The 57,671-nt window shown below is 45.4% G+C and carries 41 protein-coding genes, 1 tRNA gene and 2 rRNA genes (2 of these 44 only partly in view); 23 read left to right on the forward strand and 21 right to left on the reverse strand.

Annotated features, from left to right (window positions below; genetic code table 11):
* The 14 genes from PEB0122_RS04050 to PEB0122_RS04115 form a co-directional block, all read left to right on the forward strand.
* Positions 1–2,086 (forward strand): 23S ribosomal RNA (locus PEB0122_RS04050) (it extends 723 nt beyond the left edge of the window).
* Positions 2,087–2,264: 178 nt separating this feature from the next.
* Positions 2,265–2,379 (forward strand): 5S ribosomal RNA (gene rrf, locus PEB0122_RS04055).
* Between the two features lie 245 nt (positions 2,380–2,624).
* A tRNA-Met gene (locus PEB0122_RS04060) sits at positions 2,625–2,701 on the forward strand.
* 1,017 nt (positions 2,702–3,718) lie between these two features.
* Positions 3,719–4,186 (forward strand): hypothetical protein, encoded by a 468-nt coding sequence (locus PEB0122_RS04065; protein ID WP_075915528.1) that lies wholly within the window; start codon positions 3,719–3,721, stop codon positions 4,184–4,186.
* A gap of 42 nt (positions 4,187–4,228) precedes the next feature.
* A complete protein-coding gene (locus PEB0122_RS04070) occupies positions 4,229–5,599 on the forward strand; it encodes a phage tail tape measure protein (RefSeq protein WP_075915530.1) in 1,371 nt (456 codons plus the stop codon).
* Positions 5,600–5,602: 3 nt separating this feature from the next.
* Positions 5,603–6,463 carry an OmpA/MotB family protein gene (locus tag PEB0122_RS04075; RefSeq protein WP_075915532.1) on the forward strand — a complete coding sequence of 287 codons (861 nt, stop codon included), beginning with the start codon at positions 5,603–5,605 and terminating at the stop codon, positions 6,461–6,463.
* Positions 6,450–7,778 (forward strand): EH signature domain-containing protein, encoded by a 1,329-nt coding sequence (locus PEB0122_RS04080; protein WP_075915534.1) that lies wholly within the window; start codon positions 6,450–6,452, stop codon positions 7,776–7,778. Before PEB0122_RS04075 ends, PEB0122_RS04080 begins: the two co-directional genes overlap by 14 nt.
* A gap of 10 nt (positions 7,779–7,788) precedes the next feature.
* On the forward strand, positions 7,789–10,914 hold the full coding sequence (locus tag PEB0122_RS04085) for a DEAD/DEAH box helicase (RefSeq protein WP_075915536.1): 3,126 nt from the start codon (positions 7,789–7,791) through the stop codon (positions 10,912–10,914).
* 575 nt (positions 10,915–11,489) lie between these two features.
* Positions 11,490–12,464: an ABC transporter permease gene (locus PEB0122_RS04090; protein WP_075915538.1), complete on the forward strand. Its 975-nt coding sequence runs from the start codon at positions 11,490–11,492 to the stop codon at positions 12,462–12,464.
* Complete coding sequence (locus PEB0122_RS04095) at positions 12,461–13,363, forward strand: ABC transporter permease (RefSeq protein WP_075915540.1); 903 nt, start codon at positions 12,461–12,463, stop codon at positions 13,361–13,363. The genes PEB0122_RS04090 and PEB0122_RS04095 overlap by 4 nt, the downstream gene beginning before the upstream one ends.
* Positions 13,360–14,424 (forward strand): ABC transporter ATP-binding protein, encoded by a 1,065-nt coding sequence (locus PEB0122_RS04100; protein WP_083650183.1) that lies wholly within the window; start codon positions 13,360–13,362, stop codon positions 14,422–14,424. The genes PEB0122_RS04095 and PEB0122_RS04100 overlap by 4 nt, the downstream gene beginning before the upstream one ends.
* Positions 14,417–15,445 carry an ABC transporter ATP-binding protein gene (locus PEB0122_RS04105; RefSeq protein ID WP_075915542.1) on the forward strand — a complete coding sequence of 343 codons (1,029 nt, stop codon included), beginning with the start codon at positions 14,417–14,419 and terminating at the stop codon, positions 15,443–15,445. Before PEB0122_RS04100 ends, PEB0122_RS04105 begins: the two co-directional genes overlap by 8 nt.
* Positions 15,446–15,501: 56 nt before the next feature.
* Positions 15,502–17,070 (forward strand): ABC transporter substrate-binding protein, encoded by a 1,569-nt coding sequence (locus PEB0122_RS04110; protein ID WP_075915544.1) that lies wholly within the window; start codon positions 15,502–15,504, stop codon positions 17,068–17,070.
* A 166-nt stretch (positions 17,071–17,236) separates the two neighbouring features.
* Positions 17,237–18,526, forward strand: a complete 1,290-nt coding sequence (locus tag PEB0122_RS04115; protein ID WP_075915546.1) for an acyl-CoA thioester hydrolase/BAAT C-terminal domain-containing protein — start codon at positions 17,237–17,239, stop codon at positions 18,524–18,526.
* 130 nt (positions 18,527–18,656) lie between these two features.
* On the opposite strand, the gene PEB0122_RS04120 is transcribed toward PEB0122_RS04115, so the two are convergent.
* A complete protein-coding gene (locus tag PEB0122_RS04120; protein ID WP_075915548.1) occupies positions 18,657–19,187 on the reverse strand; it encodes an HPP family protein in 531 nt (176 codons plus the stop codon).
* 184 nt (positions 19,188–19,371) lie between these two features.
* Here PEB0122_RS04120 and PEB0122_RS04125 point away from each other — a divergent pair, with 184 nt between their 5' ends.
* The 3 genes from PEB0122_RS04125 (at position 19,372) to PEB0122_RS04135 (ending at position 21,533) form a co-directional block, all read left to right on the forward strand.
* Positions 19,372–19,998, forward strand: a complete 627-nt coding sequence (locus tag PEB0122_RS04125) for a TetR/AcrR family transcriptional regulator (protein WP_075915550.1) — start codon at positions 19,372–19,374, stop codon at positions 19,996–19,998.
* On the forward strand, positions 19,998–20,675 hold the full coding sequence (locus tag PEB0122_RS04130; RefSeq protein ID WP_075915552.1) for a glutathione S-transferase family protein: 678 nt from the start codon (positions 19,998–20,000) through the stop codon (positions 20,673–20,675). Before PEB0122_RS04125 ends, PEB0122_RS04130 begins: the two co-directional genes overlap by 1 nt.
* Before the next feature lie 345 nt (positions 20,676–21,020).
* Positions 21,021–21,533 (forward strand): ClbS/DfsB family four-helix bundle protein, encoded by a 513-nt coding sequence (locus tag PEB0122_RS04135; protein ID WP_075915554.1) that lies wholly within the window; start codon positions 21,021–21,023, stop codon positions 21,531–21,533.
* Positions 21,534–21,684: 151 nt separating this feature from the next.
* Here PEB0122_RS04135 and cydX read toward each other — a convergent pair whose 3' ends face one another.
* From cydX to cydD, 5 genes are read right to left on the reverse strand one after another with little or no spacing between them, the layout of a single operon-like run.
* Positions 21,685–21,810, reverse strand: a complete 126-nt coding sequence (cydX, locus tag PEB0122_RS04140) for a cytochrome bd-I oxidase subunit CydX (RefSeq protein WP_075869158.1) — start codon at positions 21,808–21,810, stop codon at positions 21,685–21,687.
* A 24-nt stretch (positions 21,811–21,834) separates the two neighbouring features.
* The gene (cydB, locus tag PEB0122_RS04145; RefSeq protein ID WP_075915556.1) at positions 21,835–22,986 is read right to left on the reverse strand and encodes a cytochrome d ubiquinol oxidase subunit II; all 1,152 of its coding nucleotides are present in this window, start codon (positions 22,984–22,986) and stop codon (positions 21,835–21,837) included.
* Between the two features lie 12 nt (positions 22,987–22,998).
* Positions 22,999–24,573 carry a cytochrome ubiquinol oxidase subunit I gene (locus PEB0122_RS04150; protein ID WP_075915558.1) on the reverse strand — a complete coding sequence of 525 codons (1,575 nt, stop codon included), beginning with the start codon at positions 24,571–24,573 and terminating at the stop codon, positions 22,999–23,001.
* 11 nt (positions 24,574–24,584) lie between these two features.
* Complete coding sequence (locus tag PEB0122_RS04155; RefSeq protein WP_083639735.1) at positions 24,585–26,294, reverse strand: amino acid ABC transporter ATP-binding/permease protein; 1,710 nt, start codon at positions 26,292–26,294, stop codon at positions 24,585–24,587.
* The gene (gene cydD, locus PEB0122_RS04160) at positions 26,291–27,988 is read right to left on the reverse strand and encodes a thiol reductant ABC exporter subunit CydD (protein WP_075915744.1); all 1,698 of its coding nucleotides are present in this window, start codon (positions 27,986–27,988) and stop codon (positions 26,291–26,293) included. Before cydD ends, PEB0122_RS04155 begins: the two co-directional genes overlap by 4 nt.
* A gap of 246 nt (positions 27,989–28,234) precedes the next feature.
* Between cydD and PEB0122_RS04165 the strand changes: the two genes are divergently transcribed.
* Positions 28,235–29,104, forward strand: a complete 870-nt coding sequence (locus PEB0122_RS04165) for a LysR family transcriptional regulator (RefSeq protein ID WP_075869155.1) — start codon at positions 28,235–28,237, stop codon at positions 29,102–29,104.
* A gap of 1,316 nt (positions 29,105–30,420) precedes the next feature.
* Here PEB0122_RS04165 and PEB0122_RS04175 read toward each other — a convergent pair.
* Positions 30,421–31,614 (reverse strand): MFS transporter, encoded by a 1,194-nt coding sequence (locus PEB0122_RS04175; protein WP_075869154.1) that lies wholly within the window; start codon positions 31,612–31,614, stop codon positions 30,421–30,423.
* Positions 31,615–31,718: 104 nt separating this feature from the next.
* Between PEB0122_RS04175 and PEB0122_RS04180 the strand changes: the two genes are divergently transcribed.
* Positions 31,719–32,123, forward strand: coding sequence for a winged helix-turn-helix transcriptional regulator (locus PEB0122_RS04180; protein WP_075869153.1), 405 nt, complete (start codon positions 31,719–31,721; stop codon positions 32,121–32,123).
* Positions 32,124–32,455: 332 nt separating this feature from the next.
* Here the strand turns inward: PEB0122_RS04180 and PEB0122_RS04185 are convergent, their stop codons facing one another.
* From PEB0122_RS04185 to PEB0122_RS04245, 11 genes are all read right to left on the reverse strand, one after another.
* A complete protein-coding gene (locus PEB0122_RS04185; protein WP_075915562.1) occupies positions 32,456–33,202 on the reverse strand; it encodes an ABC transporter permease in 747 nt (248 codons plus the stop codon).
* 15 nt (positions 33,203–33,217) lie between these two features.
* On the reverse strand, positions 33,218–34,405 hold the full coding sequence (locus tag PEB0122_RS04190; protein WP_075915564.1) for an ABC transporter substrate-binding protein: 1,188 nt from the start codon (positions 34,403–34,405) through the stop codon (positions 33,218–33,220).
* Positions 34,395–35,186, reverse strand: a complete 792-nt coding sequence (locus PEB0122_RS04195; RefSeq protein ID WP_075869149.1) for an ABC transporter ATP-binding protein — start codon at positions 35,184–35,186, stop codon at positions 34,395–34,397. Before PEB0122_RS04195 ends, PEB0122_RS04190 begins: the two co-directional genes overlap by 11 nt.
* A 25-nt stretch (positions 35,187–35,211) precedes the next feature.
* Positions 35,212–36,270 carry an acyl-CoA dehydrogenase family protein gene (locus PEB0122_RS04200; protein WP_075869148.1) on the reverse strand — a complete coding sequence of 353 codons (1,059 nt, stop codon included), beginning with the start codon at positions 36,268–36,270 and terminating at the stop codon, positions 35,212–35,214.
* 1,013 nt (positions 36,271–37,283) lie between these two features.
* Positions 37,284–38,420 carry an FMN-dependent L-lactate dehydrogenase LldD gene (lldD, locus tag PEB0122_RS04215; RefSeq protein WP_075915566.1) on the reverse strand — a complete coding sequence of 379 codons (1,137 nt, stop codon included), beginning with the start codon at positions 38,418–38,420 and terminating at the stop codon, positions 37,284–37,286.
* Between the two features lie 251 nt (positions 38,421–38,671).
* Positions 38,672–40,315: a lactate permease LctP family transporter gene (locus PEB0122_RS04220; RefSeq protein ID WP_075915568.1), complete on the reverse strand. Its 1,644-nt coding sequence runs from the start codon at positions 40,313–40,315 to the stop codon at positions 38,672–38,674.
* 679 nt (positions 40,316–40,994) lie between these two features.
* On the reverse strand, positions 40,995–41,849 hold the full coding sequence (locus PEB0122_RS04225) for a siderophore-interacting protein (protein WP_083650187.1): 855 nt from the start codon (positions 41,847–41,849) through the stop codon (positions 40,995–40,997).
* A gap of 447 nt (positions 41,850–42,296) precedes the next feature.
* Positions 42,297–44,081 (reverse strand): ABC transporter ATP-binding protein, encoded by a 1,785-nt coding sequence (locus tag PEB0122_RS04230; RefSeq protein ID WP_075915570.1) that lies wholly within the window; start codon positions 44,079–44,081, stop codon positions 42,297–42,299.
* A complete protein-coding gene (locus tag PEB0122_RS04235; RefSeq protein WP_075915572.1) occupies positions 44,078–45,952 on the reverse strand; it encodes an ABC transporter ATP-binding protein in 1,875 nt (624 codons plus the stop codon). Before PEB0122_RS04235 ends, PEB0122_RS04230 begins: the two co-directional genes overlap by 4 nt.
* 540 nt (positions 45,953–46,492) lie before the next feature.
* A complete protein-coding gene (locus PEB0122_RS04240; protein WP_225867796.1) occupies positions 46,493–48,589 on the reverse strand; it encodes a TonB-dependent copper receptor in 2,097 nt (698 codons plus the stop codon).
* Positions 48,590–49,084: 495 nt separating this feature from the next.
* Entirely contained in the window at positions 49,085–49,528 is a 444-nt protein-coding gene (locus PEB0122_RS04245; RefSeq protein WP_075915576.1) for a hypothetical protein, read from the reverse strand.
* Between the two features lie 456 nt (positions 49,529–49,984).
* Here PEB0122_RS04245 and PEB0122_RS04250 point away from each other — a divergent pair, with 456 nt between their 5' ends.
* The gene (locus PEB0122_RS04250; RefSeq protein ID WP_075915748.1) at positions 49,985–50,743 is read left to right on the forward strand and encodes a dihydrofolate reductase family protein; all 759 of its coding nucleotides are present in this window, start codon (positions 49,985–49,987) and stop codon (positions 50,741–50,743) included.
* A 330-nt stretch (positions 50,744–51,073) separates the two neighbouring features.
* Here the strand turns inward: PEB0122_RS04250 and PEB0122_RS04255 are convergent, their stop codons facing one another.
* The 3 genes from PEB0122_RS04255 to PEB0122_RS04265 form a co-directional block, all read right to left on the reverse strand.
* Positions 51,074–51,904 (reverse strand): SDR family oxidoreductase, encoded by an 831-nt coding sequence (locus tag PEB0122_RS04255; protein WP_075915750.1) that lies wholly within the window; start codon positions 51,902–51,904, stop codon positions 51,074–51,076.
* Positions 51,905–52,315: 411 nt separating this feature from the next.
* The gene (locus PEB0122_RS04260; protein ID WP_075915578.1) at positions 52,316–53,212 is read right to left on the reverse strand and encodes a LysR family transcriptional regulator; all 897 of its coding nucleotides are present in this window, start codon (positions 53,210–53,212) and stop codon (positions 52,316–52,318) included.
* Positions 53,213–53,619: 407 nt separating this feature from the next.
* A complete protein-coding gene (locus tag PEB0122_RS04265; protein ID WP_075915580.1) occupies positions 53,620–54,276 on the reverse strand; it encodes a GntR family transcriptional regulator in 657 nt (218 codons plus the stop codon).
* A gap of 231 nt (positions 54,277–54,507) precedes the next feature.
* On the opposite strand from PEB0122_RS04265, the gene PEB0122_RS04270 reads away from it, so the two are divergent.
* The 3 genes from PEB0122_RS04270 to PEB0122_RS04280 form a co-directional block, all read left to right on the forward strand.
* Positions 54,508–55,269, forward strand: coding sequence for a LamB/YcsF family protein (locus PEB0122_RS04270; protein ID WP_075915582.1), 762 nt, complete (start codon positions 54,508–54,510; stop codon positions 55,267–55,269).
* Positions 55,270–55,286: 17 nt separating this feature from the next.
* Entirely contained in the window at positions 55,287–57,071 is a 1,785-nt protein-coding gene (gene pxpB, locus PEB0122_RS11705) for a 5-oxoprolinase subunit PxpB (RefSeq protein WP_075915584.1), read from the forward strand.
* Positions 57,072–57,185: 114 nt separating this feature from the next.
* Positions 57,186–57,671 carry the start of an acetyl/propionyl/methylcrotonyl-CoA carboxylase subunit alpha gene (locus tag PEB0122_RS04280; protein WP_075915752.1) on the forward strand. The gene runs 1,263 nt beyond the window's last position, so the window shows 486 of its 1,749 coding nt (coding positions 1–486); its start codon is at positions 57,186–57,188; its stop codon lies beyond the right edge, outside the window.

Raw genomic sequence — 57,671 nt, forward strand, 5'->3', positions numbered from 1 at the left:
GAAACCGAGTGATCTAGCCATGAGCAGGCTGAAGGTAAGGTAACACTTACTGGAGGGCCGAACCCATATCTGTTGCAATAGATCGGGATGACTTGTGGCTAGGGGTGAAAGGCCAATCAAACTCGGAAATAGCTGGTTCTCCGCGAAATCTATTTAGGTAGAGCGTTCGTTGTATTCTCCAGGGGGTAGAGCACTGGATGGGCTAGGGGTCCTCGCAGGACTACCAAACCTAACCAAACTACGAATACCTGGAAGAACTGACGAGCAGACACACGGCGGGTGCTAACGTCCGTCGTGGAGAGGGTAACAACCCTGACCACCATCTAAGGTCCCCAAGTTATGGCTAAGTGGGAAAGGATGTGAGGATCCCAAAACAACCAGGATGTTGGCTTAGAAGCAGCCATCATTTAAAGAAAGCGTAACAGCTCACTGGTCTAAGTAAGGGTCTTTGCGCCGAAAATGTAACGGGGCTAAAGCCATACACCGAAGCTGTGGATACGTCGCAAGACGTGTGGTAGCGGAGCGTTCCGTAAGCCGGAGAAGGGATATCCGTAAGGGGTCCTGGAGGTATCGGAAGTGAGAATGCTGACATGAGTAACGATAAAGGGAGTGAGAGACTCCCTCGCCGAAAGTCCAAGGGTTCCTGCTTAAAGTTAATCTGAGCAGGGTTAGTCGGCCCCTAAGGCAAGGCCGAAAGGCGTAGTCGATGGGAACCACGTTAATATTCGTGGACCTGTGGGAAGTGACGGATTGTGTAAATTGTAAGATCTTAATGGATTGATCTTGCTTTGAAGCAGTCCCGGGAAATAGCTCCCACGTATAGACCGTACCCGAAACCGACACAGGTGGACCGGTAGAGAATACCAAGGCGCTTGAGAGAACTACGTTGAAGGAACTCGGCAAATTGCACGCGTAACTTCGGAAGAAGCGTGACCCTTTAGCGGGCAACCGTTAGGGGGTGGCACAGACCAGGGGGTAGCGACTGTTTACCAAAAACACAGGGCTCTGCGAAGTCGCAAGACGACGTATAGGGTCTGACGCCTGCCCGGTGCTGGAAGGTTAAGAGGAGATGTGAGAGCATTGAATTGAAGCCCCAGTAAACGGCGGCCGTAACTATAACGGTCCTAAGGTAGCGAAATTCCTTGTCGGGTAAGTTCCGACCTGCACGAATGGCGTAACGACTTCCCCGCTGTCTCCAACGTAGACTCAGTGAAATTGAATTCCCCGTGAAGATGCGGGGTTCCTGCGGTTAGACGGAAAGACCCCGTGCACCTTTACTATAGCTTTACACTGGCATTCGTGTCGGCATGTGTAGGATAGGTGGTAGACTTTGAAGCAGAGGCGCCAGCCTTTGTGGAGTCATCCTTGAAATACCACCCTTATTGACATGGATGTCTAACTGCGGCTCGTTAACCGGGTTCAGGACAGTGTATGGTGGGTAGTTTGACTGGGGCGGTCGCCTCCTAAAGAGTAACAGAGGCGCGCGATGGTGGGCTCAGAACGGTCGGAAATCGTTCGTCGAGTGCAATGGCATAAGCCCGCCTGACTGTAAGACTGACAAGTCGAGCAGAGTCGAAAGACGGTCATAGTGATCCGGTGGTTCCACGTGGAAGGGCCATCGCTCAACGGATAAAAGGTACGCCGGGGATAACAGGCTGATGACCCCCAAGAGTCCATATCGACGGGGTTGTTTGGCACCTCGATGTCGACTCATCGCATCCTGGGGCTGGAGCAGGTCCCAAGGGTATGGCTGTTCGCCATTTAAAGCGGTACGTGAGTTGGGTTCAGAACGTCGTGAGACAGTTCGGTCCCTATCTGCCGTGGGTGTAGGAATATTGACAGGATCTGTCCCTAGTACGAGAGGACCGGGATGGACATATCTCTGGTGGACCTGTTGTGGCGCCAGCCGCATAGCAGGGTAGCTATATATGGACGGGATAACCGCTGAAGGCATCTAAGCGGGAAACCCACCTGGAAACGAGTATTCCCTGAGAACCGTGGAAGACGACCACGTTGATAGGTCAGGTGTGGAAGTGTGGTGACACATGGAGCTTACTGATACTAATCGTTCGATTGACTTGATCGTTCCCATTACAAATGTTCATCTTTGCTGTGCAAAGATTACTTTACTGCGCTCACGGGCGCAGCCCTCCGCGGGGGCGGCCAAAAGTGGCCGACGCGCGGTCGCACTTTTAAGTGAGAGTAAAAGAACAATACCAACAGAAAGATATTCGGCTTCTTGAAAAATTGTTGCGCTTTGCTGACCTGGTGGTTATAGCGGAGCGGCTGCACCCGATCCCATTCCGAACTCGGCCGTGAAACGCTCCTGCGCTGATGGTACTTTGTCTTAAGACACGGGAGAGTAAGTCGCTGCCAGGTCTGCCAAGTGCAACAATAGCTTCTCTGATCTTTACGATGTTTAGCTTCGTGCTTCCTCTTCAATTGTTATTTAACGGGCAGACCACTCTTGAATGGTCTGTTTGAATTGCTATATTGAATTTAGCCAACCGGCTTTTTTAATATTCCGCTATATCGTCTTTCTCCTTATAGCGGTCGGTTTTGCGGTTTCTGTTCCCCGGGCTCGCTTCGCCCCTTACAGCTTCTCGTAAAACCCTTATCCTTGGCGCGGGGTGGAGCAGCCCGGTAGCTCGTCAGGCTCATAACCTGAAGGCCGCAGGTTCAAATCCTGCCCCCGCAACCAATCATCCCCACACACCTTCCAGATTTATATCCGCATTTGATAACCGCTGCACTTCATGAAGCCTGCGGTTATGATAACGTTCAAACGTTCGTCGTTTGCCTTGTAGTGTGGTGATATAGGGCGGAAATCGCGACCGTTATAACGCTATCCCCGAATATCAGTATGTGAAAACCAAAATCTGGCTTCGGGAAAAAGCGGGCTTCAATACTTGCTATCAACTGCCCGTCAAAAATATCCTGATAAAACACCCCACATGACCATGAGGTAATTAAATTGCCTCCTTCAAAATGGCCGCTGATCGTTGGGTGCAAAAGAAACCTAGTCACCCGTTGTTGCCCGATAAATCGTGTTCTGGAAAAGCAGGTCATCGCTAACGGCTTTTGTTCATCTCTGGTTCAAATGAGAGCTCTCTAGTGAGTCATTGGCCGCTTTGCCAACGGCTAAAATTGATTTGACACTTGGCGGCAAACAGAACGGTTTTAAGTGTTACCAAATTAGAATCGACATCGGCTCATTGCCCACCGGCTCCGTTTAACGCGTTCCCTGAGCGTCTCATAGACAGTAAGAATCGGTAGCGGTTGCAATACAGCTTCGTTCTCGTTAATCATTGCCGGCATGGTTTAGTGGTCGAACCGATATTTGCTCAAATGCAGATGGTTGGAATAGTTTTGTTGGCGAGCAGTATATTAATACCTATAGCTGGCCGCTTGGCGAAAACTGACGCACAGCTCATCAATGATCAAATGATAAATGCTGATCTTTAATATCGGATGCCTTGGTGGTTTTGTTCTTGTCAATTTCTGTATGCCAAGGACATTTCAAAGGGGGGGGAGGATATCTCTGTTGTAGAAAATGCATTTTCAACTTTTTAGCGGGAGTCTACACCTTTTAGGTGTGCTGATATTGCGAATACAAATAATTATGGTTTAAAATTTCATGTTGGGAGTTGTAATAAACAATACAGGCATCTTAAAGTTGCCCAGTATTTATAAGCAATATGTGTAGGGGATTATTCTTGTGGATTTGTTGCTAGGCTTGGGACGGGGTGTAGTCCACGTTGTTTTGTTTGTTGCGGGGCTTGTGAAAAGCGAAGCATCACCTGGTTTAGTTGCTCTTGCTCTTGTGATTGCTCTGGTTATTCTTGCATTCGTTTTTTCTATCAAAGGTGCTCGTAAAATAAGAGCGATCAAATGGGTCCTCAAGGAAATCCGCCAAAATAGTAAAGGTGAAAAATTCGGAAGTGATATCACCGAAATTACCCGGGCTATTCACGCTTCTGCTAATGACGACCCCAAGAAACATCTGGAATCCGCTTGGGTGAATTATCGCGGAACATTTATCATTGAAGATAAGAAAGACACGAATGATTCTCTAGACATTATTGTGCATGGTGTCACACGGCCTTCTACTTTTTTCAATACCGAGGATCTGGGATTTGGCCTAGGTGCATGGCGCATCGTTCCGGGGCTTTTTGTTTCTATTTGACTATTCTTCACTTTTCTCGGTTTGGTCGCAGCCCTTTCGACAATGGGGCAAAGCAGTGAAATTACCAGTTCGGTGATGAGCCAACTGCTTTCAATTGCCGCGGCAAAATTTATCATGTCGCTGACAGGGCTCTTATGTTCGATTATTTTTACGATATGGATGCGTCGCTTATATAGTCGGCTTGAATATCTATTGCATAATCTTTGTCGCGAAATAGAGAAGCGAGTTTCGTACATAAATCTGGAAGATATTGCGATCAAGCAATTGAACGCGACTGTAGCACAGAAAGATCATTTTAAAACAATCGGTCTGGAATTGGTGGCAAAATTAGAAAGGCCGTTGGTCGAACTTCCCGATAAAATGAAAGAATCCGTAAATTCGGCGATTGAGCCGGTTATGGAAAAAGTAAGCCAAATGGGCACTCAAGGGGTCGGCGATATGGTGTCGGGCTTGTCTGCTCAACTGACCAATTCTGTTACAGCGGCTTTACAGGAAGCGAGTGTTAGAATTGCAGATGCCGGAGACAAACTCGGACAAGTGGCGGACCGGCTTGAGCAAAGTTCGGGAAATATAGGAAGTAATATGGAGGGGATTGTTGAAAGAGTTGTTAAGGGGGTTGATGAACTCAAACTTGCTTTATCGTCATTCAAACAACAAATCCAAACAGTAACGGCAGACGAGGCGACTGCAGCCGGAGAAAAGATGCAGGCTGTTGGCCATCAGGTGAGCGGATATATCGGCGATGCCGGTAAAGTTGTTGCTGACAGAGTTTCCAGTATAAGTAACGAGATTGCTCAAACGGTTGGAAATCTGGCTGAAAAAGCCGGGAAAGATCTGGTTGCACCTTTGGCGGATGTCGGAACAAGCCTGCAGAGCCTTATTGGACAAATTAACAACAGCACAAATAATATGGCATTGATGTCGGAAGGTGTAAAAGCAGGTGCTGATGCATCGTCACGTGCAGCAGTTACTTTCAATGGTACAGTCGAAACGTTGGTGGAAGCGGTCACACCGGTTCGCAATATTGTGGACGGAATGGGCACATCAATACAAAAATTGAATGAAAGCACAAATCACGTTGCAACCAGTGTTGTTAATTCCACGAGAGCAGCCGGGCAAGCATTGGAGACCGCAAAAACTATATTGAGTGATGAACGGAGTGCCGTTAATGCGGCTTTATCAGGCGTTAGTGAAATGCTGGAGCGAATGAAAAGGCAAGGCGACCGGCTTGACACCATGGACGAGAAATTGGGTACAGCTTTTGAACAATATGCTTCCCAAGTAGAACAAGCGATCAACACTATATCCGAGCACGTAAATGAATTACAAACCCGCCTGCAGCCTGCGTTGGAAACGATGCGCGAGGTTGTCGAGCAGGCCGAGACATTCATGCCTCAGCAGACGCGGAGCTAATCAATGCGCTTTTTTCCCCGCATGAAAGAGCCGGATGAAGAGCAGGAGAGTGTCTTCATATCTATGACGGATATGACGGTCAGTTTTCTTTTTATCATTATTCTGCTTCTTGCCTATTTTGCCCAGCAATATAGTGAAAAAACGACAGTTCCACGTGACATTTATGAAAATGTTGTCAAGGAACGCGATGAGTTGCGCGCCGAATTGGAGAAATTGAAAAAAATCGATCCTTTGGAAGCCTATATGGCCGCAACCGCAATGGAACGCCGTCGTATATTGGAAGAACTACGCAATGAATTGAAAATAGACTTTCCGGATCTTGACGTTGTTATCAGCGAGGAAACCGACGCATTACGGTTTCAGGGAGATGGACTTTTTGCCACCGGTTCGGCTGTTTTGCGCCCTGATAGGCAAGCTATTGTCGAAACATTATCAAAACGCTTAAGACAGATTTTACCCTGCTATTCTATCGGTAAGCTATCGAAATGGGCGCAAAATTGTAATCCGAGTAATGCGATTATTGAATCGGTTCAGATCGAAGGGCATACGGATTCAACCGGCGACTTTATGTCCAATCTGGACCTGTCAACAGCACGCGCCAATAGCACCTTCTCCAAGGTTATCAGCGTTTCTCCGGACCTCGTCGATTTTTTAAATTTTAAACATCAACCGATTCTTTCGGTTGCCGGCTACGGTGAGATGCGCCCTGTTAAAGACAATTCGACTAAAGAGGGGCGCGACACAAATAGACGGGTTGATTTGCGGATCATTATGTATACACCGACGCGATCCGCCGAAATCGAACGCATTAAGAATGTGTTGAAAGATAGCCGTTTTGGAGGTGATATCATTGCGCCTCACTGAATCTCTTCAACGTAAAATTTCGGCCAATTTTATACTGCCGGCTCCAGCAAAAGGTGTCTTTGACGAGATTGCCAAGATTCATCATGAATGGCCGGATATAACACCCGACATTTCTGAAGTAGATCAGGAAGAACTCATTCAGGAGATGCTTCGTCATCTTGAAAACGATGAATGGATCGACGTTAGAGTTTCTTTTGTCGTTAAGGTTGCTTATGCGGTGTTTTCGCCAAATAATCGAAACAGAGAAGATCTCGCTCCTCTCCGGCATTTTTATTATGAGGAAATCAAGGTATCTGACAGGCGATCTCTGCTCAATGCTTTTTTTAAAATATATCTTGAAAGCTTTCAACAAGAGAGCGAGCATACGCGGCTTCTTGCTGAAGCGCTTGGTGTTAACCATCAGTCCCTGGGAGTGACGTGGCAAAAACTTATTGGACTTGTTCCTGACATTTTAACCCCTCTTTCGGCACCACAAGTACTCGCCGATAGAATGATTGATATGAGTGACATTTACCAAGGGATGAAAGAACTTGGCATCTACAATCCTCATATGTTGGGACTGATGAATGAGGCTCATCTTCGTTTCTTGGCGATGGTGCATCAAAATCTTTATAAACGTGATGAAATGGAACGTATGATGAATTGGCTGAAGCCTGAAGGGCGGGAGGCCAAGGAAGTCGGTGCAGCTGAAGCAATAACAGCACTCATTCGTGTCTGGAATGGACGTTCACCTTCAAAAGACGATGTTTCCTTTCTCACAAAAAAGTTGGTTTCCATTTATGGTGATCCACGCATCAGGAAAACCAGTGTTTGGGGGCAAGTCCCAGAAGACGCGCGAAGAACGTTTTTTCGCTGGCTTGCCGGCAATGACATTCGCTTCTTTCTGGACGTTGTTTCAAATGTTGAAAGAGATGTGGAAGACGGCGGGAATATGTGGGAAACACGACGTAAGTTCTGGCTCGATCTTTTTGATGAAGGCCGTATTGACGATGCATGGGTTGCATTCAGTGATGACGGTTGGCGAGAAGCACGTCGTATCCGGCAATCCTTGCACGACGACACGACTATGCAATATGCCAAACAAATAGCCGGCGGTTATCGTGAAAAAACATCACTTCTCATAATGCGTATCGATCGAAAAATCGTCGTGGAAGGTTCTCATAATTATAAAGTTTACGTGTTTGACGAGAATGAACGAGAAGTCCCGAAAATGCATGAACGAAACTACGATTGTAACCGGATCCGTAATATCAAAGCGGATCAGGGCATTGTACATATCGGGAACTGGCAACAGAAAGTTCTGTTAAAAATATGAGGCGGATAAGATGAAATTCAAGCTTTCGTTAGATGAAAAAAACAATGTCATTTTAACAGTTGCGCCGCAACATAAGAGTATTTTTCAGAAACTGTTAGGTGCCTCCCAAACCGAAAGCCTTGATCACGTCGATGATAAGTTGGCCTTCGCCATTGATGAATTGCGTTTCTTGTCGGAAAAGTATTCCAACAAGGAACAGCTAGATATCACGCCGACACAAATCATTATGTCACCCCATCTTGCAGCCAGTCTTTCCAACGAAAGTGCCCAACAGCTCGGTTTGCCACTTTTTACGGATTTAACAATTGAATTTGATGCTAAAAATACATTCGGTAGCCCCGAATTCAGACTTGCTTATGAATGGCAACGCAACGGCATAAGGGAAGTGCCTTGTCGCAAAGGGGCTATTTTAGAGACAGAAAATGGAATGAAGCGCATTCCAATCTGGTTGTTGGAAGCAATCGAAATTGCGGACAGTCACCACGCAGGAAAAAGCCTCGAAGATGATTGGGAGGCTTTGGCAAGATTTCGTAAGAAACTTGAACCGGGTGTCACGCTTGATAACAGTCGCGATGCGCATGTATCAATGACAGATTTCTTAAGTGGTCTGAAGGTAAGCCTGATTGACCGTTTTTCTATATCGCCCGTTGGAAAAGATGATTTTACAATTATTCCCTTTGATGGCGAGCACCTGCGAGAGCGGCAATCGTCGAGCGGAAATGATGAAATTTCAGAAAATCAAAGTGAAATTGATGGTATCAATCTGAAACGGTTCAACCGCTTGGTCAAAGATCGTGGCTCGTTGACGGCTTACAGCATCCAAGCAGGCCATTTCGTCGTCATTGAAAAATCAGCCAAGCTTGCGCTTGACGTTATGGCAAGAAAACAAAAGGCGTCGTCTTCCGAGCGACAGGAATTCATCAAAAATCCAGGCTTGGAAATACGTAATGCCGTCATCGACAAATTGAGGAGCGACGGAAAACTTGATGGTCTTGCACCGGATGCAGAAGAAGAACTTATTGAACGTTCGAGCGATCATTTATTTGTTGAGACGAAAGAATATTCGGAACGCGTTACAGGAATTGGCCTATTTAAAAAACCCGATATTGGCGGCTTTATTGACAGCTATTCGACATGGGGGTTCGAGGATTTTGGCCAGTTGAAAGCAAGACTCGACGAAAAGTCGGTTGCAGAAATAGGTCATATAAAAGATGATATGAAAACGGCTATAGCCGAGGGAAAACAGGAAATTCAAATAGATAACTTTGATATCCCTGTTTCCCAGAACAGTTACGACAATCTTGAAAAATACTATGACCAACGTGTTGCAATTGCCAATGGCGAAGAAGGCCCGCTTCATGACGAAAAGTCAACCGGTAGAGACGAGCTTGATGAAAAACAAGGACCTTTTGTCCTGCAAACAAAAGACAATTTTGACGATTTGGAATGGTTGGCAAAGCTTAATCCACGCACAACGGATGTCCCCAGTACCATTCCCGATTCAATTGTTACGCCATTAAAAGAACATCAGAAAGAAAGTTTAAAATGGCAAATAGACGCTTGGAAAGCAGGCTTGCCAGGTATTTTGAATGCCGATGAACAGGGTCTCGGAAAGACATTACAGACAATTGCATTTTTAGCCTGGTTAAAACAGGTCAATGCGAAGAACGACATGAAAAAACCGGGGTCTTTTTTGGTTGTTGCCCCCACTTCATTGCTACAAAATTGGCAAGACGAAGTTGACCGCCACCTGATCAAGGGAGGTTTGGGGGCATGCATGAAACTCTATGGTGCTTCGATTAATTTTTTTAAAAATGCAGGTGTCAAAGGTAAAGATACCGATAGCGGAGAGGAAAAACTAAACTTTGAAGATCTGCATCAAGCGATCGAGGAGGGGCGGGGTCATCGTTATTGGTTCATAACCACCTACACAACAATGGGTGACTATCAGCTTTCTTTAGCAAAGATACCATTTTCCGCTATTATCTTTGATGAAATTCAAACATTAAAAAATCCGACAACACGTGTATCCAAAGCTGCCAGTTCAATGAATGCCGATTTCCGTATTGGCTTGACAGGAACTCCGATTGAAAACAGTGCCGATGATCTTTGGTCTATTATGGATCAGCTGTCACCGGGAACATTGAACACTCTTAAAGAATTTCGGGAACGTTATAAAAATGTCGATGAATCCAATATGGCAGAGCTTCACGACCGTATTTTCTTGTCACATAAATCAATACCGCCTTTGGCTCTGCGCCGTATCAAAGATCAGGTTGCAAAAGATTTGCCAACCAAAACGCGTCTGCTTCATCCGGAAATAATGCCGGATATCCAAGTTATAAATTATAATGAAGCGCGTCTGGAAGAGCTCAATAGTTCAAGAGGCAACAAACTCAAACTTTTACATCATATCCGCGCAGTATCGGTGCATCCCGATATTGATATGATGTGCGATGAAGAGGAATACATTGATGCTTCTGCCCGGCTTAAAGCAACGATGGAGATTTTGCGAAAAATAAAGGCAAAGCAAGAGCGGGCACTTGTTTTTATTGAACATTTGAAAATGCAACGCCGTTTTATAGTTTTAGTCCAGAGGAAACTTGGTCTTAATAACGTTGGCCTCATCAATGGCGATACACCGATTGAACAACGCCAAAAAATTGTCCAACTTTTTCAAAGACATTTGCAACATGATGAGGGGTTTGACTTGCTTGTTCTTAGTCCGAGAGCTGCGGGAACAGGGTTGACTTTGACAGCAGCTACCCATGTTATCCATCTTTCAAGGTGGTGGAATCCCGCAGTTGAAGAACAGTGCAACGACCGCGTACATCGTATCGGGCAACAAAAACCGGTCAAAATACATATTCCGATGGCGATACATCCTCGTTTTCAAGAAAATTCTTTTGACTGCCACCTGCATAGTTTGATGGTGCGCAAACGCCATTTGGCGAGTGCGACACTCTGGCCTATGGGTGATGGTCAAAGTGATGTCACTGCACTTGAGCAGGGCATGACTGCTGAAGAATTTGATCAGACAGATAATCCGATCAAGAAAACAATGGAGAATATGTTCAAAGGTGACGGTTCGCCGAATTATCCTCCAAATGCGGACGGGTCTTATACATATGAATAAGGCAAGATAGGGCGGCCGGCGATAGTGTTAAGGTGGCTATTGTTTCGCACATTCAAGCCTGCTGCTCGGTCGATAGCCTATCGCAATTTTTTCAAAGAAGGCGTGACGCTAATGAAAAAGATACGCTCATGATAAAACTTGGTGTCATCGCAAAAATTGTCAGCAGCAAAACGGCTCAACAGACAAAAAGTTTTGATTGACGGTATCAATACCGATCAAAGATAAAACACTACATGGCTTATTATAGAAAATTCACGCAGCCCGATTTTAGATCGGCACTAAAAATGCTGAACATTAGATTCATTTATCCTGATAAATGAAGAAAAAGAGAAAAACGACTTATAATAATATAAAAAACAAAAATAAATTCCTCTCAAACATTTCCTTGTATAAATAAAATATACCCGAGAAAACAAACTACATCTGAAAAAAGGCCAATCCAGATAAAAAGGCCAATTGAGATAAGAGGAACAATCCGAATAAATTTGTATTTAAAGTTTACATCTTCAACACCGATATATGGGGGAATTTTACCGTCGGGTTAGAGATATTGTAGCGAAAGCCGGGAATTACATATGGTTTTGTGGGTAACAATCAGAATTTTTCAAGCTCTGATTATTGTATTTTTGATGTCTGTTATTGTTTTTATAGGACTGCATGCCATTGGTAATCCGGTTGATATTTTGATTGGTCAGGATGTGGTTCAAACCGAACGCGCACGTATCATTGCGGCAATGGGGTTGGATCAACCTTTATATTTACAATATTTTGATTTTTTAAAAGGCCTGTTCTCAGGCAATCTGGGAAACAGCTTTACCTATCACGTTCCCGCCGTAACACTGATTTTGCAACGTTTGCCAGCCACATTTGAATTGGTCGTGGTTGCTATGGTTTTTGCCGTCGTCATAGGCGTTTTACTCGGAACAATAGCCGGCTTGCAACCTGAACGCCCATGGTCGCGGCTCATTATGGCTGGAAGTATCTTCGGATTTTCTCTCCCGACCTTTTGGATAGGGCTGTTAATGATCCAGTTTTTTTGCGTCAATCTTGGTTGGCTTCCTGCAAGTGGAAGAGGCGAAACAGTCGAGATTTTTGGCATTAATTGGTCTATTTTTACATTGGATGGCTGGCGTCATCTTTTATTGCCTGCATTAACCATCTCTCTTTTCAAACTGGCAATGGTTATACGTTTAACACGTGCCGGCGTTCAGGAAATTCTGCCGCTCGATTTCGTCAAATTTGCACGCGCTAAAGGCCTTTCTCCGTTGCGCGTCATTATATTTCATATTTTGCGCAATACACTGATCCCGCTTGTTACCGTATTGGGTTTGGAATTTGGCTCTATGATTGCCTTTTCTGTTGTAACAGAAAGTATTTTTTCCTGGCCGGGTGCAGGAAAGCTAATTCTTGACAGTATCAATAATCTGGATCGTCCGGTGATTGTCACCTATTTGATGATCATTGTATCGATATTTGTTTCGATCAATCTCGTTGTTGATATTCTCTATAAAATACTGGATCCGCGTGTTCGTATCGAGGCGGGCCGATGAGAAATACCAACAATCAATTTCTGAAGGAAACACGTTGGAAGCGACATGTCGTTGATTATTTCAAGTCCCCTCTTGCCGCATTTTCATTTGTCATTGCGTTGTTATTTATTATAGCTGCAATCTTTGCATTTTGGCTTGCTCCGCAAAATCCTTATGATCTCGGCAAAGTTGATATTCTGGATGCTTTGCAACCGCCCGGAGCTTCGGGAGTGGCAGGAGATCAACGATTTCTGCTTGGCTCCGATGGACAGGGAAGAGATATTCTTTCAAGCATCATTTACGGCTTACGGACAAGTCTTATCGTCGGTGTGGGAGCGTCGACTGCCGCGGGAATAATAGGCATATTTTTAGGTCTGGTTGCCGCTTATTTTGGTGGCAAAACCGATGCATTCGTCATGCGGGCAGTCGATTTGATGCTATCATTTCCTTCTATCCTTGTTGCTATGATGATATTGGCTTTTCTAGGGAAGGGGCTTGAAAACGTTATTATTACTCTGATTTTGTTGGAATGGACCTATTACGCCCGTACAGCGCGTTCGCAAGCATTGATCGAGCGTCGGCGTGAATATGTGGAAGCTGCAACTTGCCTCGGTTTTTCCAATTTTAGAATTATGATGAGACAGATTTTGCCTAACTGTATGCCGCCGCTTATCGTTATCGGAACTTTGCAAATTGCCCGCGCAATTACATTGGAGGCGACGTTAAGTTTTTTAGGCGTCGGCGTTGACGTGACCGAACCCTCTCTTGGAGCTTTAATCAATAATGGTTCGCAAGAACTGCTTTCCGGCAGATATTGGATCAGCTTTTACCCAGGCATAGCATTATTGCTGTTATTATTATCGTTCAATCTCGTCGGTGACCGGTTGCGCGAAGTTTTAAATCCGAGGAGCAATTCATGACAGGATTGTTACCCTCTGTTCCGACATGCGGTGATGTGCTTCTCAATGTATGCGAATTAACGACGAGATTTTTAAATCGCGGTGTCAGTTTTCCGGCAGTTGACCAGGTTTCATTCACTCTCAAGCGCGGTGAAATACTCGGGCTCGTCGGAGAATCCGGATCGGGCAAGTCGGTGACCGGATTTTCAATTATGGGACTTGTTGACCCGCCTGGAAAAGTCGTCGGTGGAAAAATACTATTCAAAGGGCGTGATCTGTTAACGATACGGGAAAAAGAAATGCGATCATTGCGAGGCAACAAAATTGCAATGATCTTCCAAGATCCGATGATGACACTTGATCCTGTTATGCGCATTGAAAAACAAATGACCGAAGCAATATTTGCCCATAGCAAAGTGGGCAGGAAACAGGCTTGGCAATGGGCACGCGACACATTGGGTCTTGTCGGCATTCCCAGTCCGGAAGAACGCTTAAAAGCTTATCCGCATCAGCTTTCGGGTGGAATGCGTCAACGTGTGGCGATTGCAATTGCACTCTTGCATAAACCTGAACTGATTATTGCCGATGAACCAACGACAGCTCTTGATGTCACGATCCAGTCGCAGATCTTATCGGAAATTCAAAAACTGGCCACCCATTATGGAATGAGCCTGATCTGGATTTCGCATGATCTATCGGTTGTAGCCGGTCTCACAGATAAAATTGCCGTTATGTATGCCGGACGTATCGTAGAGCAGGGATCTGTGAGCAATGTTCTCGATCATCCGCAGCATCCTTATACATCGGGATTGATAAACAGTTTGCCAAGTCATAATGCGCGCGGCCATCACCTTGCCCAAATTCCGGGGATGACGCACAGTCTTGCAAATTTGCCTGAAGGATGTGCTTTTTTTGACCGCTGCCAAAGGGCAAGCGCGCTATGTCAACAAGCTAAACCGGAATTGACGAAGCGCGGACACGACCAATGGGTGCGGTGTTATCATCCAACAGATGATCTTGTTGCCCATAAAACTATGACGGATTATGTCGTCGCAGGTCGAGAGTTGTTGAAAAATGTCTGAATGCATAGAAAACACAAAAGCGACTGCGCCTCTGATCGCCCTTCACAATATTTCAAAAATATTCGGAAGAAGGAAAACAGGCTTTTTCGAGCGTCAATTTATCAGAGCCGGAATAGCGGATTCCCCTCCACAAACGCATGCACTTGATGGAATAGAGCTGGCTATCGAGGAAGGTGAAGTGGTCGGGCTGGTAGGAGAATCCGGTTGTGGAAAATCAACGCTTGGCCGCATCGCCGCCGGGCTTCTACACCCTGATAACGGAACAAGGTTGGTTAAGGGGAAAACATTGGAGCAGATGGGCAAGGCGGAGCGAATGAAAGCCCGCCTTGAAGTACAGATGATATTTCAAGACCCTTATGCAAGCCTCAACCCGCGTCAGAGGGTCGATCAGATTATAGGGGATGCTCCGCTCGTACATCAGCTTTGTTCATCGAAAAATGTGGACAATTATGTAGTGGAGATGATGCAGCTTACGGGACTTGATTCGCAGTTCCGTCAACGGTATCCGCACCAGTTTAGTGGTGGTCAGAGACAACGCATCGGCATTGCCCGTGCTTTGGCGGTGAAACCGTCTATGTTGGTTTGTGATGAAGCGGTTGCCGCGCTTGATGTTTCTATTCAAGCTCAAGTGTTAAATCTGTTTATAGATCTGCGAGAAAAATTCAATCTCAGTTATCTCTTTATCAGTCATGATCTGGGGGTAGTCGAGCATATTTCAGATCGTGTCGTGATTATGTATTTGGGGCGAATTGTTGAAAGCGCACCTGTCGAAGACATTTTTCGATTTGCTAATCACCCTTATACAAAAGCTTTGTTGGAAAATATTCCACGCATTGATCGCCGTAAACATGTGTTTGCGCCCCTAAAAGGCGAAATACCAAGCCCTAACCATCCACCTTCGGGGTGTCATTTTCATCCGCGTTGTCCGTTTGCAATCGAACGCTGCAAAATAGAACGACCAAAACTAAGGGAGGTGGCGCCGAAACATTTGAGTGCATGCCATTTGAACGATCAACTTTAACCGATTGACACGAGTAAGCCCGAAACAAATCGGACGAGGGCTGAAATGGAGAGACAATGAAGAAATTATTGACATCTATTGCGGCCACATTGTTGGTCGTTATGAATTATACTGCATCGGCAGATGATTTGAAGATAGGCTTTGCCGATCCGATCTCGTCAATGGATCCGCAATTGAACAATCACGCCGGTGACCGCTCGAACGATTTACACTTCTGGAATTTTCTAACGCAGATCAGAGATAATCGCATTGAGCCCGATTTGGCTTCGAGTTGGAAAACGTTGGACGACAACACATGGGAATTCAAATTACGAGATGATGTAAAATGGCAGGATGGTACGCCGCTTACCGCCGATGACATTATTTTTTCCTATCAACGGGCGCGAAACGTTCCAGGATCGGTCGCGAGTTTTTCCGGTTATTTACGCACGATTGCATCTGTCGAAGCCAAAGATCCGCATACGCTCATTATTAAAACAACAGTACCAAATCCCGATATACCTCTCAATGTCGCTTCTGTGCATATTGTCAGTAAACACATTGGCGAAAACGCAACCACCGACGATTATAATTCCGGCAAAGCGATGGTGGGCACGGGGCCTTTTAAATTCCAATCTTATGTTCCAGGCGACGTTGTCACCATGACACGCAATGACACATATTTTAATGGTAAAAGCCCTTGGGACAATGTGATTTACCGCTACATTGCAAATCCCGCATCGCGTACGGCAGCCTTATTGGCCGGAGATGTGGATGTTATTGATAAAATTTCTGCTTCCGACCTTGTCCGTTTGCGGAAAAACGAAAAAGTCAATGTCTACGAATATCCGGGTTTGCGGGTAATGCTGTTGCAACCGAGTTTCAATCCGGCTCCCAATGCCTATATCAAGGACAATAACGGCCAAGCTCTTGATAAAAATCCGCTAACAGATGTCCGCGTCCGTCAAGCCCTGAATATAGCAATCAATCGTGATATTATTGTTGATCGGGTTTTACAGAATTCGGCAACAGTCGCCAGCCAATGGATGCCGGAAGGCGCTCCGGGATACAATGCCCGCTTCAAAAAAATCGCGTTCGATGTTGATAAGGCAAAAAAATTATTAGCCGACGCCGGCTATCCCGAAGGTTTCCAGATGATTATCCACGTACCTTCCGATCGTTATCCTCTCGCTCCTGAGACAGCTCAGGCAGTGGCCCAGTTCTGGACACGGATCGGCGTAAAAACCAAGGTGGAAGTTGTGCCATGGGCGGTTTATGCCTCGAAAGCCCGTTCAAATGACTATGCCATGACAATGTTAGCTTGGGGAAATGGTACGGGCGAAGGGTCGTATGCTCTGGTCAATGTCTATGCTACAGTCTCTCCGGAAAAAGGTCTCGGCGCGTCGAACTGGGGACATTACTCAAGCGAAGCATTGGACCAAATTCTGGCAAAATATACCGAGACTTTCGACGAAACGGAACGCGCTAAGATCATGGACCGTGCAGTCGAAATTATCAATGATGATGTGGCCGCTATTCCCCTCTACCACTACAAAAATATTTGGGCAACGCGCAAAGGTTTAAAAGTGACACCTTTAACGAGTGATAGAACGGTTGCACAAATGGTAGAAAAAATAAAAGAATAAAAAAATTATATCTATAATATAAATATCAACTATTATTATAATTTTAATAATAGTTGATAATAATATACGTTACATTGAACATAATTAAACGATAAAATTGTTATAAAATTTAATAATAATTATAAATATAACAAATATTTATCAAAAAAGATATAGGCCCGAACTCATGACAACCGAATTAAAACTGATTATCGCCCCCAAAAGCGCATTGATCGACGAAAGTCGCCATATTCTGGTTGAGGGAGCCAAACCTTCGTCGGTTGTTGAGATCAATAGCCGGACTATGCGCAGGGAAAATTGTTGGCGTAGTCGGGCACTTTTTATTGCCGCACCGGATGGAACAGTCGATACCTCGCGGGATGCGCCATTCGACGGTGATTACACCGGAGTGAAGCCGATGGGGCTTATATGGTCACAACGGCCTGAAAATAAAAATATAACCGATATTTTTCCGCTGGATGTTCGTGATGAGCTCGTCACCCATTTTGAAGTCAAGAATAAAAATGATGTCGTTTCGGATGTGATGGTTCAATATTTATGCAAACCGGATATTCGTGTCGAACGGATTCATAAAAATGGTCTGGTTGGAACGTTATGTCTCCCCGCCGGAGAGGGGCCGTTTCCATCCATTTTAATTCTGAATGGTTCTGGTGGTGGTATAAATGAACCGAGAGCGGCAATTTGGGCTTCCCATGGTTATGCGGCGTTTGCATTGGGATATTTCAAGGTAGAGGGATTATCGAATTATATTTCAAATACGCCTCTCGAATATTTCAAAAAAGGTCTGGATTTTTTACATCATGAGGTTTGTCCTCGCGATAATTTTGTGGCAATTTCCGGTCAATCGCGCGGTGGTGAACTGGCTTTGTTAATTTCCAGCCTTTATCCCGAAGACATTTCCGCGGTCATTGCCTACCTTCCTGGCAGTTTGGTTCATAGTGGTCAAAACGCTTCCGATCCGGCAGTTGGCCGAAATGGTCCGGCATGGTTGAAAGACGGAAAGCCCTTAACGCATTTGATTGATGGTAACCGGACGGCCACGTGGGAGCCGTTTGACAATGGCCCTGAGCCGCACCGCCATGAATTGGCATTGCGCACAGCTTTGGCGGATGACGAAGCTGTGGAACGCGCGCGCATAAAGGTAGAAAATATTAAAACCCCGATCATTTTGTTATCTGCTACAGACGATGGTTCGTGGCCTTCAAGTTTCTATTGTTCCATGGTCGTAAATAGACTTGCAGCATCAGGCCACCCTTATCATGTTGAATGGTATGACTATTCGGGGGCGGGGCATGCCATCGTCTTTCCATATGTTCCAACCACTGCCATCTGTTATAGCCATCCGGTTTCCAAAAAGGTGAGTACCGGAGGCGGAACACCGGAGCGCAATGCATTTGCAAACGAGGATTCATGGAAAAAAGTATTATCTTTTGCAGAAAGCGCTTCAAAAGAGTAAAAATGAATAGAAGGTGAGGGAACGAGCTGGAAAGAGTTATTATAACTCCCATTTTGTCGGGATGGATCTATTTTACCCGTACACTGTTCACTTTATTTCTTTGAATTATCCGATGAGATATAGGGCGCAATTACCACCAATACTTTGGCCAGTTTTTGACCACGCCGATGTTGTTCACAACCAATGCGATAGTAACAAGAATGACAGAGCCGAGGAAAACAGGTGCGAATAGAAATGACCAACCGAGCCCCCCTGCCAAAAACACGACTATGGGATCCGCGCCGGCAGGAGCATGAATGGTTCTGGTGAACTGCATGAGACCTATAGCCAAACCGACAGCAAGACCCGTTTCCCAAAACCCGTGACCGATCAGGTGGAAAACAGCCAAGCCTACGAATGTCGAAAGAAGATGACCGCCTATCACGCTTCTAGGCTGCGCCAGCGGAGATTCGGGCAATGCATAGAGCAATACGCATGTGGCGCCAAAGGGAGCCATGATGAGCGGAACATGATAATGTCCGGCCATAAATGCCAAAATTGATATGCTGACCATGCCACCGACAAATCCTGTCAGAATTTGCAATGACGAAGGTCTGGCCGGTGCTTTCGAGGTAAGGAAAAGCGTCATTTGGCTTTTGGGGGCGTCGGTAAGATCACTCATTTAGCTATTTCTCCGGTAAGAGGTTGAATTTTGTATAAGAATGAGATTAATATTAATACTTAACAGACCTGTCTGTTATTTTTATAACTTAACAGACCTGTAAGTAAATTATCAATATGCCGCAATCATAGATGTTGCGTGTAAATAGAAAAATTTTTTTAAAAAAATGGCTTAGGGTAGAATAATGACACTAACTAAAGAAATGCCATCAAAAAAAGAGGCAGGGCAACGCGTAAGTAAAAGACAGGTTTTATTGGAAACCGCCTTGCGACTGTTCAATGAACATGGTTACGCCAATGTTGGTGTGGATCGGATAGTAGGGGAAGCAAAGATAGCAAAGCCGACATTATACACCCAGTTCGGAACAAAAAATGGTCTCATAGAGGAAGTGTTAAAGCTCCGAGATGATAATTTTATGGAAAGCTTACAAACTTATGTCGATCAAGCGCCTGACGGAGCCATTTCAAAAGTCACTGCTATTCTGGAGTGGCATAAAAAGTGGTTTACCGAACCCGATTTTTTTGGCTGTATGTTTATAAAAGCTTCGGAAGAGTTCGGAAAAACGAATGAACAGATTTCCGCAATCGTAAAAAAACATAAGGATTCTATTTATAACCTGATCCATCAGGTGATAGAGCCTGATTGCAAGGGAAAAACAGATCAAATCGCTTCAATAATCATGATTATACTGGAAGGATTGATTGTTAACTATAATATTTACGGTGACTTGAAGCCGTATGAAGTAGCAACCACAACTGTAAAAGAATTGCTGAACTCAATAAGTCCTCGACTGAACAAGGATAAAAAATAATGTATACGCTTCACATCGCAAATAAGAACTATTCGTCGTGGTCCCTAAGACCATGGGTTCTTCTAAAGACACTCCAAATACCATTCAAAGAAAGCCAACATTTTCTTTCAGGGGACACCACCTATCGCAATTTCAAAACCTTTTCTCCATCAGGTAGAGTGCCGGTTCTTTATGATAACGATACAGTCATTTGGGATAGTCTTGCGATAGTCGAATATCTTTTTGAAAAACATGACAGTGTTTGGCCAATGGATCGTCGTGCGAGAGCTTGGGCCCGAAGCGCAGCAGCAGAAATGCATTCTTCTTTTGAGGCGTTGAGAACACAATGCCAGATGAACTGCTCCGTCGAAGTGAAATTGGATGAAATACCCGAAAACCTCAAGAAGGACATTGACCGTATCGACGAGTTGTTTGAAAGTGGGCTGGATAAATTCGGTGGGCCTTATCTTTCGGGTCACGAATTTACTGCTGTTGATGCATTTTTCTGCCCTATTGCATTTAGAGTTCGGGCATATAACTTACCTTTAAATGCAAGATCTCGAAACTATCTGGATAAATTATTACAATTGCCTGCCATGCAGGAGTGGCTTGATTCAGCGATTAAAGAACCCCGATATGATGTCTACGAGCAGGTAACCAAACAATACGGCTCCATCATAAAAGACATGCGTATCTAACTTTTTATCTGACAGGCTGTGTTACATATATTTTCGGTACAAGCGCTTTTACTCCGAAAAGCTTCCAAATCACATTCCTTATTTTTTAAGAATTCGATATTTGAAGTGCAATTGACAATCATTTTGTTTCCTCTTGTCAGGATGAGGGGTAAAAATCATTCATAAACTTCCGATTATCAATCAACTTCAATACAATATCGTTGAGTGGCGACGAATTTTGTAAGTTTCGACATGAACGGGTTTCATGATAGATCGCTCTTACAAATCTCGAACAAGAATCCAAGTGGCTCTATTCTTGCGTTGAAAAACGGTTACCCCATTTAACGAGCGTGAAGCGAGGAAAAAATGTCGATACCGCAAAATAAAGATGAATTGCTGAATGCAATCGAAACGACTTTTTCCAAACTTGCTGAAGATTTGCGTAAAGTACCAGCAGATGTTTCCGGTTTGCCGCTCATGGAGGGGCATTCAAAAGGCGAGTTTATGAGTGTTTCAAATCTCGTTGCCTATCTTTTTGGGTGGAATAGGCTTGTCCTGAAATGGCTGGAAAGAGATGAAAAGGGCGACTCCGTCGATTTTCCTGAAACCGGCTTCAAGTGGAATGAACTTGGTGAACTCGCCAAGAAATTTTATTCCGATTATAAGAATGTTCCTTTTGTTGATCTTGTTGATCGGCTTCGCGCGGCAAAAGACCAAATTATTGTCGAAATTTCCAAACGAAATAACCAGAAGCTTTACGAAAAAGAGTGGTGCGGAAAATGGACAATGGGGCGGATGATCCAATTGAATACCTCTTCACCCTATTCCAATGCACGGAACCGCTTGCGGAAATGGTTAAAAAATCTCGACGTCGAATAAAGATGATTTCGGAGAGCATAAATTGGAAGGCAAATAGACCTGTTGGCGCACTTTTTAAAACGGAAATTGCCGAAGAAAACTCTGTGAGAAAAATAAAAATGCCGCGGAGAGCGTAGGCTTTCCGCGGCGATGATTTTTGGTTCTTTACAGGCTATTCGGATTTATTTTCGCCTTTATTTTGTTTGGCATTGTCTTCCGTCAATTCATACCACATCGCATTCAATATTGCGAAAGCGGCAGCAAGCGGAAGGCCGAGAGCCCATGAAAAATACCACATGGAATTTCCTTTCAAGAGTAGCAATCAATAGGATTGCTTGTTTCCTTCGATTGTTTTGACGCTGACTTTTCCCCAAAGGATTTTGTAGACCCAGCTTGTGTAGGCCAAGACTGTCGGAACAAAAATGATCGCGACAATCAGCATGACAAAGAGGGTGAAATGGCTTGAGGAAGAATCCCATACCGTAAGGCTCATCACCGGATCAATAGTTGAAGGCAGGATGAACGGGAACATTGCAACGCCAACGCTTGCAATAATGCAGGCAATACCAAGTCCGTTTGCGATAATGGCAAGGACCGGTTTTCTCATGGACAAGCATGCTACTGCCAATAGTGGTGCAACAAGTCCGATAATCGGAACAATCCACAAGATCGGTGTTTGATGGTAATTGTCAAGCCAACCCGAAGCATTGGTTGCAATCTGTTTCATCAACGGGTTTGAAGGACCGTTGGCAACCACACCACCGGTAATATGATAGCCGGTTGTTGCAACGTTCAACAAAAGCCCGCACAAACCATAAAGAATGGTTGTGAGAACACCCGTAATCATGCCGACTTTGCGTACACGGCTGAAAATAGGATCGTCGGTTTTGACAGCAAGCCAGCTTGCCCCGTGGGTAAGCAGCATGACAATCGACAGAACCCCACAAAGGATTGCAAACGGGTTCAACAGTCCGAAGAACGAACCATGATAGAAAATCTGCATATCGGGTTTAATCTCGAAGGGAACACCTTCAAGCACATTGCCCATTGCAACACCGAAAATCAGACTTGGCAAAAAGCCACCGATAAAAAGCAGCCAGTCCCAGGTTGACCGCCAGGTTTTGCTTTCGCGTTTGCTGCGGTATTTGAAGCCGACCGGGCGCAGAATAATGCCAACGAGCACGAGGAACATGGCAATATAAAAGCCCGAGAATGAAACAGCATAAAGCTGTGGCCAAGCGGCGAAAATGCCGCCGCCTGCCAAAATCAACCAAACCTGGTTGCCTTCCCAAACCGGTCCGACGGTGTTGATGACAATGCGTCGTTCAAGATCTGTCTTACCGACAAAGGGGAGCAACATACCGGTTCCCAGATCGAAACCGTCCATGACTGCAAAGCCGACAAGCACAATGCCAAGCAGCAGCCACCATATGATACGTAACACGTCATATGAAATCAAATCGTGCAAAATCATGATTTTTATCCTTTAAGATAATGCTGTGGCAGAGGCGTTGTTTTGAACCTCGCTGTGGTCATTCAAAACGTCCGGACCTTTTCTGATATATTTCAGCATCAAGCGGACTTCGACGACAAGAAGCGCGGTATAGAGGGCAACAAAGCCGCAAATTGTCAGGAATACTGTCGTAACGCCGAGGTTTGAAACCGCAACGGCGGTCGGAAGAATTCCTTCGATGATCCAGGGTTGACGTCCGATTTCGGCAACAACCCATCCACATTCGACAGAAATCCATGGAAGTGCGATAGCGCAAACAGCAAGTTTAAGCAACCAGCGCCTGTTTTCCAAACGATGACGTGCCGACAGATAGAAGAATGTCGCCATGATCAGGATGAGGGCAAAACCACAGGCAACCATGATACGGAAAGCCCAGAAGATAACCGGAACTTCCGGAACAAGATCCCATGCCGCTTTGCTGATCTGTTCTTCCGTTGCTGTACGCGGGTCGTCGACATAGCGTTTCAACAGAAGTGCATAACCGAGCGAACGACCGTTATTTTCAAACTGGTCGATTGTTTCTTGCGGAACAGCTGCGCCTTTTGCCTGTTGGATTTTTTCCAGTGCATCATAAGCAAGGATACCTTGTCTGATTTCTTTTTCAGATTGTGCAACGAGATCCTTGATGCCGGGGATCTGTTCGTCAAACGAACGTGTACCGATAATGCCCATTACCCACGGAATGTGGATTGCAAAATGGGTTTCACGGTTTTGAACATCGGGAAGACCGAACAGTGTGAAAGAAGCCGGAGCTTTTTCAGTATCCCACATGGCTTCGATAGCAGCGAGTTTCATTTTCTGGTGTTCGCCGGAAAGGTAGCCGCTTTCATCCCCGAGAACTACGACGGAAAGTGAAGCAGCAAGACCGAATGATGCAGCAACTGTCATCGAGCGTTTGGCAATTTCTTTATAGCGACCTCTCAGGAGGTACCAGGCGGAAACGCCAAGGACGAAAGCGGCAGCTGTTGTATAACCGGCTGAAACCGTGTGAACGAATTTCGCTTGCGCAACAGGATTTAAAATAACCGAAGCGAAGTCGCCCAATTCCATACGCATGGTTTGCGGGTTGAAGGTCGAGGCGACCGGATTTTGCATCCAGCCATTGGCGACGAGAATCCATAAAGCCGAGAAGTTCGAGCCGAAGGCCACGCACCATGTAGCAATCAGGTGTTTAACCTTTGACATGCGGTCCCATCCGAAGAAGAACAGGCCGACAAAGGTTGCTTCCAGGAAGAAAGCCATCAAAGCTTCGATAGCCAAAGGTGCGCCAAAAATATCGCCGACATAATGGCTATAATAGCTCCAGTTCATGCCGAACTGGAATTCCATAACCACGCCGGTTGCCACACCTAACGCAAAATTTATACCAAATAGTAGTCCCCAGAACTTGGTCATGTCCCGCCAGATCGTTCGACCTGTCATGACATAAACGCTTTCCATAATGGCAAGCAGGATTGATAATCCTAGCGTTAATGGGACAAACAGAAAATGGTAAAGCGCTGTCGCGGCGAATTGGAACCGTGATAGGCTGACAATGTCAATATCCATAATTCAAGTCCTTACATTGAGTGTTTGTCATAGTTGTCCTCGCGTAAACTTTCTAAAACGCGTTGATAGTTTTCGCTCGATCGCTCATAGTCGCCAGTGATGCGGGTGTGATCGAGTGTGATGATGCGGTCGCAACAGGTTGCTTCCCGTTTCAGGTGGGTGACAAGGAGCCAGCTTTTTTCACGCCCGTAGTGCTTCATGCGCTCGAGAATATCGCGGGCCGTCCCGCCGTCTATATTCTCTGTCGGCTCATCAAGTAGCCACAGGTCGCGTTTCTGCAGGAAAAGGCGTGCCAATGCAAAGCGTCGAGCCTGACCGGTAGAAAGCCCGGTCTGGTTTTCCCCAATGCTGCTGTAGAGGCCGTCTTTGAGATTAACGAGATAGTCGTGTAGTCCCGCACGCTCCATGGCCTCGACCATGTCGTCGTTAGAGGCGGTCACATTGGCAAGTTTCAGGTTCTCATGCAGAGTGTCATGAAATATATAGGTATTTTGTTCCAATAATGCTGCTTTTATTGCTGCAATTTTTCCCTCGACAATCATATCTTTTGTCATGAAAAGCGAAATGAGCGAACTTTTGCCTGCTCCGTTGGGGCCGACAAAGGCTATCTTTTCTCCTGAGCTGACGGTGAAATGAATATCGTTCAAAACTGCCGGCAATTGCGGCTCGTAGCTTGCCCGTTTGATGTCGGCTATCGCGACATAGCTACATGGTGGCAATTCTTCACGGGGTTTGGCTGAATTGGCACTTTCACCTTCGACAAATGGCGAAAGTCTGCGTAACGCCAATATATAGCGGCCAATCTCGCCGCAGCCCTGATAAAGCGGTTTGACAAGGTCATAAAGTGTCAATGCGGCCAATATAGAAAGTACAGCCAGTGGCAAACTGATCAATCCATATTGATAGAGTAGGATAGTTGAGAGAATAAGCCCGACAAAAATAAGCTTGTCGACAAAACCGCTGATTGCTTCAATGGCGAGTTGCCGTTTTTTCAAGGAAACGTCGCTTGTGGCAAGGCTGTCTTCCGTGTTCATGACATGGCTGGTGAAAGATTGTTGGCAGCCATTCATAACAAGGTCGGTCTGGCCGGAAAGAAGTGCGATCACACGTGTGCGCAGGCTTTCGCGCCGGATTGCGAGAGAGGCTGAACGTTTTTCGTCAAGTTTTATCGAAAGGCAGGAAAAAACAATGACGGTTGCAAAAACAATCAGTCCAAAGCCGAGCCCCAAGCCCAAATGAACGGAAGAAAGCACGGCTATAATTGTTAAAATTGCAACGAGTGCAACAATAGAAGGGACGATGAGTTTCAGATAGATGAGTTCGTAACTATCGATATCGCCGGTTAGACGATGCAACAGACGTGCCGGACGCATGGCGAGATCACGCAAGGATTTTCTTTGTGCAATTGTCTTGAAGAGTTGTAGCCGCAAGCCTCTACTCTGCATGAATGTTGCGTCATGATTGACGAGCCGCTCAGCGTAGCGCGCACCGGTTCTCAAAAGCGCAAAAAAACGTATGGCAGCCGAGGGCATAAAAACATCGAAGACGCGTGTTGCCGCAATCGTTAACCCCGCAATTCCGGTTGCCGTGATAAACCAGCCGGATAGGCAAAGAAGGCCGATTGTCGAAAGTGCTGTGAGAATGGCAAAGACAAGTCCCCAAAGCATTTTTTTGCGGATAATTCTGTCGCGCGGTGCAATGAGAGCAAAGATTTTTTTCATCTCTCGCTCTCCCTGCAATTCACTTCCGGCGAAAGTTCGATCACTCTGTCCATGCGCTTGAAAAGTTCCGGATCATGAGTTGTAACAAGGAGGCTCTTTTCTCCGGAAATTTTTATGAGTGCATCTATAACAATCTTTGCACTTTCAGGATCGAGATGGGCGGTTGGCTCGTCAATGAGAAGGACATTGCGGTCTTTTTCCAGTGCCAGCCGCACCAAGGAAAGGCGAGCTGCTTCGCCACCGGAAACACCGCTTCCGCCTTCACCAAGGCGCTGGTATTTGCGCTCATTGGCAAAATCTTTCAAATTGGCAAGATCAAGATAATCGTCAATATGATCGAATTTTCTGTTGAATGTTATATTGGAGAGGATTGACTGGTCGAACCAATAAGGCTTTGCACCCATCCAGCCGATTTTGGCTCGAATTTCATCTATATTGTTCCCGTCCACAGTCAAGCCGTTAACTTTGATTGAACCCTTGTCAGCCTGAATAAGACCGGCAATGAGTGAGAGCAGAACCGATTTTCCGGCGCCGCTTTTTCCAGTGAGCGCAACTTTTTCTTGCCTGCCGATTTTAAGCGAAAAGTTTTTGAAAACCGGTTTTTCGGGAATGAAGCCGAATGAGAGATTGTCAATTTCGATTGCAGTTCCATTCTGAGGCGAAGCTGTTTCTTCCGGCTTCGTATCATATGATTGTTGAACAATTGGCGATTGCGGAACATCAGAAGATTGATGAACTATCGTCTCGCCTTTGCCAACGAGTTTTGTGAAATTTTCCATAGCAGCTTTACCTGCAACACGGTCGTGCCAAACGCTTGCAAGTTCGCGCAATGGTTCAAAAAAACTAGGCGCAAGCAAAAGAATGAAGAGCCCTTCTGCAAGGCTAAGCTTGTTTCCCCAAAAGCCGATGGTAATGACACCTAAAAGATGAAAACCGATATAAACGGCCATCAAGGCGACACCGAGAGCCGAGAAAAGTTCCAGTACCGCTGACGACAAAAAAGCAATGCGTAATACTTTCATCGTGCGCGTAATGAGGTCGTCGGATTGGCGAGCAAGGCGTTTCGCACTCCAGAAGGTGGCGTCAAGAATGCGCAATGTCTTTATGCCGCGCAAACGATCCAGCAGATAGCCATTCATCTCGCCCATTTCCTGCCATTGTTCTTTTGCTGCTTTTTGAGCTTTGGCGCCGATAATGGCCCAAAATAGCGGAATGATCGGTGCTGTTATAAAAAGCAGCAAACAGGCAAGCCATGAAAACGGTAATATAAGGCAAAGGATGACAACCGGAATAACGGCAGCGCGCAACATCAAAGGGCGGTAGTTCGCGTTCCAAGAAACGAGTGTCTCTCCCTGATCGACAAGGATATTGGCTGCCTCGCCGCTTGGCATACGTTTTTTACTTAAAGGAGAAAGAAAATTAAGGTGGGTTAGGCCACGTTTGCGCCACTCATTCAAATTTTTACGGGAATTTTTGAAGAGGTCAAGTTGGCTATGATAATCAAGACAGGCTTTGATTGCAGCAAGGAAAACGATAGCAAGACATGCAATGATAATGGTCGACAACGCTTCACCCGCTTTTGCGACAATCAGGCTCAACAGTGCAGCTTCAGCTATCCAGAAGAGCGGCAAAAGACTGAATATGATTTGTGACAGGGTAAGTCTTGGCAGGAGACCGGCTCTTTCATGTTTCATATCAATTTGACCCGCTTTCACAGTCAAAACATATAAGATCGTTGCGGCAGTAATGCCGCAAATACTTACGTCCTCACGTCTTTAAATTTCAGGATTAGGCGTTATCGTATAAACGATTATTATATAGGTATGAGCTCATGAACTTTTTATACATGAGTGAAATCTGTTTTAAAAATTGTATTTGCAAATGTGATTTATTTCTTTAAGCTATAAATAATCAAAGGGAACACTTAAGGCGCATCACTTATGAACCTGGCACAATTGAACTATGTCCTGGCTGTTGCACAGACAGGCAGTTTTACTATAGCAGCAAAGAACTGCCATGTAACCCAGCCGACCTTGTCAAACAGCATCGCCCAGCTTGAAGACGAGTTTCAGGCGCGCATTTTCTCACGTACAACGCGGCGCGTTGGCCTTACGCCTTTCGGGCAGCACATTATGCCCTATATCGAGAAGCTGGTCGAGGCCAATTATGATCTCGTTGACGAAAGCAAAAAATTTAACAATCAGGAAACAAATGTTGTCAGGATCGGCAAATCGCCTTTGATGAGTTGCCAATATCTGGCAGCCGTCATGAATGATTTTCGCACGGAGAATCCGGACTCGGAAATTGTGTTATGCGAACGCAATAGCGGCGATCTTATCGACTTGCTGGAACGAGGTGAAGTCGATTATGTCTTTGATGTTGCAGCAGAAAAAAAGCCTACAAGGGCAAGCGAATTTCTTTATGAAGAGCCGCTCTATTTTATACCGAGCACGGCACAACCGATCAGAAACGTCAATGTGGTGCATTTTTCCGATATTTCCGACGAGGTTTTTGTCATGGTTGATGATGAATCCGGATTGAACAAATTTATCAGGGAAATGTTCGGGCACCACAATCATGTTCTGAAAGAATATACCGGTAAAACTGTTTCTTTTCGTGAACTTGAAAACTGGGCGCATTGCGGGCTCGGAGCGGCACTTTTGCCAAAATCGGCAATCACTGTGACATCAGGTCAGCGCTATATCTTGTGCGATCAGGACGAGCGCCCGATACAAATCCGTTACGAAGCGACGTGGAAGAAAAATATTCCGGTTACAAGCGGAAAATTGAAAAATTTCCTAAAGCAGTAATTAAAACGAGTATTTTGCACCAATAGCGAAACTTTTAGCTGTATTTTGGAAGAATATTTTTCCAAAAAATTATTTGGAAGTGAATCATATCCTTTTTTGCGGCTTTATAGAGAAATAATTATCCGGTTAAAGAATACAGCGGGAAGTGTGTTCAAGGCTGTCTATTTTTTAGAAAGGTCTGAAAGTACTGAAGTATTTTTGAAGTTGAAAAAATATCACGAATAGACAAATTTATCGGCATGAATTTATCGGGTTGGAAATTCGGTGTGTCTGAAACATTGATCGGCTGAAACACTGGCGAGCAAAAATACCGGCTTGTTCAAACTCTCGCTAATCCAATTTTCCTGTGAGCCCGCAACGCGTGATGACCTTGAATTGCATTGATCTTGACAATTTTTGCTAAAGGGAAAAAGGGGGGTGACTTTCCGTGGAAGTGCAGGCCTGTGATTATCCAATTGATTGCGGATTTTAGAGGTTTTTTGCCCCTTTGAGGGGGAAATGGTATTAAAACGGGCGACTTTTCATAGCTATCACTTCCAAAATAGATGAGGAATTTAGGCAGTCAATTTTGAAGTTCAGGTTTCCGACATCTGAGCTTTCGGAAATACCAGCCATTTCTTTTGTAGGGAGAGGGAGTATTAGAGGAGGGTGCCAAATGCCCGACAAATGGATTTGCAAGGTACCTTGAAAGTTGGCGCAGTTTTGACGTCTAGAAAATTTTATTCACCAGTATTGGTGTCGTCAAAGTTTCACACTCTTGTAACTTATTGGAAAATTTCCGAAACGAGAATTTTTATTAAAAAATCTGTTTAGTCGGCGGTCGTTTATGACCGGACATAGCCAAGAGTTCTGAATTCCATTTAGCTAAATCAAACGATTGTTAAAATAAATGGTCGGGAAACTTCTGTTGCAAAAATATATCGTGGTGCCGAGATGTCGGCCTCGTGGGAGCTATGAAACTTTTACCGCTACAAAGTCTTAATCATTGAAGATCAGGAAAACAGTACGGACACCCACTTTATTAAAGTGTTCGTGCGTCTTGGGCTTTTGAACGTTCCGGATTCGCAAATGGCATAAATTGACGGATAGCCCGAATTTACAGATGGTGCGGATTTGTTGATAAGGCGGAATTTCTGGCTAGATTGAATTTCAGGTAAGAAGGGCTTTTGAGTGGGCTTGTCTTTTTTCCTCGCCTTATTACGATATTGCCTCGTTGCTTTCGCCTTGAGGCGCAGTTTCGGCGGTTACTGATAAATGTTAACGCTCTAAAAAGGCGAAAAAGAGCGGGGACTTGTATGTCCCCGCCAGGCAATGGTTTAGTTTGTATTTGACGGGCAACATTCACCTAATTTCTGCTTTGCTTGATGTTTTGCAAAAAGGCTTGAGAGAAAAGCAAGGAAAAGTGCTGCAAAAGAAAGGCAAGCACCTGCCCAGTTCGGCGAGGCATAGCCGAAACCATAAGCGATCACCAGACCGCCGAGCCATGAACCCAGTGCGTTACCAAGATTGAAAAAGCCGATATTGACCGCCGAAGCAAGATTTGCACCGCCTGCGGCTTTTGCTCTATCCATAACAAGGCGCTGGATTGGCGAAACGCTGGCAAAACCGAAGGCAGCCATGAAAAATATAGAAAATACATCGGCAATTTTGTTGCCAATTGTAAAGTAGAAAAACAGCATCACTACGGCTTGAGCGAAGAGCGTAATATAAAGAACCGGCATGAGTGCACGGTCGGCAAATTTGCCACCCAAATAATTTCCGACAAACAATCCGGCGCCGAAAATGAACAGAAGAAATGTAACGCCCTGATCGGAAAAATGACCAAGCTCTTTGGCCATTGGCGCAATATAGGTAATCGAGGTGAAAAATGCTGCAGGGCCTAAAATAGTGATGCCCATGGCAAGAAGAACATGAATATCGCCAAAAACAAAAAGTTCGTTTTTCAATGATTGTTCATGATGTTTCGGCTGTTTTGGAACCAATCTCGACGTTGCAACAAATGCAACCATACCGATAAGAGTTATGAGATAAAAAGTGGTACGCCATGACGTTACATGGCTGAACCAGGTACCGGCAGGAACGCCGATGAAATTGGCTGCCGTCATACCGCTAAACATGAAGGCGATTGCGCTGGTTCGCTTATCTTGAGGGACGAGGTCTGCGGCAAGGACAGAAGCAATACCGATAAAAACCCCGTGACAAAGCGAATTGATAACCCGCCCGAAAATGGCGGTGGTAAAATTGGGTGCAAGAGCGGTCAGAAAATTTCCGACGATGAAAAATGTCAATGCAAGAAGCAGCAACTTTTTCTTTTCAACATTGCTTCCCAATATGATGATAATCGGAGTTCCGAAAAATACACCCAATGCATAGGAGGTTGCCAAGAAACCGGCAGCCGAGACCGAAATGTGAAAATCTGCCTGAATGGCCGGCAAAAGGCCGGAAATAATGTATTCTGTTGTGCCGATACCAAAAGCGGCAATTGCAAAAGCCCATAAAGCAGCTGGCATAATGATATTCCCTGATTTGTTAGATACAGAAAACAGCTAGGCTACTAGTAAAAAATATGCTAGAAGGTACTTAATAGGGACATAGATACTAAAAAGTGACTATTATGCCGAAAAACACCAATGAAAACATTGTCTTTGTCGAAACCTGTCCGGCACGAAGAATTATGGAATTATTTTCGGTCAAATGGAAAAGTATGCTTTTGCACGCATTGTTTCACTGGCCAAATGGCAAATGTCGCACTGGTGAATTGCAACGCGCTTTACCGGGAATTTCCAAAAAAATGATGATCCAGACATTGCGTGATCTTGAGGAAGGCGGGCTCGTTCACCGTCATGTCTATACCGTTGTTCCCCCAAAGGTTGAATATTCGCTCACCCCGCTCGGAAAAAGATTTTGCGAGCCGGTTGAAATGCTGTTTGATTGGGGAAAAAGCAACTGCGACGCATTGGAAAAATTTGAAAAAAATCAGCACAAGAACGCAAAACAGGATGAGAAACCCGCTCATTAACGAGTTGGTAAAATTATGGTAGAAGCCCCACGTAGCGTTAGTAGAACAAAGGACTATTTTTCCTTGTTTTTGTTAGCGGGGTACATCGGGGCGAGTAAGCGGAAAACTTGAAAAGTTAGACCATATGTTCTTGTCTTCCCCGCTCACCACATTCAGGATTTTCAAGGAACGTCGACTGCTAGCGATGCTTACGGTTAAAATCACTGCGGCTATTAATCCCACATCCGGTATGCCGGTTTTTTAATAACATTCAGATAAAGAAGGGGGACTTCCGCCCCCATCCTTTTAAAATCCGGTTTGCGTCATCTTCATCAACCAAGCCGTGGGTTAGATCAGCCAAGGCGGCGGGCGGCCGCGCGAACTAAGCTATCAAGCAAATAGCCGATCAATCCGATAAGCAATATGGTTGACATCAGCTCAGGATAAGCAAGCCGGTCACGTGTATCAAGAATGAAATAGCCAAGGCCTGCCGAGACGCCCAACATTTCACAAGGGACAATGATAATCCACGCAATGCCGATCGCAAGCCGGATTCCCGTCATCATATGGCTCAAAATTCCCGGAAAAACCACATAGAGCAATGTTTCACTTTGTGTTGCAGCAAGGCTTTTTGCAACCAGCAGAAAATGCCGATCAAGTTGTTTGACACCTGCTGCTGTGTTGAACATAATCGGCCAGACGGTTGCAAAGGTGAGAAGAAAGTAAATCGGCTTGTCGCCGATGCCGAAAACCATGACGGCAATCGGCATCCACGACAATGGCGAGATCATGCGCAGAAACTGGAATGCGGGGCCGGTCGCTCTTTCCACCCACGGCTTGGCGCCGATTAAAAGCCCGACAGGCACACCGATGATGAGCGCAAAAAGCAAACCGACAACAATGCGTTTAAGGCTGATGAGAGCGTGAAGAGTCAAGTCGGAGCTGGTCAACAAGTGCCAGAAAGTCGGCAATGTTTCCTCAACCGAAAAGCGGCTTGCAAAGCTGTTCTTGTCACTCAAAACATCTGTTCCAAGCCACCAGAGGAAAAGAAGCACGACAAGTCCTGACAAACCGGACAAATGGCGAAGACAGCTTTTCATCACGCTTTCTCCCCGTTAAACTTCAATCTCTTCATTGCGCACGAAACTGTCTTTCATGCCGAAAGCGGGAAGTCCGCCAACTTCGCTTAAGGCGTGTTTGACAAATTGGTCATCGACAAGGTCTTTGGCCGCAAAAGCCGGATCAAGTGTTTGAAGAAACGCGTTATCACCTTCGATCAAAGTGTCTTTCAGCCGTCTTACCAGTTCTTCTGTGTAGCTCGGATAGGGATAGGGTTGAAAATCTATGCGCTTCTCAAGCCAGTCCGGGTGGATGATTGCACCCGATTTTTCATAAAACCGGTTATCATCCTCGGTTGAAACAAGAACACGTTTGAGAACATCGGAACCGAAAGGCATATATTTGTTCGGATTTTCTTTGGAAAGAAGAAGCGCTGTTTCTTCGCGGTTCGTTGCTGTCCACAATTGTGCTTTGACCATGGCCGAAACCACTTTTTGCGACCATTCTGGGCGCTCTTTCAGGTCTTTTTCCTGCATACAGACAAGACAGCAGGCATGGTCACGCCAGACATCGGCCGTAAATCTTGCAAGCTTTGAAACTTTGGCAGCTTCACCTGCCGCATTGAAGGGTTCTGCAACGATAAAGCCCGAAACCTGACCATTAGCAACCGCCGGTATCATATCCGATGGGGCCATGATCACCATATTGACTTCATTTTTTTCAATTGTGCCGCTTTTTCTGGAAACGGGGGTCAAGCCGTTTTTGCGCAAGATCATTTGCAATACAACTGTGTGGATTGAATACCAGAATGGAATAGCAACGTTTTTGCCGCCAAGATCGGAAATGGAATTTATGTCATTGGCAACAGAAAAACCGGAGCCGCTCATATGGTTCCATGCAACGACTTTAAGCGGCGCCTTGCTTGAATAGCGTGCCCAGATAGCGATTGGCGAAAGAACATGCATCACATTGATCTGGCCGGCAAAAAAAGCTTCTACAATTTGTGACCAGCTCCGGAAGAGAACCGGTTTTTCGGCTTTCAAACCTTCATTTTCAAAAAAACCTTTACCATGAGCCACAAGCAAAGCTGTTGCGTCGGTGATAGGCAAATAGCCGACTTTTACCGGCTCATCCTTTTCCTGTGATTTCGCTCTTCCGATATTTAAAAACGGCAAAGCGCCACTTGCCGTCAATAAAGCGGATAGCCGCAAAATGTCGCGGCGGGAAAAATACTCATCTTTCATATTTCATCTCTTTTTTAAGTCCTGCATCTCTCAAAGCTGCAAGTATTTCGATACGGATTTTGCCAAGTTCTTCGACAAAATTATTGCGTGGCTTGGGGAAATTGATTGTCCACGTGCCGATAATGTTTGCCGGTTTTCCGCCAAGCAGAATAATGCGTTCGCTAACAAGCAATGCCTCGTCAATATCGTGAGTGACAAGAAGTGTTGAAGCGGAGAACTCTTTAACGAGTTTAATCAGCAGATTTTGCATATCCTGCCGCGTCAATTCATCAAGTGCGCCGAACGGTTCATCCAGAAAAAGCACTTCCGGATTTCTTGCAAAACAACGCGCCAATCCTGCCCGCTGTGCCATCCCGCCGGAAAGCTCGGATGGTCTCAATTTACGTGCATAATCAAGCCCAACTTCATGGATCGCTTTATTCACCCGATTTTGCCGTTCGCGTTTTTCAAGCTTCTCGCGGTTTTTGAAATCAAGGCCAAAGGCCACATTTTTTTCCAATGTCAGCCACGGCAATAAACCCGGATTTTGAAAGGCCACAGCAATATTCGGGTCAACACGGGTAAGCTCTTTGCCGTGAACAAAAATATGTCCGCCATTCGGCTTTTGCAGGCCGGAAAGCACACGTAAAAGGCTTGATTTTCCAACACCACTGGGCCCCAGAATGGAAACAGTTTCATTCTTTCCGATTGCAAGGTTGAAATTCTCAAGAATAGCGGGTGCATCGTCGCGATATCGCAAAACGATGTTTTTTGCTTCAAGAAGGGGGGCTTTTTCTGTCATGAATTTGAATGGATAAACGGGTTAATCATGCCAAGGCTTTTTTAAGCTGCGTGACACTGGGGGTAATAATGGGAACAAAACTTGCCTCGCGCAAACGACGGGGAAAACCTTCGGCAGTCTCAATGAGATAGGCACCACCGCCACGGGTTTCCAATTCAAGCAGAACCGCTTTCCAGAGCCAGTCGGTCAAGCTGATACGTAGCCTGAATAGGTCTTCGGGAGCGTCGACAAAATGGTGATTGTTTACGCCTTTGAAAAGTGCGTCGCGCAAGTTTGAAAGTTCTTTTTCTGTCTCGTCTATATCGCCTTTGAGCGACGCTCTTCGGGCATTGAAATGTTTTTTGGCTTCGTCAATAAAGCGCGCTGCCAATCCTGAAAATAGCCCGCATTGAAGTGCGATAAAAGCCGGACGCAATGTTTTCAGCCATTCGGCAATATTGTCATGCAAAATCCGGTCAGCCGTCAAAGCAACTTTATCCATGGTGATCGCTTTTGTACCGCTTGAGCGCAAAGCCAATAAATCGAGCGATTGGACCGTGACGCCTTTGTCGCTATTTTCGAGACTAAAAACTACGGCGCGTCCGTTATCAAGTTCCGCTGCACAGGCTGCAAAAAAGCCTTGGCAGTCGATATTGGTAATCCATGGCATTTTACCGGTAAGGTGATAAATGCCATTGTCAAGCGAGGCAAAATTTTCCATTTTTTCAAGGCCGCAAAGATGCTTCATCAAATTGGAAAGGCCGGCAGAACCGGCCATTTTCCCTGATGTCAGTAACGGCAATTGACGGCTTTTGAGCGTTTCATTCGGGCTTTGCAAAACGCATTCGATATAAGCGCGGTGCGCCCATAAGACGAAGGCAGCAGTGAACGAGGAATAGGCAATGTCGGAAATTGTCAAAATAGCATGGGCAATGGTTTTGCCATCGCCACCGAATTTTTCCGGCACACCTACGCCGGTCAATTTTTCTTTTGCCAAGCGCTCCAATATAATTTTCGAGGATTGAAACGTGGTGTCCCATTCCTCTGCATGGGCTTCAGCCCATGGATAGAGCTTATTGAAGCCCTTCAAACAAGGGGATAACATTTTTAAAATTGCCTGTTGATGAGGGGTGAAGAAAAAGACAAGCACCGCTTTTTCTCGCCGCTCTTGAAGAAAGGCGCGATTGAAAAAACGTTGAATTGTAAAGGAAGAGACATTTTAATTCCCCGCAAACTTGCTATGGACAAACCTAATATTTCTTCTTTTCACGAATTGTTCAACCTTTTATTTTTTTATTTGCGAAAAATATTTTCTCCCTTTTAAAAAAATTTAAATAAATTTTTTAAAGAGTTTTTTGAGCAAAATGTGAAAAATAACCCGTTTTCCCTCAGGAAAACGAGCTGATTTCCCCTGATTTTTGAAGGCAGAATTTTTCATTTGTTGAACAATTCTCGTTCAGTGACGTAAAAAATTTTAAAAAATAAATTTTTTAAAAAGTATTTGGATAAGGCATGAAATCCAAATTTTCATAATTTACCACGAGTAGCAAAAAGGCGATAGTGACAGGCAAGATCGCCAAGGACAAAGCTGAAAACGCTTTTTCAGTTTATCATTCAAACGGTGCAGGCAAATTGTGGTGAATAAATTGTGCAGGTCGAAGAGAGCGTCATAGTCGCTTGAATTTTGCCGTCTGCCATAATTTGAGGATAATGCTGCAAGGTTTAACATCCTCACCACTTGGAAGGTCGCGGAAGATAGGTGAAAAAGGTCACAAAGAGGTGCGATCGGGGGAGTGAGATCGGGAAGCAGGCGAAAAGAATAACCAGCCTTAAAAAAATAGGTATGACCAGCAGGGGTGGGGTTGGCATGGTGTGGGGGAGTTTCCGGACAACAGCCGGTAAGCGGTGTTATAAAGGGAATGAAGTTAAAAAATTTTTCAATTCATTTTCGCAGGTCATGATAGCAAACTAAAGGGCTGCAAGCATGATGTTGCCACACTCACAGTCCTTTTTATCAAAAGCATTTTTAAAACCCAAAAGAGAACAAGCCGCTTTGTGCGGTTCATGGAAAATCGACTTGTTTCATGCTTTTGCAATGTCGATTTTCAAGGCTGTTTTTCAATCTTTTACAAGCATATCCGCATTGATATCGGCAATTTTTTTGGCGCCTGTCAATGTCATTGCAACACGCATCTCCTTGGCTATGAGATCAAGCATATTGGCAACGCCTTTTTCACCTTCGGTTGCCAATGCATAAGCAAATGCACGGCCAAGCATAACTGTATCGGCTCCAAGTGCAATCATGCGCACAACATCAAGGCCTGAACGCACACCGCTATCAACAAGAACTTTGAGATCGGGTTTTAAGACTTCTGCAATTTTTGGTAATGCCCTGACAGTTGAAGGCACACCATCAAGCTGACGCCCGCCATGGTTGGAAACAATAACGCCATCAGCACCGAAACGCACAGCATCGCGGGCATCTTCGACGTCGAGAATGCCTTTGATAAGCATTGGACCCTTCCAGAATTCACGAATCCATTCAAGATCTTTCCAGCTTATCGAAGGGTCGAAATTGGCACCTAGCCAACCGATATAATCTTCCAGATTGGTCGGTTTTCCGCGATAGGTGGAAATATTGCCAAGGTCGTGGGGCCTTCCCATGATGCCGACATCGTAAGCCCAAGCTGGGTGAAGAACGGCTTGTGTATATTGGCGCAATTTGGCAAACGGGCCTGACATACCGGAATGGCGGTCACGATAACGGGCCCCCGGAACCGGCATATCGACGGTGAAAACCAACGTTTTGATGCCTTGGGCGGCCGCCCGTTCAAGAACATTTTTCATGAAACCGCGGTCTTTAAGAACATAAAGCTGGAACCAGATGGGGTTTGGAACTTGCGCCTGAACTTCTTCAATCGGGCAGACAGAAACAGTCGAGAGTGTAAAGGGGATACCGCGTGATTGGGCGGCTTTGGCTGCCTGAACTTCACCACGGCGCGCATACATGCCGGTAAGCCCCACTGGTGAAAGTGCCACCGGCATTTTCATTTTTTCGCCGAAAAGCTCGGTTTCAAGACTGAGCTCCGACATGTTTTTCAAAATGCGTTGGCGAAGCGCAATATCGGAAAGATCTGTTGTATTGCGTTGCAGGGTACGCTCTGCATAAGCACCGCCATCAATATAATGAAAGAGAAATGGAGGGAGTTTGCGTCGCGCACCTTCGCGATAGTCTGAAATAGAAGATATAATCATTTCTTTACCCGTCTTGTTAGTCGTGAGGATCAAAGTCCGTTACAAATCCGGCAAAGTGGTTGCCAAAAAAGTGCCTTATGAAAGAAATTATATTTCCAGTTAAATGCATTTCTGCGGAAGATCAGTCACATCTATTGTGATTGTTACTTCAGGAAATGCGAGTGAATATTCCACGGTGCCTGATCTATTGGTGTGGAATATTTCACTCTTTTTATTTAAACAGGAAACATCCGGTAAAAGTAAAATCAATATTACGGGATCATCCACGGAAGAACATATCCCTGAAGCGTTGTCATAATACCGGCAATGGCACAAAGCCCCAGCGAATATTTGACAGTATAGCGGAAAAGGTCGGATTCTTTCCCGACAAGTCCGACAGCCGCACAGGCAATTGCAATCGACTGAGGCGAAATCATCTTGCCGGTAACGCCGCCCGTACTGTTGACTGCAACAAGCAGAACATCCGAAACGCCGATCTGATGGGCTGTGGTTGCTTGCAAGGCACCGAACAGAGCATTGGAAGACGTATCCGAACCGGTAACAAAAACACCAAGCCAGCCGAGAAATGGCGAAAAGAATGTAAAACTTTTACCCGTCTGTGACAAAGCCAGTGCCAATGTGGAAGAAAGCCCCGAATAATTGGCAATAAAAGCAAAAGCAAGAACAATACCGATCGAATAAATCGGAAGGGCAAGTTCTTTCAGCGTCATGCCGAAAACGCCAATGGCGCGAGCGGGACGCATTTTTAAAACAAAAGTACTGACGACTGCTGCAAGGATAATTGCGGTTCCTGTTGCTGAAAACCAGTCGAATTTATAAACGGCGCTGATTTTGGAATCTGTTGCAACAATAGGCGCGGTTTTGACAATAATATTATTGAGGAATGATACGTCGAAACTTAACACCCAGCTTTCCAATGCCCCGCCTTTGGCAAAAAGTTTTTTGAAAGGCGCGATGCTCCAAACCATAACAAAAATGGTCAATATGATAAAAGGCGACCATGCCTTGATAATTTCTCCCGTTGAATAATGGGGAATTTCTTCTTTGGGGGCAGCTTCGCTTTCGTCAAAACGGAAAATGCGTTTTGGCTGCCAGAGGCGCAAGAAAAGCGGCAAAACAACGAGTGTTGCAATAGCGGCTGTAATATCAGGCAATTCGGGCCCGAAATAATTGGAAGTCAGGAATTGGACAATCGCAAATGTGCCGCCACCAACAAGCACAGCTGGCCATGTTTCGCGGACGCCGCGCCAACCATCCATGATAATCACAAGCATGAAGGGAACAAATACCGAAAGAAACGGCAATTGCCGTCCAGCCATCTGGCTTAATAAAAACGGGTCGAGATTTGAAACCTGTCCGGCAACAATAATCGGAATTCCCATAGCGCCGAAAGCAACCGGGGCAGTATTGGCAATAAGACAAAGGCCGGCCGCATAAAGCGGGCGAAAGCCTAACCCTGCAAGAAGGGCAGCAGTAATCGCAACCGGTGCACCGAAACCGGCAGCACCTTCAAGGAAAGCACCGAAAGCAAACCCCACCAGAATGAGCTGTAGGCGCTGGTCTTCGGTAATCCCCAAAATGGAATGTCGCACAATATTGAAGTCACCTGTGACAACCGAGATTTTATAAAGAAACACCGCGCCAACGATAATCCACGCAATCGGCCACAAACCGTAGAAAAAACCATAAATGGCGGATGAAATTGCCGGTCCAATCGGCATGCCATAGACAAAAACGGCAATTAAAAATGACAGGATAACGGTAATTGTACCGGCGACATGTCCTTTCAAACGAAGAAGTGTCAAAGCCAGAAAGAAAAAGATTATCGGTATTGCGGCAATCAGTGCAGATAACCATAGATTGCCAACCGGAACATAATTCTGCATCCACGTCATTGTTTTCTCCTCCCAATACGTGTGCGGTAAATGTTTGTTGGTAAATAATAAGGCTGAAGAAAACTAAAACGTCAATTTATTTTAGATTAAAATTTGCATATATGAACCAGAAATAGGCTTATATTTGAAAATATGTGAGTAATTATTATAAAAATTATAAAAATGAATATTTTTAAAAGCAAATCCGGTTTTAAGGCATTTTCCATAATGTTTTATGATTTTTTGAGGCCGAAAGCCAAGCTTTCAAAACAGGTTAAAAAATATCTTTGTTCTGCATTTGGTTACGCAGACAGGCGCTCATCAACGCATAGCGCCAGTTTTTGAATAAAATGCCGATCTACTCAAGAAGGAGTCTGCTATCGAAGAAAAGTCGGCTCTTGAAAAGTGATAGAGGCCGGTTTTTACGAGTGTGATTTTTGGGGGCTGGGTATGAGAATAAAAAGGGGACAAGAAAAATCCAATTCCTTTCACTTCTTTGACAGCCGATAAAAGCAGGGCAATTTTTAAAAACAGTTTAATAACTCAGTTTTTCAAGCCGGCACCGGCGACATACCGGCTTTTTTAAACTTATATTTGTTACCGCTCACCTTTCAAACGTCGGGGATTTATTATCGGTCGCTCTTCAGCCGCCGGGGAAATCTCGTGACTATAGGTGTTCCAGTGTTAGTCTCGCCACCGATCAAGCCGGAATGTCGAATTCATCAAAATCTTTTTCGGTTTTTCCCTGTGCAATAAGCTCGTTATAATATTTGCCGCGAATTTTCTCTATTTCCGAGCTGGCAAGCCCGAGACGCCAATATCCGATGGCTTTGATATTCTGCTTTTTCACATTGCAGTTCGCTATGAAATGTTTCCTGATTGCACGGGCTTCTTCCCGTTCGCAAGCAATCCAGATATGACAATTTTCGGCATCGGTGATCTTTGCAGACGAGTGAACAAGAAAACCGGTTTGCCCAGGATGTTCATCTTCCTTTCGCACATAGATATGTTTTTTGACTCCCTTTATATCGGGCAGTTCACCGGCTGCTTCTGCCGTTGCGGATTCGATATAGATTTCGGCTTCGGTATTTTCCGGCCAATGGGAAAGAATGGAAAAAATGGCCGGAATGGCGGTTTCATCGGCAAAGAGCTTCAGCTTTTTATTTTTATATTCTTCCGTTGAAAATTGTGGGCGCGGACCAATCAAATAAGCATGAGATGCGGCTTTCAAACTTTGAAGCCAGTTGATAGCGGGGCTTTCCCCTTCATGTTTGACAAAATCGACTTCGATTTCATGTGTCGCGGGATTAAAAGAACGGATTGTATAAATCCGGTAAACCTTGCGGCCTTGTCCGGTTTCGCCGATCTCGAAACGCACGGCAACATTTGCCTGTTGCCATTCAATCGGGTTTGTCGGGTTGATTGTTCCGGTCAGGCGGACGAGGTGGGAAAAAGGTTCATAAATCCGGTTGACCGTTAGTTCAAGACGCTCCATCCCGTCCATGTGGTTTTCCGGCGTGAGTTCAGCCGTATTCCTGTTTTTTGTCTTTTCCATCTCTTAAGCTCCCGCACCGATTGTTTTTTTGGGTTTTAAAAGTATAGATGAATAATAATGAATATAATAGTCAAGTTTTTAGTAAACCGGTATTGAAGAAAATATCGCTGTCTGTCAATCAGGTTTTTACATCGTTTACCGGCCTGCCGGAAGTTTGCCAGAATGAACAGTGCTTATCCTTGGATGACCGGCCATTCCAGGAAATAGTGAGTTCCTTCAAATTGCGCCTGTTGGCGGACAAGGTGACGTGTAATTTTTCTATACAAAGCGTGCTCTCCAATTTTCACATAAAGGGCATACTACTGCATTCTTTCCCGCAAAGAGCGTGCCGTTGTATTTGACAATTCTCGGGGACGAAGCTTGAAGATCAGCTCTTCGAGCCCGGAAAAGCTTGTAATTTCGAGTGTGATTGGCGGCTGCTGGTTTCGCTTTTTGTTTGCCTTAGGATCAATTCAGAATGGCTGCGTTATGAGGCAACACTCCACGTGCTTTATTCTGGTTGTTCCATAATTTTTGATAGAGGCCATCGGCTTTTACCAACGTATCATGGGTTCCTTCTTCAACGATTTTCCCATTTTTCAGAACGATGATGTGGTCGGCCCGACGAATGCTGTTCAGCCGGTGGGCAATGACCACGACTGTGCGGGTTCTGGTCAATGCATTCATGGCGCGTTGGATCTCTGCTTCCGCCGACGGGTCAAGGCTTGCGGTTGCTTCATCAAGAAGCAATATCGGGGCGTTTTTCAAAAAAGCACGGGCAATGGATATGCGCTGCTGTTCGCCGCCTGAAAGCGAGCTTCCATGTTCATCAAGCACGGTGTCATAACCTTCCGGCAATGCCATGATGAATTGATGAGCTTCGGCCCGTTTTGCCGCTTCGATGATTTCTTCACGGCTCGCATCTTCCTTGCCAATTTTGATATTGTCATAGACCGTTCCGGAAAAGAGAAGCACATCCTGAAACACCATGCCGATCAACCGATGAAGATTTTCGGTCCCTATGTCTTTAAGGTCTATACCGCCGATCGTGATTTTACCTTCCGTTCTTTCCCAAAGACGCGCGATAAGGTGGACAAAACTTGTCTTTCCGGCACCGCTCGGCCCAACTATTGCCGTTAATTCCTGCGGCCTGATCGTGCATGAAATATCATCAAGGACTTTGTTATTCGTTTCTTTTGCGTTGCCCGCTTCTTTTTTATCATAGCTGAACCCCACATGGTCGAAACGGATTTCATAGTTTTCCGGCATTTTTGGATGTTGCGGCTCTGTTAGGGTCGGTTCATGAAGTAGCGCTTCAATGCGCATGAGCGAACGGTTTGCCAGACGCAACATCAACATTGCCTGACCGACTTCATATAATTGGCGGTAGACGGGCAATGCAATGATAAGGAAAATCAACAATTGAGAGACGGTGAGCTTGTCATTTGCCAACCAATAAATGCCGAAAATAACCAGACTGATATAGCTCATTTCCAGCACAAAACCGAAGCATGACAGGAAAGGCGAGGTTCTAGTTTCGGCGTGGAACCATGCATTGCGCTGGTCGTCGAGAATTTTTACAAGTCTCTTCCAGCTATTGCCGAAACGTCCGAAGCTGCGAATAACAGTGATACTTTGCACATATTCAAGCAATGCCGATTGCACGGCACTATTGGCTTTTCCAAGTTTCACGCCTGCGCTTTTTCCCATAGCGAGCGTCCATAACAAGGCAAGCAAAGTCAAAGGAAAGCCGCAAAGCATGACAATTGCCAGACGAAAGTCGACAAAGAAAAGAAAAATAGTCAGAAAAACCGGCATTGAAAAACCGGCAACAAATGGCTGGATGAAATGCGACCACATATGTTCGACAAAAGTAATATCGGAAGTCAGTCTTCCTGCAAGGTCGCCGCTTCTTTGCTTGTTGAACCAACCCATGGGAAGTTTGCGCAAATGCTCTGCTACATTAAGGCGTGCCTCGCCCATCATTGTGAAAGCACCATTATATATTTTCGGCGCACCGATCGTACTTGCGCCGATGCGCAACAAAAAGCTCAAAACCATGCCGGCCCCGAAGAAAATAGCGGCTTTGAATGTCAGCTCTTTGGCAAAGGCCTGTGTCAACATCATAAAAAGGAAGACAAAGGGAAGAGCTGCAAAAAAACCTTCGACAATCGTCCATAAAATGCCGTGAACGAGTTGTTTGTCGCGCGTTTTCGACAGACGGAAACCGGACGTTAAAATATCAATTATCATGACTGCCCGCCTTTTTCTGCCAAATTATCCTGTTTTTTTGAAAGGGTTTTATTGTCTTGCCCGTTGGTGTCGGTTTTTTCTTCGGCTTCCCCCGCCTCTTCTCCGAGTGACCACGCGCCGGCCGAAAGCTGGTCTTGCCATAAAATCCGGTAGGTCGGGCAGTTTTTCAAAAGTTCTTCATGAAGGCCTTCGCCCGCTAGCCTGCCATGATCCATCACAATAATCTTGTCGGCAGAAACGAGATTTTGCAAATGATGGCCGACGATGACAACCGTACGATTTTTATAAAGTGTTTCAAGGGCTTCGTGGATGAGGTTTTCATTTTCCGGATCAAGACTTGAAGTCGGTTCATCAAGAAGCAGAATTGGCGCATTTTTCAAAAAAGCGCGGGCAATCGAAAGCCTTTGGCGTTCGCCGCCGGAAAGTTGCGAGCCGCGTTCCTGAAGGAGCGTATCGTAACCTTGCGGCAGGGCTTCAATAAAACCGTCTGCTTTGGCAAGGCGGCAGGCTTCCTTAAGTTCTTCATTACTCGCATCGGGTTTGGCAATACGCAAATTATCGGCAACAGTGCCATAAAGGAGTACTACATCCTGAAAAACAATGCTGGTTTTGTCGAGAAGGTCGTCAAGTCGCCAGTCGCGCACATCAAGACCACCTATGGTTAAATGTCCATGATCGAATTCATAAAGTCGTGCAACAAGTTTCAGAAGTGTACTTTTGCCCGAGCCGCTTGGACCCACCAATGCCGTTACTTTATCGGCTTTTGCGCTAAAACTGACATGGTCGATAGCGAGCCTTTTGCCGTAACTATAAGAGACATCGTCAAAAACAATTTCATAGGGGCCATCAGGCGTTTTGCTATCGTGATTTTCGATAAGCGGTTTTGCAGTTAAAACCTCATTGATATGATCCATCGCTTCGATATGGTTCATTTTCTCATGAAGTGCCCCTGAAAGGGTCAGAAGAGGTTCAAGAACCAGTGGCGAAAGAAGCAAAAATAACACAAAAGTAGCCGCGTCAAGGGAACCGTTCACATAGAATATGGCTCCGATTGGCGCTACCAGAACAAGATTACCGCGCAGTAAAATAGCAAATGTCATAAAGGAGCGCGTCACTCTGGCAGCAAAACTATGCGCCCAGTCCACCGCATTATGGATTGTCTTTGAAAGATTGCCGAAAGAACGCGTATCAAGACCAAAACTTTTGATAACGTGTACGCCACGGATAAATTCGCTGATCTCGCCTGAAATTTTTTGCTGCAAACCGATCCATTCATGCATGTCATCGCCCATGCCGCGGGTCATCCACCATTGGGCAAAAAAGGCAATCGGCAAGGGGATCAAAACAATAATGGCAAGCCGCCAATCGGCAAAAAACAACAGGATAAGAGCCGAGAGCGATACAATGGGAGCGGAACTCAGGCTTGGCAAAATATGGGCATAAAGGCTTTCAAGACTGTCAATATCATCGTAAAGTGTGCGCCTGAGTTTTCCTGAAGACTGGCTTGCAAAAAACGACAGTGGAACCTCGCCCAGTTTTTGCGCTGCTCTTTTTCTGAGTGTAAAGAGAATGGTGAAGGCCCCTTTATGGGCAAGCATGTCACTTAAAGATACGAATATCCATCTAAGCAGAACAAGGCCGGTTGCAACACCTGCAAGATACCAGATTCTAGTCGTGTTCACCGTTGGTTTCAAAAGCTCGCCGGCAATAAGCGAAATTACATAGAAGGGCGCAATGCTCAAAGCAGCAGCGATAATGGCCGTGATGATGGCGGAGCCGGTAAAAAAACGCGAATAGCGTAAAAGCCTCAGAAAAGTTGCAGGCTTTTCACTGTCATAAACTGTCGGATTGATGGATGGTTGTTGGCTCATTACGGCTACCGCAAAAATTGTTAAAAATGGACTATGACTTATTTTTGATAATTTATGTATAGTTTTATTTGCTTTATCCTTGGAAAACTTTTCTTATCCGTTTTTATGGTCGTAAATTTCTCATGTATAAATTTCGGCGTTCTCAGCAGAAAACCGGTTTCCAAATAGGGTCATTCTCTTAAAAAATGCGCATAAATTTTATGCGCTTTCCATCAGGCTTTTCAAACATGTATCACAATCAATCGCAAATATCGGACAAAAATTATTCTTTTCATCCATGTTCTTGAGTTCAGAAAAATATTTTGCATGAGAAAACTTCAAAGAATTGTCGGACAGGTGAAAGGCTATAAATCGGCGTTTTCAGCCATTAAAAAAGTTTTTGCTCAAGCCTGTAAAGTCGTTTGACCGTTTTGATGCCCCGTGGCTTCTAATTCCGTTGTTTTGTGAGGCATAATTTTTAAAAAATTTATGCCTCACAACATAAGCTCAAATATAATGGACAAAGTTTGATATTATTTGCCTTAACTTGACAAATGGATTTCAGAACTTGAAATCGGCTTTTGCCCAGAAGGTGCGCCCCGGTTCTCGCACTTGATAATGGGCGGGAAAACCAAAGCCGGCATCGCCATCGCGGTTCAGATGTTCGAAATAATCCTTGTTAAAGACGTTATCGACCCCGCCGGTCAAAGCCACATTTTTTGAAATCTTGTAGCTGCCATTCAAAGAAAAAACACCAAAGCCCGCGCTTTTATCAAAGTCTTTCCCCACAACATTGCCTTTGTTTTCGGCAATACGCGGTTGATTGGCAACAAGCCTCAAAAGGCCGCCAATGCTCCATTTTTCTTTTTGATAGGTGAGGCCGAGCCTTCCCTCCAAAGGTGGAATTTGCGGCAAAGCTTCATTGTCTGTGGTGTTTTTTCCCCACGAATAGGCAAGACTTGAATCAAACTTCCAGACATTGAAGAACATATGGGAAAGCCCCAACTCGCCCCCCATAATGGTGGCATCGACATTCGATGCTTTTGACTGCCCGCTTGAATAGTCGAAGAGAATATAATCATCAATCCGGCCGACATAAGCGGATGCCCAGATATTGCTGTTTTCCCCGCTATATTGCGCACCGAAATCAAGCTGGGTGGTTTTTTCGGGCTTTATGCCGTCAAATGCATTGAGTGAGTTAGCGTCGGATTGTTTGGGGGAAAACAGTTCCCAATAATCGGGGAAACGCTCGGCATGGCCAAGCCCGATATAGGTTGTAAGCGGTATTTGATCGAGGTCGCGCTCATAACGGAGAAAACCGCTTGGCAATGTTCTGTCGCGCTTGTCGCCATCTGTCGGACTTGTGTTTCGCTCATCCTTCGCAGAAGCCCAATCAAGTCTGCCGCCAAAAACAAGGCGTTGATTTTCGGCAAAGCTCCATGTGGCTTCACTGAACAGTCCGTAATTGAAAAATACCGCATCCTTATCCCAACCGTGAATGCTCATCATATTGCGGCTTTTTCTTTTGCGGTGGGTGTTGGTTTGAATATCAACTCCGCTCACGAGTGATAAATCGCCTAAATCCCAATTGGTGGTAAAGTGGCCGCCCATGGTGCGCCGGTCAAGGCGCGATTCCATCGGCATGGACGACATATCCATTGCGCCCATACCTCCCATTCCACCCATGCCGCCTATGCCATTCATGCCGCCCATTCCGGCCATCGGATTTCCGCTTCCCATCATATGGTTCATATCCATGGCCCCCATAGCGGACATATGCCCCATATGACCGGTGCCCGTTTTGCCTGTGCTGGTAATACCGATTGGCAGTGGGGATTTGATGGTCGCAAGGTGGCGCAAACGGAAATTATCCATAATGTGATCGGCATAATTATAGTAAAATTGCGCGTCGATCTTGGTAAGCTTGTCATTGATATTTTCTTTGATAAATTTGGCTCCAAGCGATTCCCGCTTGAATTGGCTGCCGTCCATGGCGCGGCCTGCATAGCGGGCTTCGCCATCACCGCCGCCGCCGGAAAGCTCGAACAATGTATTTTCGTCCGGAGTGAACCCCAAAAACATATCGCCATTCCATTTATCCCATTTTGAGGGAACACTATTGCCATCGCCATCATGGTAATCATGGGAAAGTGCTTTATTACCGATAATCCGGACATAGCCGGGGCGTGCCCCGACAGTGCCATCAAGGCGGGATTCAAAGCGGCTATTGGAACCGATGACAATGCTGGAATCGCCTTTAACAGTCGGTTTGTCAAAATGTTGCGGGTCGCGTTCAAACAAAATCGTTGCCGCCGAACCGGTGGGGCCATAGCGCACAGTTTCGGGCCCCTTCACTACCGTGAGCCGGTCATAGCTTTCAGGCGAGATATAGGATGTCGGATTATCCATCCGCCCCGGGCAGGCGCCCATAATCGTGCTGCCGTCATTGACAATATTAAGACGCGAGCCGAATTGGCCTCTAAAAACGGGATCGCCATTGGTGCCGCCATTGCGGATGGTTGCAAAACCGGGAATGGTTTTAAGATAATCGGCGCCGTCCGAAGCGGGAATAGGTTGGCGTGGGTCTTTCGGATTTGTAACAACAGTGACTGGTGAAGACATAGCAGCCGATGTAACGATCACGGGTTTTAGAACCATGTTTCCTTGGTTCTCGGCCTTTGCGGCCTCTTTTTGTTCGGGACTTATTGGCGGGGTTTGAATCGGCGTTATCGTGCTCTTTTCGTTTTTTATAGCCGTTTCGGCTTTTGCACCCGTCGGCATTATCATGAGCAGGGTGGAAAGGGCAGCAATGGCACCAATTGCGGCAGACGATGATTTTAGTGCGTCCGAGTACGCACTAAACCGTCTGTCGGTATGAAAGAGAGAATCCATTTTATAAAAATCCGTGAAGAAAAGTGGATTGAAACTTTGTCAGGCATGGAAAACAAACGGGAATTGCCATGAAGGACATTCTCCGAGCCTCGTTTTTTGTAAGGCTTTAAACCATGCGTTTTGACGGTTAAAAAACAGGCTGACCAAGTTTTATAATCACAATTGAAAACTTAAAAAAAATAGCAGCAATGACTTGCGCCACGTTGTTAAAAAGACGCGGCCATTTTTTTAAAAATTCGATGTTCTGATATGTTGAACCTGTCAGCTTATGAATGAAAATGGAGGTGAGCGCGGCGAGGCGTTGGATTTTACAAAAAAGGTGCCGAAGGTTACCGTGTCATAGGGCAGTAAAATCTCGACGAGGAAGAGGCTATGCGCGCCGATTTCAACGCTATCGGGCGGAGTGAGCATTGATGCGCCGATGCGGCAGGCATGACACGCACCCAATTCATGACATGAATTGTCATTATGGTGTTTTTTGCTTAATTTTTGCGGTTTTGAAGATACGTTTTTCGAGCAAATGTCGCTATCGAAAACCATATGGGAATGGTTCTGCCGAACGCTTTCATGATGGTGAGAAGAGGCGCTTGCAAAACTGTTCGGTGCAACCGGAAAATTTCGATTATGGGCAAAGGCGAGGTTGAGCAGTGCGAAAATGCACAACACCCTGATAACCACGGAAAATGGTTTGCTCGTCCCGATCATTTCCAAAAAAAACTTTCCCTTTTAAGGAAACTATTCTCCAGTTCGGTTTTTTTTGCAAGATAGGCCAAAACAACCAACAGGATTTTTTAAAAAAATTAGTAGTAGGGGGCGGAGTTATAAATCATCAGGAAGGAGGCGTCAGAAGAAAAATGCAGGATGAATGGGAGGAGAAATTTAGGCCTTTAGAGGAAAGAGAGAGGCTTGTCCCACGGTTTTTAAGCTGATGCCGTACTTTTTCCCTATATCTCCGTTCGAGTGTTATTTTTTGCGAGCTTTTAAAAAAGAACGTGTTTCAAGAAAAACTGCTTTTCCATTGATGAATTTTTCTAATAGGCCTTGTGAAAAAGAGGCCGGTTTATGAGCGGGCTTCAAGCGTTTATAGGTGAAGAAGACATTTCAAAGAGCCTTTGCTTATCTCGTTGCTCTTTCATGATTTTATTGTTCAAGGAGAAAATCATGCGCCCTTTTATAATTTGCCATATGATGACATCGATTGACGGAAAAATCGTGGAAGATCATTGGTCCGAGCCTTATGACGGGAGCAAAAATGATGAGACGACCATTTCCTATTATGACCTTAGCGACAGTTTCAAGTGCGACGCGGAAATGCTGGGGCGCGTTACAGTCCAAAGGCATTTTGCAAAGCAGGAATTCAATGCCCCTCATCCTGTAAGAGTGATTGACCCGCAACCTTTTATCGGTAAGCGCGAAACAAAACGGCTATGCATTGTTGTGGATCGCCATGGGCGCATCAAATATGAAGGCAACAAAATTTGCGGCGAAAACATTATCGTCATTTTGAGCCAAAAAATATCGCAAGCCTATTTGGAACATCTTCGTAGCTTGAAAATTTCCTATGTCTTCGCCGGTGATGACGGAAATGACCTTGTGGCAGCCATGGAAAGTCTCGGGCATTTTTTCAATATAAAACGAATTGTTTTGCAAGGTGGCGGCACGATTAACGGAGCATTTCTGGAAAACGGGCTTATAGATGAATTGAGTGTGATGATCTATCCCGGTATTGACGGGCGCAAAGCCGCACCTTCCTTATTTGATTGGTCACCTCGCACGGATAATAGTGCAACGGGAGAAAAGGTTTTGGTGAAAGCAAATCCGGCCGCCGGCCAGTCACTCGAATTGCTGGAGGCAAAAAACGCCGGTCAGGGTGTCATTGCACTACGCTATAAAATACACCACGAGAAAAATCGGGAATAATAAGCGTTAAAAGCAATGGATCGGGCTTTCGGCAACGTATTTAACAGTTGCCGATGAAAAAACGCAATCATTTAGCCGTTTGAGCATGAAGGAACAGAGCTGATAATTTTGTCGAACGCAATTGATCTTTTTGCTAAAAATGTTTCCCTTTGGCTGAAACGCATCTTCTGACTGAATCGGCAGTTCTTGATTTTCGATTTTGCCGGAGATTTACAAAAATTGCGATATAATCAGGAACGAGGGCATTTTATTCAAACACCTGTTTTATTATTCAGACACTGATTTTTATTGTCTTCAGACACCAATTTCAAAAAGCGTTGTTTCATCCGCTTAAAAATCGGTTGAAGCGGCAAGTTGTTCTTGCCCTTTGAAGTCTTCAAGCCGCTTTTTTAAAACCTCGATGGTGGTTTTTAAAGCACCTGAACCGAGCACCATACGTAATGGTGCGGGCGTTCTATCAACACTTTCGATAATGCGGGCGGCCATGCGTTCGGGATCCCCCGCGGCCAAACCGTTTTTCCGATCAAGTATTTTCTGGAAAGCATGGGCGGGCGTGTTGTCATAAGCTTTTATAGGCTTTGCAATTTTTGCGCTTTTATAGCGGAATTCGGTTCTTGCCCCACCGGGTTCGACAATCGTCACGCCAATATTGAATGGCGCCATTTCTTGTGAAAGCGAGTCACAAAATCCTTCTATGCCCCATTTTGTCGCGTGATAAAGCGAATTTCCGGCAAAAGCGACTTCACCTCCATAGGAGGAAATCTGGATGATACGCCCATGTTGCTTTTTCCTCATAATGGGCAAGAAGGCGCGAATGAAGTCGATCGAACCGGTGAGATTGGTTGCGATAATATCGTCAATTTCTTTATCCGACAATTCTTCGGCAGCTCCGAACAATCCATATCCGGCATTGCTGACAATCACATCGATTGTTGAAAACAATTCTTCGGCTTTTTGCCCAAGTTGTTTCACAGCTTTCCCGTCTCTCATATCGACAATTGCGACATTAAAATTATCAGGATAGCGGACAATCAAGTCTTCAACAGGTTGAGTTTTGCGCACAGTTCCCAATACGTTATCGCCGCGGCTTAAAACCTGTTTGATCATTTCATAGCCGAAACCGCTTGAAACACCGGTTATCACCCAGTTGCGTTTGACCATCTTTTGAAACCCTTTGACAAGATGCATTTTCAAATGCGTACAGTCTTTTATCGACTATGCGCGGCTACTTATTATGAGCGAGATTAATCCGAAAAGCACTTTTTCCGAAAGCGGGCGCAAGAAACTAGACTTTATGCAAAATTTTCATAGAACAAGCTGATTTGCCAATTTTTGGCCCTCGAAGTTTACCGGTCAAAAAAATAGTTTAAGTCGTCAATATAAAAAAAGAATCTCAGGCGGAGGTGGTAGAAATATCAGGGAAACAGGAAAACAAATCTGCAACAATGCAACACTGGGAGGTTTAGCGGACAGGATGAAAAACGCGATGGAAAAAACCGGAATCGCGCATGGAACGAACCTTTTTAGAGGCCTTCTCGGAAATTGAAATTCAAAATGTGTGGGCGCATAATCTTATAAAGCTTTATAGCGCAAACAATCGATAACCAGTTGAAAAGCAGCGGTGTGTTGGCGCCGTGTTGGATAATAGAGATAATATCCCGGAAAAGGTGGGCAATAATTTTCAAGAATGCGTTTAAGCCGACCGCTTGCTACCCGTTCGACCACAGCGTCTTCGGTTGTATAGGCAATGCCGAAACCGGCTTCGGCAGCATCCAATGCCTGATCGATTGTGTTGAAGCTCAATTGCCCTTCGACCCTTATTTTACATTCATGGCCATTTTCTTCAAATTCCCACACGTAAAAACCGCCGGATGTTGGCAATCGAAGATTGATGCACTGATGTTCAAGAAGATCACGCGGCGTTTCGGGGACAGGATGTTTTTCAAGATATTGTGGTGAGGCGACAGCTGCCATGCGGAGATCCGGCCCGATTTTTAGCGCGATCATGTCCTTTTCGACCTGTTCACCAAGCCGCACACCGGCGTCGAAACGTTCGGCCACAATGTCGGTCAAGGCATAATCAATCGAAATTTCGAGATGAATATCGGGATATTTTGCAAGAAGCGGGTAAAGCTTGGGCCATAAAATGGCTTTTGCCGCATAATCGGGCGCGGTTATGCGGATTGTGCCGGATGGGTGGTCGACTGTCTCACAAAGGTTTTTAAGCTCGCTTTCCATCTCCACAAGATGGGGCGTGTAAAGTTCCAAAAGCCGTTCGCCGATATCGGTTGGAGCAACCGAACGTGTGGTGCGGCGCAACAATTGTAAATGGAGACGTTCTTCCAGATTTTTTATCGAATGGCTCAAAGCCGATTGGGATATGTTGAGCTTCCGGGCTGCCTTGGTAAAGCTTTTTTCTTCGGCAACAACCATAAAGGCCATAAGATCGGCGATATTTTCTCGAAGCATAGGTGCGCCCTTTATTATCATGATAAAACGGGTCTGGCATGATTAACACATTGAGCTACTCCGTTTCGACAAAAGCAACATCCATATTTGCCTTGAAGCCGTTCCGGAAGCAATGCTGAACAGTTTGAATAAAACAGAATATATAAAGGACAAAGGCAAAATAGAAGTGAAAACCATTGTCACATTATCCTGCAATGAGAGGCGATATTCTATAAAGCAATGTGACATTCAATTTTTCATGCCGCAAATAATACGCATAGAATAACGGGTTGCGAAAATAACCGGCACTTGCGCGCAAAAACACGGTGAAGAATGCCGGTGTGAGATACACGACTTGAAATCACGAGCTGACATACACGCAGCAAGAGATAAGCCAAAGATAACAACGGAACGGAGAGAAGAGGGAGTTATTTTTGCAGTGCTCTATAGGCTCTGACAATCAACCTTTCGGATTGTTTGAGATAGGCCTTGAGAAGGCGTGCTGCTTTTTTCGGCTTTTCTTTTTTTAAGCTTTCGACGATATCGCGGTTCATGGTGATAAAAGGCTGATGGAGCGATTGTAAATCGGTAACCAGACCGAAGATTAGCCGCAACTCGATTGTGATTTCGGAAAATAACCGGTCAAGCCGCGGACTGTTGCCAAGGCTTACCAGCAATTGGTGAAATTCCATATCGGCAGTGCCGACATCCTGCCATTTTTCTTCTTCACAAAGTTTTTCTGCTTTTTCAACCACCTTGTCCATCAAAACGACAGAGGGATGAGGAAAATTTATGTTGCGCACCGCGCCCACTTCGATAATGCGGCGCGCATTGTAAACATCGATAATTGTATTGAAGTCGGGAACTGTTACAAAAACACCGCGATTGGCACGATATTCGACAAGTCCGTTTTTGGTGAGTATCCGGAATGCTTCCCGCAATGTATTCCGTGAAACCGACAATTTTTTTGCAAGCATTGCTTCGCTTAAATGCTCGCCCGGATGATATTGGCCATTGATAATGCCTGTTTCAATCGCTTTGACTGTTTGGTCTGTAAGCGATATTTCGTCTTTGCCGGTTTTCATAATCCTTCCCACTCCTCAATTTTTAACCGAGCGCAAGCGCTCGCGCAAAGTCTTGAATTGAAATGCATAAAACCTGATAGCAAAATCGCAATCCTCCCGTTTAAATATCCTCCAAATATATTTACAAGTTTATTTGAGAAAGAACATGATTGCAATGTCTAACAATCAAAGTTAGATTGTTCAACAATATAAAATAAACAAAAATCTATATTCTGCAAAAGGGAGGTTAGAATGAAATCAATTGATTTGAACAGCGATCTTGGTGAAAGTTTTGGTCCCTGGAAAATGGGCGAAGATAGCGAAATGTTGTCTATTGTTACCAGTGCCAATGTCGCTTGTGGTTTTCATGCTGGCGACCCTGCCGGAATGTTGCGCACACTCGAGGCAGCCAAGAAGAATAATGTGCGCGTTGGTGCCCATATCGGCTATCGTGACCTTGTGGGCTTCGGACGCCGCAATATGGACCCGACCGATAGTGAATTGACGGGCGACGCCATTTATCAGATCGGGGCGCTCATGGGGCTTGCCAAAGCGGCAGGAACCAAAGTTTCATATGTAAAGCCGCATGGCGCGCTCTATAATACAATTGCCCATGATATGCGTCAGGCGAAAGCCGTTATCAATGCGATCAAAGCGGTTGAGCAGTCGCTGGTATTGATGGCATTGGCGGGCTCGGACATTATTCCTTTTGCGCGTGAAGCCGGAGTTGTTGTGGTGGCAGAAGCTTTTGCCGACCGTGCCTATAAGAGTGATGGTACACTTTTATCCCGCCGCGAAAAAGGTGCTGTGCTGAGTGACCCCGCTAGCGTTGCCGAACGTATGGTGAAATTTGTCGAGACAGGAAAAATTACCGCGATTGATGGCAAAGAGATTACCCTTGATGCACAGTCAATCTGCCTTCATGGCGACAGTCCGAGTGCCGTATTAATGGCCAAAGCTGTCAAAGCCGGTCTTGAAAAAGCCGGAGTTTCTTTAAAGCCATTTGTTGATTGAGGGGGTGTCTTTGTTCCATGCGCTTTCTCGGTGTCAATAATTCGGCCTTTCTGATCGAGCTTGCCGATCTTGAAGAAACATTGGCTTTGTTTGACCGTTTGCAGCAAGAAATTCGGCGCGGAGAGAAAGATCTGCAAGATCAAGAAAAACTTCGAGCTATTGTCGAAATTATTCCGGCAGCGCGGACCTTGCTTATCAGATTTGATCCCTTGCTTGCCGATGAAAACACATTGGAGACAAAAATTGCGGGATTGAAACTTGAAAAAGGGCAACAAAAAAGCGGTAAACTTGTCGAAATACCGGTTGTCTATGACGGGGAAGATCTTGACGATGTTGCCGCTCTTTTAAAAATTGACCGTGAAGATGTTATCCGTCGTCATACAGAAAGCCATTATCAGGTTGCTTTTTGTGGTTTTGCTCCCGGTTTTGCCTATTTGACCGGCGGCGATCCCGTTTTTAATGTTCCAAGACGCGCATCACCACGAAAATCTATTCCCGCCGGTTCTGTTGCACTTGCAGGGAAATTCGGCGGTGTCTATCCGCAACCGAGCCCCGGTGGCTGGCAATTGATCGGGCGGACAGACGTTAAAATGTTTGATCTCGATCGCGACCCGCCTTCACTTTTAAAACCTGGTGACAGAGTGCATTTTGTCGATGTGACGAAAGACTATTCTGCACATTCCAAAGGGACGACAAGCCTTTCTTTGTCACGAAATGACGAGGCCGGTTTAGCAAAAACGTGTGATAAAACCGAAGCAACAGAAATCGGGAAAGCAACGGGCATCGGGAAAACGGGCAGTCATGACAACGCCGGAATTTCTGTCCCCGAAACGAGCTTAACGCCTGAAGAAGATGCGGTTTTCAAATTGGTAACTACATTGATGCCGGTGACGTTTCAGGATCGCGGGCGCTTGTTCCAATCCTCGCAAGGGCTTTCTCCTTCAGGGGCGCTTGACCAGAAAGCAATGGCCAATGCCAACCGGCTTGTCGGCAATCCGCGTGAACAACCGGTGCTGGAATTCACCTATGGAAATGCGCGTATGAAAGCATTGCAACCATCGGTTATTGCTTTTACCGGTGCTAACCTGCCGATTACCGTCAAATCGGCTAAAAGCACGGTTTTTGTTTTTGAAAAAAACACGCCCCTTGCCATTGATGAAGGCGATGAAATCATTCTCGGACGACCATTCACAGGCTTTCGCAGTTATATGGCTTTGCGTGGCGGTTTTAAAGTTGAACCGGTTTTAAAAAGTGCGTCTTTTGACAGTCTTTCCAATTTGGGGCCGAAACCGCTCGTGGCAGGTGACAAGGTCTTTATAGCCAATGATAGCCCTTTGCAGCCGGTTTTATTGTCGCTTGATGATCCTTATTCCTTGCCGGAAGCAGGCGATAAAGTGGTGCTTGATGTGGTTATGGGGCCGCGTACCGATTGGTTTACAGAGCAATCAATTGCAATGTTTCTTGAAAAACCGTGGCAAGTAACGGCAGCTTCCAACAGAATTGGCATAAGATTACAAAGTGACGCCCGTCTCGAGCGCTCGCGAAGCGATGAATTGCCAAGTGAAGGCACGGTGACTGGCGCAATAGAAGTTCCTGCAAATGGCGAGCCGGTTTTGTTTTTGCGTGATCGGCCTGTTACCGGCGGTTATCCGGTCATTGCCAATCTTATTGAAGATCAGATCGACCTTGCAGCACAAATTCCGATAGGGGCTTTTATCTGCTTTCGCGCCGTCAAAAATTTTTATGATAGCGAGCAGAAAAGCTTGAAGAGCGGTGCCAATAAAACTTCAACAACATCATGAAATCCTATGGAAATAGCAAGAACCGGAAAACATAAAGGCGAAACACCGGCTTTGCGAAAAACAAGAGACAGGCTCGGTCAGAAAAATTATAAATTTACAGTAATGGGGACGTCCATGAAAAAAATATTGATTGCCAATCGTGGAGAAATTGCATTGCGCATTGTTCGTGCGGCACGCGATTACGGTGTATCTTCGGTTGCAATTTATGCCGATATCGACAGTTCGGCACCTTTTGTCAAAGAAGCAGACGAGGCTTTTTGTCTTAAGAGTGACAGGCCGGAAGAAACCTATCTTGATGGTAACAAGATTACTGAAATTGCCAAACGTTCGGGGGCTGATGCCATTCATCCAGGCTATGGCTTTTTGTCGGAAAGTGCCGAATTTGCGAAAGCCGTGATTGATGCCGGTCTCATCTGGATTGGGCCTGATCCGGAGGTAATTGATCTTTTGGGCGACAAGCTCAAAGCCCGCGCAGTTGCAAAAGAGGTAGGCGCGCCGCTTGTTGCCGGTAGCAACGGTATGATTACAAGTGGCAAGGATGTTATCGCATTTGCCGAAAAATATGGCTTTCCCGTTGCAATCAAGGCCGCGCATGGCGGC

The sequence above is a fragment of the Ditibartonella apis genome (assembly GCF_001952075.1).
Taxonomy (GTDB): domain Bacteria; phylum Pseudomonadota; class Alphaproteobacteria; order Rhizobiales; family Rhizobiaceae; genus Bartonella; species Bartonella apis.

Coding starts and splice junctions, on each gene's coding strand:
- PEB0122_RS04070 (WP_075915530.1), top strand. CDS start 4,229: ATGGGGCAAAGCAGTGAAATTACCAGTTCGGTGATGAGCCAACTGCTT.
- PEB0122_RS04075 (WP_075915532.1), top strand. CDS start 5,603: ATGCGCTTTTTTCCCCGCATGAAAGAGCCGGATGAAGAGCAGGAGAGT.
- PEB0122_RS04085 (WP_075915536.1), top strand. CDS start 7,789: ATGAAATTCAAGCTTTCGTTAGATGAAAAAAACAATGTCATTTTAACA.
- PEB0122_RS04090 (WP_075915538.1), top strand. CDS start 11,490: ATGGTTTTGTGGGTAACAATCAGAATTTTTCAAGCTCTGATTATTGTA.
- PEB0122_RS04095 (WP_075915540.1), top strand. CDS start 12,461: ATGAGAAATACCAACAATCAATTTCTGAAGGAAACACGTTGGAAGCGA.
- PEB0122_RS04100 (WP_083650183.1), top strand. CDS start 13,360: ATGACAGGATTGTTACCCTCTGTTCCGACATGCGGTGATGTGCTTCTC.
- PEB0122_RS04105 (WP_075915542.1), top strand. CDS start 14,417: ATGTCTGAATGCATAGAAAACACAAAAGCGACTGCGCCTCTGATCGCC.
- PEB0122_RS04110 (WP_075915544.1), top strand. CDS start 15,502: ATGAAGAAATTATTGACATCTATTGCGGCCACATTGTTGGTCGTTATG.
- PEB0122_RS04115 (WP_075915546.1), top strand. CDS start 17,237: ATGACAACCGAATTAAAACTGATTATCGCCCCCAAAAGCGCATTGATC.
- PEB0122_RS04120 (WP_075915548.1), bottom strand. CDS start 19,187: ATGAGTGATCTTACCGACGCCCCCAAAAGCCAAATGACGCTTTTCCTT.
- PEB0122_RS04125 (WP_075915550.1), top strand. CDS start 19,372: ATGACACTAACTAAAGAAATGCCATCAAAAAAAGAGGCAGGGCAACGC.
- PEB0122_RS04130 (WP_075915552.1), top strand. CDS start 19,998: ATGTATACGCTTCACATCGCAAATAAGAACTATTCGTCGTGGTCCCTA.
- PEB0122_RS04135 (WP_075915554.1), top strand. CDS start 21,021: ATGTCGATACCGCAAAATAAAGATGAATTGCTGAATGCAATCGAAACG.
- cydX (WP_075869158.1), bottom strand. CDS start 21,810: ATGTGGTATTTTTCATGGGCTCTCGGCCTTCCGCTTGCTGCCGCTTTC.
- cydB (WP_075915556.1), bottom strand. CDS start 22,986: ATGATTTTGCACGATTTGATTTCATATGACGTGTTACGTATCATATGG.
- PEB0122_RS04150 (WP_075915558.1), bottom strand. CDS start 24,573: ATGGATATTGACATTGTCAGCCTATCACGGTTCCAATTCGCCGCGACA.
- PEB0122_RS04155 (WP_083639735.1), bottom strand. CDS start 26,294: ATGAAAAAAATCTTTGCTCTCATTGCACCGCGCGACAGAATTATCCGC.
- cydD (WP_075915744.1), bottom strand. CDS start 27,988: ATGAAACATGAAAGAGCCGGTCTCCTGCCAAGACTTACCCTGTCACAA.
- PEB0122_RS04165 (WP_075869155.1), top strand. CDS start 28,235: ATGAACCTGGCACAATTGAACTATGTCCTGGCTGTTGCACAGACAGGC.
- PEB0122_RS04175 (WP_075869154.1), bottom strand. CDS start 31,614: ATGCCAGCTGCTTTATGGGCTTTTGCAATTGCCGCTTTTGGTATCGGC.
- PEB0122_RS04180 (WP_075869153.1), top strand. CDS start 31,719: ATGCCGAAAAACACCAATGAAAACATTGTCTTTGTCGAAACCTGTCCG.
- PEB0122_RS04185 (WP_075915562.1), bottom strand. CDS start 33,202: ATGAAAAGCTGTCTTCGCCATTTGTCCGGTTTGTCAGGACTTGTCGTG.
- PEB0122_RS04190 (WP_075915564.1), bottom strand. CDS start 34,405: ATGAAAGATGAGTATTTTTCCCGCCGCGACATTTTGCGGCTATCCGCT.
- PEB0122_RS04195 (WP_075869149.1), bottom strand. CDS start 35,186: ATGACAGAAAAAGCCCCCCTTCTTGAAGCAAAAAACATCGTTTTGCGA.
- PEB0122_RS04200 (WP_075869148.1), bottom strand. CDS start 36,270: ATGTTATCCCCTTGTTTGAAGGGCTTCAATAAGCTCTATCCATGGGCT.
- lldD (WP_075915566.1), bottom strand. CDS start 38,420: ATGATTATATCTTCTATTTCAGACTATCGCGAAGGTGCGCGACGCAAA.
- PEB0122_RS04220 (WP_075915568.1), bottom strand. CDS start 40,315: ATGACGTGGATGCAGAATTATGTTCCGGTTGGCAATCTATGGTTATCT.
- PEB0122_RS04225 (WP_083650187.1), bottom strand. CDS start 41,849: ATGGAAAAGACAAAAAACAGGAATACGGCTGAACTCACGCCGGAAAAC.
- PEB0122_RS04230 (WP_075915570.1), bottom strand. CDS start 44,081: ATGATAATTGATATTTTAACGTCCGGTTTCCGTCTGTCGAAAACGCGC.
- PEB0122_RS04235 (WP_075915572.1), bottom strand. CDS start 45,952: ATGAGCCAACAACCATCCATCAATCCGACAGTTTATGACAGTGAAAAG.
- PEB0122_RS04240 (WP_225867796.1), bottom strand. CDS start 48,589: ATGGTTCTAAAACCCGTGATCGTTACATCGGCTGCTATGTCTTCACCA.
- PEB0122_RS04245 (WP_075915576.1), bottom strand. CDS start 49,528: ATGATCGGGACGAGCAAACCATTTTCCGTGGTTATCAGGGTGTTGTGC.
- PEB0122_RS04250 (WP_075915748.1), top strand. CDS start 49,985: ATGCGCCCTTTTATAATTTGCCATATGATGACATCGATTGACGGAAAA.
- PEB0122_RS04255 (WP_075915750.1), bottom strand. CDS start 51,904: ATGGTCAAACGCAACTGGGTGATAACCGGTGTTTCAAGCGGTTTCGGC.
- PEB0122_RS04260 (WP_075915578.1), bottom strand. CDS start 53,212: ATGCTTCGAGAAAATATCGCCGATCTTATGGCCTTTATGGTTGTTGCC.
- PEB0122_RS04265 (WP_075915580.1), bottom strand. CDS start 54,276: ATGAAAACCGGCAAAGACGAAATATCGCTTACAGACCAAACAGTCAAA.
- PEB0122_RS04270 (WP_075915582.1), top strand. CDS start 54,508: ATGAAATCAATTGATTTGAACAGCGATCTTGGTGAAAGTTTTGGTCCC.
- pxpB (WP_075915584.1), top strand. CDS start 55,287: ATGCGCTTTCTCGGTGTCAATAATTCGGCCTTTCTGATCGAGCTTGCC.